Source organism: Helicobacter brantae (assembly GCF_003364205.1).
Taxonomy (GTDB): domain Bacteria; phylum Campylobacterota; class Campylobacteria; order Campylobacterales; family Helicobacteraceae; genus Helicobacter_G; species Helicobacter_G brantae.
This window is the reverse complement of sequence record NZ_NXLV01000002.1, coordinates 1-57,051: the sequence shown is the minus strand read 5'-3', so window position 1 is coordinate 57,051 and position 57,051 is coordinate 1. Positions and strand designations below refer to the sequence as shown.

General features: G+C 39.9%; 56 protein-coding genes, 1 pseudogene and 1 riboswitch (1 of these 58 only partly in view). Of the genes and pseudogenes, 19 read left to right on the top strand and 38 right to left on the bottom strand.

Annotated elements, in window-relative coordinates; all coding sequences use genetic code 11:
• The 8 genes in view from infB to mobA are tightly spaced (at most 46 nt apart) and all read right to left on the bottom strand, a layout consistent with a single transcriptional unit that may run on beyond the window.
• Positions 1-906: the 5' end (the start) of a translation initiation factor IF-2 gene (gene infB, locus CQA58_RS01475; protein ID WP_115568946.1), read on the bottom strand. It extends 1,689 nt beyond the left edge of the window; the window shows 906 of its 2,595 coding nt (coding positions 1-906); it begins with the start codon at positions 904-906; its stop codon lies off the left edge, out of view.
• Positions 876-1,175 carry a DUF448 domain-containing protein gene (locus tag CQA58_RS01470; RefSeq protein ID WP_115568945.1) on the bottom strand — a complete coding sequence of 100 codons (300 nt, stop codon included), beginning with the start codon at positions 1,173-1,175 and terminating at the stop codon, positions 876-878. The genes infB and CQA58_RS01470 overlap by 31 nt, the downstream gene beginning before the upstream one ends.
• Positions 1,176-1,184: 9 nt before the next feature.
• Positions 1,185-2,066, bottom strand: a complete 882-nt coding sequence (thrB, locus tag CQA58_RS01465) for a homoserine kinase (protein ID WP_115568944.1) — start codon at positions 2,064-2,066, stop codon at positions 1,185-1,187.
• A 9-nt stretch (positions 2,067-2,075) separates the two neighbouring features.
• Positions 2,076-2,537 (bottom strand): hypothetical protein, encoded by a 462-nt coding sequence (locus CQA58_RS01460; protein ID WP_115568943.1) that lies wholly within the window; start codon positions 2,535-2,537, stop codon positions 2,076-2,078.
• The gene (lpxC, locus tag CQA58_RS01455; RefSeq protein ID WP_115568942.1) at positions 2,515-3,411 is read right to left on the bottom strand and encodes a UDP-3-O-acyl-N-acetylglucosamine deacetylase; all 897 of its coding nucleotides are present in this window, start codon (positions 3,409-3,411) and stop codon (positions 2,515-2,517) included. The genes CQA58_RS01460 and lpxC overlap by 23 nt, the downstream gene beginning before the upstream one ends.
• The gene (locus tag CQA58_RS01450; RefSeq protein ID WP_115568941.1) at positions 3,408-4,799 is read right to left on the bottom strand and encodes a M23 family metallopeptidase; all 1,392 of its coding nucleotides are present in this window, start codon (positions 4,797-4,799) and stop codon (positions 3,408-3,410) included. Before CQA58_RS01450 ends, lpxC begins: the two co-directional genes overlap by 4 nt.
• A gap of 46 nt (positions 4,800-4,845) precedes the next feature.
• Positions 4,846-5,940: a flagellar biosynthesis protein FlhB gene (gene flhB / locus CQA58_RS01445; protein ID WP_115568940.1), complete on the bottom strand. Its 1,095-nt coding sequence runs from the start codon at positions 5,938-5,940 to the stop codon at positions 4,846-4,848.
• Complete coding sequence (mobA, locus tag CQA58_RS01440) at positions 5,933-6,499, bottom strand: molybdenum cofactor guanylyltransferase MobA (RefSeq protein ID WP_245942743.1); 567 nt, start codon at positions 6,497-6,499, stop codon at positions 5,933-5,935. Before mobA ends, flhB begins: the two co-directional genes overlap by 8 nt.
• Positions 6,500-6,621: 122 nt before the next feature.
• Here mobA and moaA point away from each other — a divergent pair, with 122 nt between their 5' ends.
• The 3 genes from moaA to CQA58_RS01425 are packed head-to-tail and all read left to right on the top strand — an operon-like array spanning position 6,622 to position 9,154.
• Positions 6,622-7,584, top strand: coding sequence for a GTP 3',8-cyclase MoaA (gene moaA, locus CQA58_RS01435; protein WP_115568938.1), 963 nt, complete (start codon positions 6,622-6,624; stop codon positions 7,582-7,584).
• Between the two features lie 45 nt (positions 7,585-7,629).
• Positions 7,630-8,697: an aminofutalosine synthase MqnE gene (gene mqnE, locus CQA58_RS01430; RefSeq protein WP_115568937.1), complete on the top strand. Its 1,068-nt coding sequence runs from the start codon at positions 7,630-7,632 to the stop codon at positions 8,695-8,697.
• 10 nt (positions 8,698-8,707) lie between these two features.
• Positions 8,708-9,154: a phosphoribosyltransferase gene (locus CQA58_RS01425; RefSeq protein ID WP_115568936.1), complete on the top strand. Its 447-nt coding sequence runs from the start codon at positions 8,708-8,710 to the stop codon at positions 9,152-9,154.
• On the opposite strand, the gene CQA58_RS01420 is transcribed toward CQA58_RS01425, so the two are convergent.
• The 3 genes and pseudogenes from CQA58_RS01420 to CQA58_RS08445 form a co-directional block, all read right to left on the bottom strand.
• The gene (locus CQA58_RS01420; RefSeq protein ID WP_115568935.1) at positions 9,151-9,714 is read right to left on the bottom strand and encodes a DedA family protein; all 564 of its coding nucleotides are present in this window, start codon (positions 9,712-9,714) and stop codon (positions 9,151-9,153) included. The genes CQA58_RS01425 and CQA58_RS01420 overlap by 4 nt on opposite strands.
• Positions 9,715-9,772: 58 nt before the next feature.
• Positions 9,773-10,216, bottom strand: a complete 444-nt coding sequence (locus tag CQA58_RS08450) for a CZB domain-containing protein (protein WP_245942741.1) — start codon at positions 10,214-10,216, stop codon at positions 9,773-9,775.
• Positions 10,217-10,300: 84 nt separating this feature from the next.
• Positions 10,301-10,636: pseudogene (locus CQA58_RS08445) on the bottom strand (methyl-accepting chemotaxis protein); the annotation flags it as partial.
• Between the two features lie 410 nt (positions 10,637-11,046).
• Here CQA58_RS08445 and CQA58_RS01410 point away from each other — a divergent pair.
• Complete coding sequence (locus CQA58_RS01410; protein ID WP_115568933.1) at positions 11,047-11,787, top strand: class I SAM-dependent methyltransferase; 741 nt, start codon at positions 11,047-11,049, stop codon at positions 11,785-11,787.
• An 8-nt stretch (positions 11,788-11,795) separates the two neighbouring features.
• Here the strand turns inward: CQA58_RS01410 and ileS are convergent, their stop codons facing one another.
• Positions 11,796-14,525, bottom strand: coding sequence for an isoleucine--tRNA ligase (ileS, locus tag CQA58_RS01405; protein WP_115568932.1), 2,730 nt, complete (start codon positions 14,523-14,525; stop codon positions 11,796-11,798).
• Between the two features lie 61 nt (positions 14,526-14,586).
• Between ileS and CQA58_RS01400 the strand changes: the two genes are divergently transcribed.
• Both CQA58_RS01400 and CQA58_RS01395 read left to right on the top strand, forming a co-directional pair.
• Complete coding sequence (locus CQA58_RS01400) at positions 14,587-15,069, top strand: methylated-DNA--[protein]-cysteine S-methyltransferase (protein ID WP_115568931.1); 483 nt, start codon at positions 14,587-14,589, stop codon at positions 15,067-15,069.
• Positions 15,070-15,112: 43 nt separating this feature from the next.
• Complete coding sequence (locus tag CQA58_RS01395) at positions 15,113-15,625, top strand: hypothetical protein (RefSeq protein WP_115568930.1); 513 nt, start codon at positions 15,113-15,115, stop codon at positions 15,623-15,625.
• Between the two features lie 3 nt (positions 15,626-15,628).
• Here the strand turns inward: CQA58_RS01395 and CQA58_RS01390 are convergent, their stop codons facing one another.
• The 4 genes from CQA58_RS01390 to msrP form a co-directional block, all read right to left on the bottom strand.
• Entirely contained in the window at positions 15,629-16,339 is a 711-nt protein-coding gene (locus CQA58_RS01390; protein ID WP_115568929.1) for a toxin-antitoxin system YwqK family antitoxin, read from the bottom strand.
• A 166-nt stretch (positions 16,340-16,505) separates the two neighbouring features.
• The gene (locus CQA58_RS01385) at positions 16,506-21,020 is read right to left on the bottom strand and encodes an autotransporter outer membrane beta-barrel domain-containing protein (RefSeq protein ID WP_115568928.1); all 4,515 of its coding nucleotides are present in this window, start codon (positions 21,018-21,020) and stop codon (positions 16,506-16,508) included.
• Between the two features lie 224 nt (positions 21,021-21,244).
• Positions 21,245-21,775 carry a cytochrome b family protein gene (locus tag CQA58_RS01380; RefSeq protein WP_115568927.1) on the bottom strand — a complete coding sequence of 177 codons (531 nt, stop codon included), beginning with the start codon at positions 21,773-21,775 and terminating at the stop codon, positions 21,245-21,247.
• Positions 21,772-22,638: a protein-methionine-sulfoxide reductase catalytic subunit MsrP gene (gene msrP, locus CQA58_RS01375; protein WP_211305699.1), complete on the bottom strand. Its 867-nt coding sequence runs from the start codon at positions 22,636-22,638 to the stop codon at positions 21,772-21,774. The genes CQA58_RS01380 and msrP overlap by 4 nt, the downstream gene beginning before the upstream one ends.
• Positions 22,639-22,790: 152 nt before the next feature.
• Here msrP and CQA58_RS01370 point away from each other — a divergent pair, with 152 nt between their 5' ends.
• From CQA58_RS01370 to CQA58_RS01360, 3 genes are read left to right on the top strand one after another with little or no spacing between them, the layout of a single operon-like run.
• Positions 22,791-23,462, top strand: a complete 672-nt coding sequence (locus CQA58_RS01370; protein WP_115568925.1) for an RICIN domain-containing protein — start codon at positions 22,791-22,793, stop codon at positions 23,460-23,462.
• A gap of 12 nt (positions 23,463-23,474) precedes the next feature.
• Positions 23,475-24,296 carry a cytolethal distending toxin subunit B family protein gene (locus tag CQA58_RS01365; RefSeq protein ID WP_115568924.1) on the top strand — a complete coding sequence of 274 codons (822 nt, stop codon included), beginning with the start codon at positions 23,475-23,477 and terminating at the stop codon, positions 24,294-24,296.
• A gap of 14 nt (positions 24,297-24,310) precedes the next feature.
• Positions 24,311-24,871 carry an RICIN domain-containing protein gene (locus CQA58_RS01360; RefSeq protein ID WP_115568923.1) on the top strand — a complete coding sequence of 187 codons (561 nt, stop codon included), beginning with the start codon at positions 24,311-24,313 and terminating at the stop codon, positions 24,869-24,871.
• Here the strand turns inward: CQA58_RS01360 and CQA58_RS01355 are convergent.
• The 3 genes from CQA58_RS01355 to CQA58_RS01345 form a co-directional block, all read right to left on the bottom strand.
• Positions 24,861-25,478, bottom strand: a complete 618-nt coding sequence (locus CQA58_RS01355; protein WP_115568922.1) for a thiamine diphosphokinase — start codon at positions 25,476-25,478, stop codon at positions 24,861-24,863. The genes CQA58_RS01360 and CQA58_RS01355 overlap by 11 nt on opposite strands.
• Entirely contained in the window at positions 25,475-26,143 is a 669-nt protein-coding gene (gene pnuC / locus CQA58_RS01350; RefSeq protein WP_115568921.1) for a nicotinamide riboside transporter PnuC, read from the bottom strand. The genes CQA58_RS01355 and pnuC overlap by 4 nt, the downstream gene beginning before the upstream one ends.
• Positions 26,137-26,231, bottom strand: a riboswitch (TPP riboswitch). It overlaps the preceding gene by 7 nt.
• Before the next feature lie 71 nt (positions 26,232-26,302).
• Positions 26,303-26,710: an RrF2 family transcriptional regulator gene (locus tag CQA58_RS01345; protein WP_115568920.1), complete on the bottom strand. Its 408-nt coding sequence runs from the start codon at positions 26,708-26,710 to the stop codon at positions 26,303-26,305.
• A 141-nt stretch (positions 26,711-26,851) separates the two neighbouring features.
• Between CQA58_RS01345 and CQA58_RS01340 the strand changes: the two genes are divergently transcribed.
• Both CQA58_RS01340 and CQA58_RS01335 read left to right on the top strand, forming a co-directional pair.
• Positions 26,852-27,778 carry a permease gene (locus CQA58_RS01340; protein ID WP_115568919.1) on the top strand — a complete coding sequence of 309 codons (927 nt, stop codon included), beginning with the start codon at positions 26,852-26,854 and terminating at the stop codon, positions 27,776-27,778.
• A 2-nt stretch (positions 27,779-27,780) separates the two neighbouring features.
• Positions 27,781-28,089: an ArsR/SmtB family transcription factor gene (locus CQA58_RS01335; RefSeq protein ID WP_115568918.1), complete on the top strand. Its 309-nt coding sequence runs from the start codon at positions 27,781-27,783 to the stop codon at positions 28,087-28,089.
• Here the strand turns inward: CQA58_RS01335 and wecB are convergent.
• Together wecB and CQA58_RS01325 are read right to left on the bottom strand one after the other, a co-directional pair.
• The gene (wecB, locus tag CQA58_RS01330; protein WP_115568917.1) at positions 28,052-29,119 is read right to left on the bottom strand and encodes a non-hydrolyzing UDP-N-acetylglucosamine 2-epimerase; all 1,068 of its coding nucleotides are present in this window, start codon (positions 29,117-29,119) and stop codon (positions 28,052-28,054) included. The genes CQA58_RS01335 and wecB overlap by 38 nt on opposite strands.
• Positions 29,116-29,469 carry a transcriptional repressor gene (locus tag CQA58_RS01325; RefSeq protein WP_115568916.1) on the bottom strand — a complete coding sequence of 118 codons (354 nt, stop codon included), beginning with the start codon at positions 29,467-29,469 and terminating at the stop codon, positions 29,116-29,118. Before CQA58_RS01325 ends, wecB begins: the two co-directional genes overlap by 4 nt.
• A gap of 115 nt (positions 29,470-29,584) precedes the next feature.
• Here CQA58_RS01325 and CQA58_RS01320 point away from each other — a divergent pair, with 115 nt between their 5' ends.
• From CQA58_RS01320 to flgG, 5 genes are all read left to right on the top strand, one after another.
• Positions 29,585-30,436: a metal ABC transporter solute-binding protein, Zn/Mn family gene (locus CQA58_RS01320; RefSeq protein ID WP_115568915.1), complete on the top strand. Its 852-nt coding sequence runs from the start codon at positions 29,585-29,587 to the stop codon at positions 30,434-30,436.
• Complete coding sequence (locus CQA58_RS01315) at positions 30,424-31,116, top strand: metal ABC transporter ATP-binding protein (protein ID WP_115568914.1); 693 nt, start codon at positions 30,424-30,426, stop codon at positions 31,114-31,116. Before CQA58_RS01320 ends, CQA58_RS01315 begins: the two co-directional genes overlap by 13 nt.
• On the top strand, positions 31,109-31,915 hold the full coding sequence (locus CQA58_RS01310) for a metal ABC transporter permease (RefSeq protein ID WP_115568913.1): 807 nt from the start codon (positions 31,109-31,111) through the stop codon (positions 31,913-31,915). The genes CQA58_RS01315 and CQA58_RS01310 overlap by 8 nt, the downstream gene beginning before the upstream one ends.
• Positions 31,916-31,993: 78 nt before the next feature.
• Positions 31,994-32,821: a flagellar hook-basal body protein gene (locus CQA58_RS01305; RefSeq protein ID WP_115568912.1), complete on the top strand. Its 828-nt coding sequence runs from the start codon at positions 31,994-31,996 to the stop codon at positions 32,819-32,821.
• Positions 32,822-32,832: 11 nt separating this feature from the next.
• On the top strand, positions 32,833-33,621 hold the full coding sequence (gene flgG / locus CQA58_RS01300; RefSeq protein ID WP_115568911.1) for a flagellar basal-body rod protein FlgG: 789 nt from the start codon (positions 32,833-32,835) through the stop codon (positions 33,619-33,621).
• 18 nt (positions 33,622-33,639) lie between these two features.
• Here flgG and CQA58_RS01295 read toward each other — a convergent pair whose 3' ends face one another.
• From CQA58_RS01295 to CQA58_RS01280, 4 genes are all read right to left on the bottom strand, one after another.
• On the bottom strand, positions 33,640-34,467 hold the full coding sequence (locus CQA58_RS01295; protein ID WP_115568910.1) for a CPBP family intramembrane glutamic endopeptidase: 828 nt from the start codon (positions 34,465-34,467) through the stop codon (positions 33,640-33,642).
• A 391-nt stretch (positions 34,468-34,858) separates the two neighbouring features.
• The gene (locus tag CQA58_RS01290; protein WP_115568909.1) at positions 34,859-35,845 is read right to left on the bottom strand and encodes an ABC transporter ATP-binding protein; all 987 of its coding nucleotides are present in this window, start codon (positions 35,843-35,845) and stop codon (positions 34,859-34,861) included.
• Positions 35,842-36,534, bottom strand: a complete 693-nt coding sequence (gene tupB / locus CQA58_RS01285; protein WP_115568908.1) for a tungstate ABC transporter permease TupB — start codon at positions 36,532-36,534, stop codon at positions 35,842-35,844. Before tupB ends, CQA58_RS01290 begins: the two co-directional genes overlap by 4 nt.
• Before the next feature lie 50 nt (positions 36,535-36,584).
• The gene (locus CQA58_RS01280) at positions 36,585-38,282 is read right to left on the bottom strand and encodes a nuclease-related domain-containing DEAD/DEAH box helicase (protein ID WP_115568907.1); all 1,698 of its coding nucleotides are present in this window, start codon (positions 38,280-38,282) and stop codon (positions 36,585-36,587) included.
• A 137-nt stretch (positions 38,283-38,419) separates the two neighbouring features.
• On the opposite strand from CQA58_RS01280, the gene tupA reads away from it, so the two are divergent.
• Together tupA and CQA58_RS01270 are read left to right on the top strand one after the other, a co-directional pair.
• Positions 38,420-39,226: a tungstate ABC transporter substrate-binding protein TupA gene (gene tupA, locus CQA58_RS01275; RefSeq protein ID WP_115568906.1), complete on the top strand. Its 807-nt coding sequence runs from the start codon at positions 38,420-38,422 to the stop codon at positions 39,224-39,226.
• Complete coding sequence (locus CQA58_RS01270) at positions 39,192-40,124, top strand: asparaginase (protein WP_115568905.1); 933 nt, start codon at positions 39,192-39,194, stop codon at positions 40,122-40,124. The genes tupA and CQA58_RS01270 overlap by 35 nt, the downstream gene beginning before the upstream one ends.
• A 2-nt stretch (positions 40,125-40,126) precedes the next feature.
• On the opposite strand, the gene CQA58_RS01265 is transcribed toward CQA58_RS01270, so the two are convergent.
• The 3 genes from CQA58_RS01265 to CQA58_RS01255 form a co-directional block, all read right to left on the bottom strand.
• Positions 40,127-40,729: an RloB family protein gene (locus CQA58_RS01265; protein WP_281269994.1), complete on the bottom strand. Its 603-nt coding sequence runs from the start codon at positions 40,727-40,729 to the stop codon at positions 40,127-40,129.
• The gene (locus CQA58_RS01260; protein WP_115568903.1) at positions 40,716-41,912 is read right to left on the bottom strand and encodes an AAA family ATPase; all 1,197 of its coding nucleotides are present in this window, start codon (positions 41,910-41,912) and stop codon (positions 40,716-40,718) included. Before CQA58_RS01260 ends, CQA58_RS01265 begins: the two co-directional genes overlap by 14 nt.
• 76 nt (positions 41,913-41,988) lie before the next feature.
• Complete coding sequence (locus tag CQA58_RS01255; RefSeq protein WP_115569085.1) at positions 41,989-45,852, bottom strand: Eco57I restriction-modification methylase domain-containing protein; 3,864 nt, start codon at positions 45,850-45,852, stop codon at positions 41,989-41,991.
• Between the two features lie 225 nt (positions 45,853-46,077).
• On the opposite strand from CQA58_RS01255, the gene CQA58_RS01250 reads away from it, so the two are divergent.
• On the top strand, positions 46,078-47,025 hold the full coding sequence (locus tag CQA58_RS01250) for an ImmA/IrrE family metallo-endopeptidase (protein ID WP_115568902.1): 948 nt from the start codon (positions 46,078-46,080) through the stop codon (positions 47,023-47,025).
• A 4-nt stretch (positions 47,026-47,029) separates the two neighbouring features.
• Here the strand turns inward: CQA58_RS01250 and CQA58_RS01245 are convergent, their stop codons facing one another.
• From CQA58_RS01245 to CQA58_RS08180, 10 genes are all read right to left on the bottom strand, one after another.
• Positions 47,030-48,163, bottom strand: coding sequence for a glycosyltransferase family protein (locus tag CQA58_RS01245; protein ID WP_115568901.1), 1,134 nt, complete (start codon positions 48,161-48,163; stop codon positions 47,030-47,032).
• On the bottom strand, positions 48,148-50,130 hold the full coding sequence (locus CQA58_RS01240; protein WP_115568900.1) for a glycosyltransferase family protein: 1,983 nt from the start codon (positions 50,128-50,130) through the stop codon (positions 48,148-48,150). Before CQA58_RS01240 ends, CQA58_RS01245 begins: the two co-directional genes overlap by 16 nt.
• Entirely contained in the window at positions 50,105-50,890 is a 786-nt protein-coding gene (gene mreC, locus CQA58_RS01235; RefSeq protein ID WP_115568899.1) for a rod shape-determining protein MreC, read from the bottom strand. Before mreC ends, CQA58_RS01240 begins: the two co-directional genes overlap by 26 nt.
• Positions 50,887-51,927 (bottom strand): rod shape-determining protein, encoded by a 1,041-nt coding sequence (locus CQA58_RS01230; protein WP_115568898.1) that lies wholly within the window; start codon positions 51,925-51,927, stop codon positions 50,887-50,889. The genes mreC and CQA58_RS01230 overlap by 4 nt, the downstream gene beginning before the upstream one ends.
• Positions 51,924-53,147, bottom strand: a complete 1,224-nt coding sequence (gene clpX / locus CQA58_RS01225) for an ATP-dependent protease ATP-binding subunit ClpX (RefSeq protein ID WP_115568897.1) — start codon at positions 53,145-53,147, stop codon at positions 51,924-51,926. The genes CQA58_RS01230 and clpX overlap by 4 nt, the downstream gene beginning before the upstream one ends.
• Positions 53,140-53,946: an acyl-ACP--UDP-N-acetylglucosamine O-acyltransferase gene (lpxA, locus tag CQA58_RS01220; RefSeq protein ID WP_245942732.1), complete on the bottom strand. Its 807-nt coding sequence runs from the start codon at positions 53,944-53,946 to the stop codon at positions 53,140-53,142. Before lpxA ends, clpX begins: the two co-directional genes overlap by 8 nt.
• A gap of 1 nt (position 53,947) precedes the next feature.
• Positions 53,948-54,400, bottom strand: a complete 453-nt coding sequence (gene fabZ / locus CQA58_RS01215) for a 3-hydroxyacyl-ACP dehydratase FabZ (protein ID WP_115568895.1) — start codon at positions 54,398-54,400, stop codon at positions 53,948-53,950.
• Positions 54,401-54,454: 54 nt separating this feature from the next.
• Positions 54,455-55,555, bottom strand: a complete 1,101-nt coding sequence (locus CQA58_RS01210) for an epoxyqueuosine reductase QueH (protein WP_115568894.1) — start codon at positions 55,553-55,555, stop codon at positions 54,455-54,457.
• 97 nt (positions 55,556-55,652) lie between these two features.
• Positions 55,653-56,744, bottom strand: coding sequence for a dual-specificity RNA methyltransferase RlmN (gene rlmN / locus CQA58_RS01205; protein WP_115568893.1), 1,092 nt, complete (start codon positions 56,742-56,744; stop codon positions 55,653-55,655).
• A gap of 56 nt (positions 56,745-56,800) precedes the next feature.
• Positions 56,801-56,956, bottom strand: a complete 156-nt coding sequence (locus CQA58_RS08180) for a hypothetical protein (protein ID WP_170126710.1) — start codon at positions 56,954-56,956, stop codon at positions 56,801-56,803.
• Positions 56,957-57,051: the final 95 nt, after the last annotated feature.

Sequence of the window (57,051 nt, the reverse complement as noted above, 5' to 3'; positions counted from 1 at the left end):
TGCAATATCTGCAAACTCATAAACTCTAATCTCTTCAGGGATAGAAATCGCACTTTGAGCATTCTTCTTCTCTATCTGCACCACAGGGGCTTTTCTCTTCTTCTTATCTCTTCGGATTGAACCTTCATTCATCCATTTGTTTCGCTTTTGCACTTGCACTCTATCCACTAGAGCTTGTTTTTTGCGATTTTCCTCATCTTCGTTTTTGATCTCTTGCTCGTGCAAGTCAAAAAGCACAATCTCATCACTCTCATCTTCATAGCTTCCAAACTCACGATCAAAGTCCATTTTTTGCTCGTTTTGTTTGTGAGAGATTTGCACTTTTGGTTTTTCTTTTTTCTTAGGCTTTACTCTTAGCTCCTCATCTTCATCATCTTGAGTGATTTTCTCGCTAAAGAGATCTTTGATATTTGGAGTGGAGAGGGGTTTTTTCTCTTCTTGAATTTGTGGGGCAGGGATGCTTTCTTTGCTCTTTTTTACAATCGTAATCCCCATACGCTTAGCTTCAAGATTGTTTTTCTCTCCTAGCTCTTGAGTGGCTTCTTTGATTACTTTTGTAGTCTTGCTCTCTTTTGCTTCCTCTACTTCTTTTTGGACTTTAGGGGTGCTAGGGGCTTTGGGGGTTTTGCTTATCTTCTCTTCTGTTTTGTCTTCTTGGGCTTTTTTGGCAGTCTTAGAAGTTTTGCTTTGAGGTTTGCTTGTCTTTTCTTTGGGGGCTTGAGCTTTTTTTGCATTTTGTGGAAGTTTGCCACTTAGAATGTATTCAGACAATTTTTGTGCGTCCTCATCACTAATCTCACTGCTAACATTTTTGACTGCAATCCCAATCTCTTTGGCTTTTTCTATCGCCTCTTTGGGGTTGCTCATTGCAAGTTCTAGTGCAAATTCTTTGATTGATATTGCCATAAGGTTATAATCTCCTTTAGTTGAATTTGATTTTCTTGAGTATTGAGCTTTCTGCTTTTGAGAATCCTCTCCACACTCTTGGGCTTGTCTGCACACTCTTTGCAGAGATAAAAACTTCTACCAAAACCACAAAATACCTCAATCTTTTCGTTTTTTACACACAACCTCATCATTGTGCTTTGCAAATATTTTTGTCTGCAAACCACACACATTCTCTGAGTTTTGAGAGAGGCAAATTTGAATGAGTTGTAAATTTTTACTTCAAGCATTTTACCATTTTAGCCTTGTTTGAGAACACCCAAATTATCAAATTCAAGTGCCAAAACTCTAAAGTTTCTGAAGCGATCGGAAAGCACCTTGTGTAATTGGGGTGCATCATCGCTATAACAAAGTGAAAAAATACTTGATCCACTTCCTGAAAGTGTGCTCATCAAAGCTCCGTGATTGAGGGCTGTTTTTTGCACTTCTTTGAGGATTGGGAAAGTATCCATTCTTTGGCGTTGGTGCATCATATCTTTACTTGCAAGTTTCAAAAACTCCCATTTCCCACTCCAAAAGATTCCACTCAAAAAGCTAGAGTGAGAGAGGTTAAACACGCACTCCTCCACGCTATAACGCTTGGGGAGAATAGAGCGAGCGTATTTGGTATTCATCGCTCTATCAGGGATAACCACCACAGCTTTGAGAGTTTTTGGCAAGGTTTGTTTGAGATAGAAGACTTTATTTTTCTCTAGCATTGAGATTGTAAATCCCCCAAAAGTGGCAGGGGTGATATTATCAGGGTGATGCTCATATCTTAAAGCCTTGTTGAGAATCGCCCCTTTATCAAGGCGTTTTCCTGCAAATAAAAATGCTCCACTAATTGCCCCTACAATCATTGCTGAGCTACTTCCTAGCCCCCTTGAGATAGGGATTTGGTTGTGAAACTTAAAGGCAAAATGCTCCTCTCCTATCCCAAACTCTCTTAGAGTTTCTCTAAAAATCTTTACAAATAGATTGCTCTCATCAGCCCTCAATCTCCCCACACCCTCTCCACTGATTTGCACACTTGTTTTAGTCGCAGGGATAATCTCAAAGCGATTACGGAAGTTGAGTGATAACCCCAAACAATCAAAACCAGGCCCTAGATTTGCACTTGTGGCAGGAACGCTTATAACCAAATTCTCTCCTTATATAGGGGGTAAGACATACAAAGGCTCATTACAAGTGCCAAAATCTTCACTTCTTAGAATCTTTGGCAATGCAAAATCTTTGCACTCTACTTCTTCAAAACTCTTTAGAATGATTTCTTCCCCCTCTTTGATGAAGTATTGATTCCCAAAGGCTTTGATGGGAGAATTATCATTGAAATAAAAACAATCAAGAGAATAAAGCTTGATTCCTTGTATGATTTGCAAGGTTTGAAGAAAGATATGAGTGAGCTTAATAGCTGTAAAACTCCCCGGCCCTTTGGCATAAAAAATCCTTTTTATCTCTCTGTCTTTGATAATCTGAGCGATTTTTGTGAGGGCATTGAGGGTTTTATCTTCATATCTAAATACCTCTTTGCACTGCCCCTCTTCATAGATTCCACACAAAATCGGGGAAGAGGCTGAAATTAGAACTAAATCATTGCTCTTTTGCGTATGCATACTCCACCTCATAGCTTACCTCTTCATCAGGAAGCTCTACAAGTTCATAAGCCTCATTTTGTGCCAAAATCTGCTTAGTGAGAAGATGATTGAGGCGATGACTTCCTGCAAAGGATACATAAGTGCCAAGCAAAGGCATTCCCAAAATTGCCATATCTCCGATTGCATCAAGGATTTTGTGTCGCACAAACTCTTCTTGATACCTTAATCCCTCTTTGTTTAAAATCCCATTCTCATCTAGCACAATACAATTATTTAGCCCACCACCACGAGCAAGTCCTTTGGAACGCAAATAATTGACTTCGTGCAAAAATCCAAAAGTCCTAGCTCTAGCGATTTCTTCTTTATAAGCTTGTGTGCTAAACTCAAAACGATAGTTTTGGTGCTGAATGCTTGGGTGATCAAAGAGGATTTTGAAATCAAATACCGTTCTTTTGCTTGGCTCAATTCTCACAAATTTATCGCCATCTTTGACTTCAATAGGTTTTTTTATCTCTATGGCTTTTTTCTTGGCATCAAGGTATTCTATCCCTGCCTCATCTAGCAAGGTGCAATACGCAATAGAGCTTCCATCCATTATGGGAATCTCTTCATTATCTACACTGATTAAGAGATTGTCAATCCCATAGGCATAAATGGCTGAAAGCAAATGCTCTATGGTGCTAATGGTTACGCCATCTTTTCCAATCACGGTTGCCATTGTCGTATCTACGACATTATCAGGCTTGAGTTCGATTCTGACATTTTTATCCGTGCGAAAAAAGACAATCCCACTATTTGGGGGGAGTGGATCAAAGCTCATCTTTACTGGCACTCCTTTATGCAATCCCACACCCACGACTTCTACGTGTTTTTTTATCGTTGTTTGCTTCATCTCTGCTCCCTTAAAATAGTTTTTTGTGCCTTTTGAAAAACGCTAGTGATATTGGATTGAATCCATTTATTATCCATCCACTCAGCCAAAGAGACAAAATGCCCTTGAATGAGAATCCCAAAATGCAAATGATCTCCAAAAGCCCAACCTGTTGAGCCTGTATTGGCTAGGATTGTTCCCTCTTTGACCTTCTCTCCTAGCTTAACTCCAAATTCTGAAATGTGAGAATAGAGTGAAGCCATTCCCAAATCGTGATAGACAATGATTGTATTGCCATAGATTCCTAGCTTTTGCTCTAAGACTATAACCCCCTCATTTGAGGCAATGATAGGAGCATTTTTCACACTTGCCAAATCAAGCCCCATATGATAGGAATTGCTGATATTTTGCTCTTTATAAAAATAATGCCGACTATCAGCAAAATGCCCCACGACCATTCCTCCTTTGAGTGGATAGAATCGCTCAAAAGCGATAGGGTGAGTGATGAGATGAGGAGTGAAATCATTTGAAGCTCTAAAAATCAATCCCTCATCTTTGGCTCGGATTGTTTCATTGAGATATTTAAACTTTGAGGCTTGGTTTTCAAACTTCTCTTGTGGAGCTTGTTCCCAAAGCATTGCATCAATTTTCTCAAAATATTTATCTTGGATTTTGAGTGTAGAGTCTTTATATGGCTTTAGTCTTTTGACAATCCCTACACGATACTGGGTTTGATTGTCTGCCAAATCTGTGGCGATGATTGTGGGAGAGAATGCGTTATTTTTCACAGGCCACGCTACAAGAGTGGCATAGTAATCTTTGGCGATATAGGGAAAAGGGATAAACTCATCAACCCCATTGCTAAAGACAAGCTTTTTGAGGTTTTTCTCTTGAGCTTTAAAGACAATCAATGCACTTCCACCATAATTGATTGCATAAGAAGAGGCCAATAGCTCAACCTTTGGGGGAGTGGTATCAATACTTAGCTCGATTTTCCTTGTGGTGGTGTTGCCACTGAAAAAGTTTGCATTACTCCAATCTGTAACAGATATTTCATAGATGATTTTCTCTTCATCACAGAGTTTGCCCTGAGGGGTGGGGAGAGTGATTTTAACCTCTTTGGGTTTATCTAGCACCACTTCTTGAATATCTATAAGCCTCTCGCCATTCTCACGCACAGCAACGATTGAGTAAGATTTGATTGCACTGCTATCTTCAAAGCTGATAGGAATAGCATTTTTGGGATTCCAAAATCGCAAATCTTGGGGGATAAGAATCTTGGGAGGGACTTTTTCAAAAATATCTGAACGACTTGCAAAGTAAAGCAATGAAGCGATTGCAATGATAAAAACCACAATCACAAAACCCTTATAATTACTCTTTCTTCTATAACCTCTTACTCTTGCCATAATTACTCTCTATATTAAAAACTAAAAAATTAAAATAATATCAAAATCAATCCTCAAAATTAAAACGATTTTTCTTACCTTGCAAGCTCTCTAGTCTAATCACCTCTTTAAGAAGTGTTGCCACAGCTGCAAACATATCATCACTGATTGGCATATCCACCTCAACCCTTGCATAAAGCTCGCGTGCTAGGGGTGGGTTTTCTATCACTTGGATTTCATTCTCTCTTGCAATGGCTTTGATACGGATTGCAAGATGATCGATTCCCTTAGCCACCACCACAGGCACACCAAAGCGATCTCTATCTTCTTTGGCAAATCTAATTGCCACAGCATAATGAGTGGGGTTAGTAACTACCACAGAGGCTGAAGGGACATTTTTCATCATTCGACTCATTGCCACTTTCATTTGCATTTGTCGGATTTTTTGCTTAATCTCAGGGCTTCCTTCTTGTTGCTTATGCTCATCTTTGACTTCTTTTTTGCTCATTTTCAAAGATTTGGTGTATTGGTATTTTTTTATCATAAAGTCTGCCATTGCCAAGATTGCAAAAACCACTAGCAATACCCCAATGAGTATCATCGCTTTGTCTTTAAACCATATCATTTGATCAAAGAGATTGAGTCGCCCCATTGTAGGAAGCTCTCCCCAAAAGCCAATAAACACGGCGATTCCCACTCCAAAAGAAAGCAAGACTTTAAAGGTAATCATCAACCCCTCTAAAACCTTTTTGAGAGAGAAGACATTTTTTAGTCCATTTATGGGATTGATCTTTGAGAATTTAGGAGCAATCACCTTAGGACTAAAAAGAAATCCAAACTGCCCCACATTGCCAAAAATCCCCCCAATTATCAATCCCAAAAACATAGGAGCAATCATTTTAAAAATCTCAATCACCAAAGAAAAGCCAAGATTTAAGCTATCTTCTACACTCATTTCATTGCCAAGCAAGTGCATCACTTGATAATAAACCTTAGAGCAACCCTCAACCCAATAATTAAAAAGCAAAAAGATAAGAGCAAGTCCTATGATAAGCCCCAAAAATCCTGTAACTTCAGGACTTTTGGCGACATTGCCCTCTTCTCTTGCTTTGGCAATTTTGCGTGAGGAGGGGGCTTCGGTTTTTTCTTCTTCATCAGCCATTTTGCTCTAACCTCTTTAATGCATTTTGATAATCTTGTGGGGTGTTGAGATTGCTAAAAATACTCTCATCATCAAATTCTACAAAACCACTCTTAACCCTAGAGATAAGTTGGGACATTTTAAAGTCCTCTTTTTCTATCATCTCTTTGATAATAGGCAATGTATCATAATGATAAATCCCACAAAGATAATGGCTCTTTTGTGGGGTTTTGGCATAAAAGATTTGCTCCTCTCTTACCCTCTCAAAGAGCAAATCAATCTCCTTTTGCTCAATAAAAGGCGTATCTACACTCAAGAAAAATGCCCTTTGCTCTCTCAAACTCTCCAATGCCCTCTCTATGCCAATTAATGGGGCATAAACCTCTCCTTCTTCTTGGATAAAATGAGGAGCAAAAGAGCTAAAGGGGGTGCTATCTTTTGCCACTAAAAACACATTTTCAAATATTTTTTGCATTCTTTTATACATATATTGAGCCAAAGGGATATGGGAGAAAGGAAGCAGGGCTTTATTGCTCCCCATTCTTGAACTTTTCCCTCCACACAAAATCACGCAAGGCACTTTTTTCAAAATTTTCTCCAAAAACCTAGATTATTTCTAGCATATTAAGATTTTTTTGCTTAAACTTTGCACTTTTCGTTATATTTACAAAAATATAATGCTTGGTTATAGGAGCTTATAAAATGTTAGTTGATACCTTTGGACGAAAAATTGAATATATTCGTATATCTGTTACCAAGCAATGCAACTTTAGATGTCAGTATTGTATGCCAGATACACCTGAAGATTTTTTGGATTCTTCAATGATTCCACTTGATAAGACATTAGAGTTTTTAAAAATTGCCATTAATGAGGGGATTAAAAAGATTCGAATCACAGGGGGAGAGCCATTGCTTAGAGATGATTTGTCTGACTTTATCTCCTCTCTTAGAGCTTATAGTCCTTCAGTAGAACTTGCCCTTACTACAAATGGATTTTTTCTAAAAAAATATGCCAAAATTCTTAAAGATTCAGGACTTGATCGCCTCAATGTCTCCCTTGATACCCTCAAAGAAAATCGCCTCAAACTCATCAGCAAACGCGACGCACTTCCAAATGTGCTAGAGGGATTGCAAGAAGCCAAGAAGGTAGGGCTTCCTATCAAAATCAATATGGTTCCACTCAAAGGAGTGAATGATGATGAAGTGCTAGATATGCTTGAGTTTTGTTTGGAAAATGGCTTTATCCTTCGCTATATTGAGTTTATGGAAAACTCTCACGCAAACTCTTCTTTGAAGGGCTTAAACGAAAGAGAGATTCTTGCTCTCATCTCTCAAAAATACACCCTTTCACCCATTGAGAAACAAACCATTGGACCAGCAAAGAGCTTTAGGCTAGAAAATGGGGGAGTGTTTGGAATCATCGCCCCTCATAATGATGATTTTTGCAAAAGTTGCAATCGCATTAGACTTACAAGTGAGGGGACAATCTGCCCTTGCTTGTATTATCAAGAGGCAGTCAGTGCTAGAGAGGCGATTTTGAGTGGGGATATTACAGCGATGAAAGAGGCTCTCAAACTCTCCGTGCATAACAAACCTGAAAAAAATCAATGGGATAATGAGCAAAATCAACATAGTGCTAGAGCGTTTTATTATACAGGAGGCTAAAGAAACTGCTAAAATTTGGCTTTATTTTAATGCTTAGGGAAGATTATGGATATTTTGCAGTGTGTGATTGACAAAAAAGAGCTAACCCCCCAAGAGCTTGTCAAACTCTATGATTATGATCTCTTCACTCTTGGAGAAGTGGCTGATAAAATAAGACAAGAAAAGTTCCAAAAACAAGTTTTTTTCAATATCAATCGCCATATCAACCCTAGCAATATTTGCTCTGATGTATGCAAATTTTGTGCATTTTCAGCAAGTAGAAAAAATCCAAACGCTTATGAGATGAGTTTGGAAGAGATTATGCAAAATGTAGAAGAAGCCCACAAAAAAGGGGCAAAAGAGGTGCATATCGTCAGCTCTCACTCTCCAAACTATACTTATGAGTGGTATATGGGAATGTTTAAAGAGATTAAAAAAGCTTTCCCCTCACTTCATATCAAAGCAATGACAGCGGCTGAAGTGGATTATTTCTCAAGAAAATTTGGCAAAAGCTACTCTCAAGTGCTAGAGGATATGATTCTCTCAGGAGTGGATTCTATGCCTGGAGGTGGGGCTGAAATCTTTGATGAGGGAATTAGAGCAATCATCTGTCAGGGCAAGGTTAAATCCAATGAGTGGCTAGAGATTCACTCCCTTTGGCACAAAATGGGACGCCACAGCAATGCGACAATGCTCTTTGGACATATTGAGGAGAGAGTGCATAGAATCGAGCATATTTTGCGACTTAAGCAAATGCAAAACACCCAAAATGGGGGAGGATATAACGCCTTTATTCCACTGCTCTATCAAAAAGAAAACAACTATCTCAATGTCAAGCACTTCCCAAGTGCCCAAGAGATTCTCAAAACCATAGCCATAAGCCGAATCCTTTTGGATAATATCCCTCATATCAAAGCATATTGGGCAACTTTGGGGCTAAACCTTGCTTTGGTGGCTCAAGAGTTTGGAGCTGATGATATTGATGGGACAATCCAAGTAGAGAGTATCCAATCAAGGGCAGGGGCAAAAAGTGCCAATGGAGTCGAGCTAGAAGACTTGGTCTATAAAATCAAAGATGCAGGATTTAGCCCTGTTGAGCGAGATAGTCTATATCACATTATCAAGGTTTATTAAAGGAGAGAAAATGAAGTATTACCCTTATGAAGAGTTTTTGAGTGATGCAAGAGAGTTGTATAGCAAGATTGACAATAAGATTGGAAAGCCTGATGCGATTATTGCTATTGCTAGAGGTGGATTGACGATTGCTCATATGCTCTCACTCAGATGGGATTTGCGAGAGGTTTATACACTCAATGCCATTTCCTATCACAATGGCACTCAAGGAGAGCTTATCATCAAAAACATTCCTCAAATCCCCTCAAATTTCAAAAACATTCTTATCGTTGATGAGATTGTCGATAGTGGAAAAAGCCTTAAAGAAATCGTGCAAACTCTCTCAAATCTCAACCCCAATCACAATTTCTACACCTGTGCGATTTTCCAAAAAAGCACAGCCCAAATCCAAGCTGATTTCTTCATCAAAGCCCCTGAGGATTGGATCGATTTCTTTTGGGAGAGGGATATGTTCTAAGATTTTTTCTTAGACTTTATCCAAAGAGTTAAGAGTATCCCACCCACAAGCGTGAATAAGAATAAAGGCATAATATAAGGATAGCTTTGAATCTTCTCAAACACTGCCACAGCCATATCTGAAGCCCAATAAGAGCATAGCCCAATACTCACAGCCCACAGCAAACACGCCAAAGCGTTAAAAAAGAAAAATTTCTTGAATGAATAGCGACTAAGCCCAATAGCTAGGGGTAAAATCGTCTTAAATCCATAGATGAATTTATTGATAAAAATCAGCAAGATTCCATAACGCCTTAGATAGAGATACACTAGGGCGATTTTCCTTTTGTGCTTGTGGAGGTATTTTTGGAAATCTTGCTTTTGATATCTTGAGAGATAAGCTAGAAGCATACTTCCTGCGATATTCCCTAAACACGCTATGAGGATAGAGAGGGACAAATCAAGCTTTCCAAGAGCTGAAAGCACTCCTGCTGCCACAATCCCCACAAATCCCCCACCCATTGAATACACAAACAAAACGATATAACCATAAGTTTGAATATCATTCAAAGTTTCTTGCATTTTCTACTCCAATCAATTATAAGAATGGTTATCATTTTACAATATCTTGGTTGCTCTATCAAGAGTTTTCTTTGTTTTCTTGCTCCCTTTTTTGCTCTCTTTTGTGATCAAGCTCCATTTTTTCATCAAGCAATTTATCCAAAATTGCCACCACCTCATCAGAAGCACTCTCGCCTAGTTTGAAGCTCTCCATCATTTTCTCTGCTCCACCCTCTAGCCCCCTTTCTTTAAATAGTCTAACTGCTTCTTTGAATGAATTATGCACTGAGGCGTGAGAATTCTCAAGACTTGCATAGTGGGGTAAATGCCCAAACTGCACTTTTCCAATGCCACTCTCATACCATTTACCCAATCTGCAATCGTGATGAGAGGCAAGTTTAAGCTCTTTGTCATCTTCGATAATTGCCTTGTAAGTGTTGATTTTGAACAGCAAGTGATCAAGCTTGACAAGTCCGATAAATGTCGCATCAAGCACATTTTCTGAATCCTCTCCTATATGCATAGAGTTCTCTCCCACCTCTCCAAACTTCTCAACCTCATCTCCGATATTGCCCATTTCTTTGGCAATCTCCCCTGTGGAGATTTGCACATCTGAGAAATTTTGCTTGAGGATTTGGATATTTGCCTCAATCTCTTTAGTGGCATTTTGGGCTTTTTCAGCTAGTTTTCTTACCTCATCAGCCACCACAGCAAACCCTCTTCCATGCTCCCCTGCCCTTGCAGCCTCAATAGCGGCATTGAGTGCCAAGAGATTTGTCTGATCACTTACTCCAGTGATGAGATTGATAATATCTGTGATTGAATCCAAATCTTTATAAACTTGATTGATAAGCACTTGGAATTTCTCTAGCTTTTCTTTGGCATTTACCACGGTGCTTGAAATGCTCTGCTCTAGCTCTTTGGTTTGCTTGAAATTCTGCATAGAAGTATCTTTCGTGCCCTCTAGCATTTTCACAGAATCTGCAAAATTCTCCTGAAGAATTTTGAGGTTTTTAGAGCAAGATAGTGTCATCATCTTAAACATTTCATTATAAAACTTTGTAAGCTCCTGATCGTTGTGAGATTGTGAGGCTTGAAGTCTTGAAAGCTCGTTTTCTTTTTGAAGAAGTGAGCCTTGCAACTCTTGGTTTTTCTCTTGCAACTCTTTAACAAGTTGCTCTAATTGCTGTTCTCTTTTGGAGCGTCCAAACATATATCTGCCTTTTATTGGGATTTTGGGGAATTATAGCTAATTATAGAGAAGGATTGGCATTCCCTAAAAAAATGCTTTTTGTTTTTCACAGCAAACGATTTCAACAATTGATATAATTCAAAAAACACAAAAGGAAACTTATGGGAAAGAAAATAATTTATGATGAAAACTTTTATTTGCAACAATACGAAGGGAGTTTAAAATCTGCTAGAGAAATTCTCCATGAAATCAGAAAAGTATTTCCACAAATTCAAAGCATTATCGATGTTGGTTGTGGTGTAGGTACTTGGCTAAAAGCTTGGAAGGAAATTGATAACAACATAAGAGTCTTAGGAATAGATGGAAATGAGGTGACTCAATCTTACAGCTTCTTAAAGAGTGATGAATATCGACAAGCAAATCTCACAGACAGTGCCTCTTCCATCATTAAAAACCTTGATCTTGGGGGGGGGGGATATGACCTAGTTCAATCTCTTGAAGTTGCAGAACATTTAGATCAACAATACTCTAAAAATTTTATAACCCTACTCACTTCACTTTCAAAGATTGTTCTGTTTTCTGCCGCAATTCCATTTCAAGGAGGGGTTCACCATGTTAATGAACAAGCTCCAAAATATTGGGCTGACTTGTTTATGGAGCGTGATTTTTTCTGCTTTGATATTCTAAGAGATCGTTTATGGAACAATACAAATATAGATTATTGGTATCGACAAAACATTATGCTTTTTGTTCATAAAGACAAGGTTGGTGAGCTTGAAAATTTATCTTTTGCTCCAACAAATCATCCTAGATATTTAATTGCTCCAGAACTTTGGGAATTCATGGCAGGAAAAACCCAAAAAAAGAGAAAAATTTTTAATTTTTTATCCAAAAAAGCATAGAAGAGGAGCTAGTTTCCTAGCACCTCAGCACATCGCTCACAAGGCGTGTTTTCATCGATTGAAAGATATCGCCAACATCTAGGGCATTTGGATTTTGTGGCTTTAAGAAGTATGAAGCTCTTGCCATTGAGCTCAAAACTTGCCACTCTCTCACCCTCGCCCTTTTTGACACTCTCAGACACGATAAGCCATACATCAAGAGCTTCAAAATCATAATCACTCTCTACCACTAGCTCTAGTGAGCTTTTGATTTTACCCTCTTGCTTGAGGGTGTTAAGAGTGGATTCAAAAGCATTTTTAATCTCTAGCAACTCTGTGAAATCCTCATTGACTTCATAGCGATAAGGAGAGCGTGTGAGGGAGAATACATCTTTGATTTTGCCCTCAGTGATTGCCTCACTTGCATAGCTCAAAGCTTCATTTGCTGTATATGTCAAAATCGGAGCGATAGAAAATAGCATTTCTCTAGCAATGATTGCCATCACACTTACACTTGCCTCTCTGCCCTTGCTTCCGACTTTATCACAATACAGACTATCTTTGCAAAGCTCAAGATAAATCCCACTTAGCTCGTTTGTGATGAAGTTTTGCAAGATTGACAATCCTTTGACAAAGTCAAATTCTTGGAAACACTCTTGCACTTTATCAAAAGTCTGCATCGCCACTTGATAAGCCCATCTATCGATTTTTGAGAAGCTCTCAAGTCCTAAAATCTCTTTGCATTCATTGGTGTTTGCAAGAAGGAATCTAATCGTATTTCGGATTTTTCTATAAGTTTCTGCGACTTGTTTAAAAGTGGATTTTGCTACCCTTAAGTCATTTTGATAATCACTACTTGCCACCCATAGTCTTAAAATCTCACTTCCAAACTCTTTGATAACCTCATCAGGGAGAATCACATTGCCTTTGCTTTTGCTCATCTTTTCATCATTTTCATCAACCGTAAAGCCGTGAGTTAGCACGATTGAGAAAGGGGCTTTGGCATTAATCGCACAAGAGACTAGAAGTGAGCTTTGAAACCACCCTCTATGCTGATCGCTTCCCTCAAGATAGAGGTTTGCAGGGTAATTTCCTGCGTTATATTTGCTTGATTGAAGCACAGCTTTCCAAGTGCTTCCACTATCAAACCACACATCTAAAATATCTACATTCTTCTCTAGCTCCCCTGCTCTATGCGCTAGACTTGGGGGCAAAAGCTCCTCAATGCTCTTGCTCCACCACGCATCACACCCCTCTTCTCTAAAAATGCTTTGGATATGCTCCATTACTTCCTTATCCAAAAGGGCTTCCCCACTCTTTTTATCGATAAAAAACGCAATAGGCACACCCCAATCCCTCTGTCTTGAGATACACCAATCAGGGCGATTTTCAATCATTGTTTTAAGTCGATTCTTTCCACTTGAGGGATAAAACTCCACTTTTTCTAGCTCTTCTAGTGCCACCTCTCTCAAAGTCTTGCCATTATAAAAAGGCTTATCCATAAGGATAAACCACTGCGTTGTAGCTCGGAAAATCACGGGTTGGTGAGTCCTCCAGCAATGTGGATAGGAGTGTTTGATTTTGGTGTGTTTAAGGAGTGAATCCCCTAGAAGTGCCATAATCTTTTCTTGAGATTGGAAGATATTTTTCCCCAAAAACTCTTTATCAAGCAATCCCTCAAGCACGATGAGTTCGTTGTAATTCCCCTCATCATCGACAGGCACAAGGGTGGGAAGCGAGTATTTTAGCCCCACTTTATAGTCATCTTCCCCATGCCCTGTGGCAGTATGCACACATCCACTCCCATCTCCCATACTTACATGCTCTCCTAGGATAATCAAACTCTCACGCCCATTGAGGGGGTTTATGGCTTTGAGTCTTTCAAGGCTATTGGAATTGAACTCTTTGAGGATTTTTGAGCTTTTTAGGACATTTTTTTGTACCAAACTCTCTAGTAATTCCTTAGCAACGATATATCCCTCTTCATTTAATACATAAGTCTCATTAGGCTTCAAGGCAATCGCCACATTAGCAGGAAGCGTCCAAGGAGTCGTCGTCCAAATCACAAAAGACGCTTTCTCTACCCCTAGCTTTGCCTTATCTCCCTCACTCAAAGCAAAAGCTACAAAGATAGAATCACTCTCTTTCTCTTGATACTCCACTTCAGCCTCAGCCAATGCACTCTTAGCCGCCCAACTCCAATAAATAGGCTTATAGCGTTGAGCCAAAAGCCCATTTTGAGCGATGAGGCAGAGGGCTTCATAGATATCAGCCTCAAAGTCAAAATCCATAGTCTTATAAGGATTGTCAAAATCCCCCAAAACCCCTAGAGATTGAAACTCTTGACTTTGGATTGCGATAAAGTCCCTTGCCCAATCACGGCAAAGCTCTCGCACTTTGGCTTTGGGGAGAGAATCCTTTTTTTCTTTACCGATTTTTTTCTCTACTTGTTGCTCGATAGGTAATCCGTGGCAATCCCAACCGGGGGTATAGTAGGGATATTGTCCTTGAAAATAATGAAACTTTACGATGATGTCTTTGAGGATTTTGTTGATTGCGTGTCCGATGTGAAGATGTCCATTGGCATAGGGAGGTCCATCGTGGAGTGTGAAGCTATTTTGGGGGTTTCTTTGGCTTTGCATATGAGAAAATGCTTTTTGCTCTTGCCATTTTTTGTAAGTGCTAGGCTCATTGCTAGGGAGATTTCCACGCATTGGAAAATCAGTCTGAGGGAGATTCATACTTTCTTTGTAATCCATTTCTTAAATCCTTGGAGTAAAATCAAATATGAGATTTTAACAAACCTAGTAGAGAGTAGAGATGTATTATCAAATTTTTCACACCCTTATGGGTGATTTTTTTGCTTTAGAGTCCAAAGGGAAGATAACAATCTTGCACCAAAATCTCTCACTCCTTCCCCCAAATGCCAAACTCTGCACCACTGCACTGCTTGAGAAATGCATAAATGAGGTGGATTGCTATCTTAGAGGAGAGCTAAAAGAATTTTCTCTCCCCTTTGCTCTAAGTGGAAGCAAGTTTGAGAGAGAAGTCTATCAAGCCCTCTTAAGCGTAAGATATGGAAAAATCACGACATATCAAAGTCTAGCTTTGGCAATCAACTCCCCTCACTCTTGCAGAGCTATTGGCAATGCCTTAGCCAAAAATCCACTGCTTCTCCTTATCCCCTGTCATCGTGTGATTTGCAAAAATGGCAAACTCGGAGGATATGTGCTAGGGGAAGAGAAAAAGAGGGAGCTTTTGGAATTAGAAAAAAACTATAACTTAAAAATGTCAATCTCTTAAAAATTGCTATAATGTTTTAGTTAAAAACAGCAAGGACAAAACAATGCTTCAAAAGATTCTTAAATATTTTTCACTATTATTATGTGGTATTACTTTTTATGGTTGCTCTACTGCTTGGAGTGATTATTATACTGCCATTATGACGCCTGAAGAAGTAATGGAGTTAAAGGATCAGGGAAAGATTGGTGATGTAAAGCAAGTTGATATAAAAATTGTTTCAGATTCTGAATTTTTTGACAAATTAGAACTTTATAAAGAGAGGTGTTATTATATTGGGTATAGTGCCTTTAATGGCTCATATGAGAATCCAAAATCTGCACGAGAAAAAGCAAAAAGCATCGGTGCAAATACCATTCTTGCCTATGTAAAATATACAAATACAGAACATGGGAGCTATACATATTTACAACCCACACAAGAAACAACATATTTTTATGGAAATAATGGTTATGGAGGGTATTCAGGAAGCTCAACAACATATGGAAGTGTTCCGGTAACACAATACTATTCAACAAAAAAATACGACCATGTTATGGGATTTTTTTATTGCGACTAGCCATTATTGACAAACGCTATATGCAATCCCTTTTGCTTTTTTTATCCTTAAATAGTGTGCTATTGTCAATTTCTTGCCATTGGCACACTCTCCATAAATCAAGTTATCCTCATCAAAATTTGCCTTTATTGTAAAAAGCAATTTTCCATTCTTGTCATATTGTTTAACGATTCTTATATTGTCTTTCAAATACTCAATTTCTTCTGCTAAATCTCCATTAGAATAAAAACGAGTGTAATTAGAAGGTAAATCATTTTGATATACCATAATCTCCGATAGTCCTCCATCAGCAAAATAGCCTTGCATTTTATTGTCCCAAATTATTTCATCTTGTTTTCTAAAAACCTTTCTTTCATAATAAGAATCATCTCTTGCACTTGTAACCCTTATAACGCATTCATCCTCTGTCTGACAAGAGGCTTGAAGTATTTCTTTGAGTCTGCCATTTTTATAAAAAAAGTTACCAATCATGGGTATGCCTTTTTTAAATTTTATTTCACTCTGAAGTTTTTCGTTCTCATAGTAGATTTTTTGTATTCCATGAATTACACCATTCTTATAAGGTATTTCATTTTTCATCATTTGTTTTGTATTTTCATCAAAAACTTTTTTTATCTCGACGCACCCTTTTTGTCTATCTTCATCGGTCTTACACTCTATGGCATATATTTTCAAAATAGGTAAGCACAACAATAAAAATATTACATTTTTCATACAAAGCTCCAAATAATGGGGAATAAAAATGTATTGTATAAAAATTCAATCATTCTTGACAATACAAAAAACTTTTGGGATTGAGAAGGTTGGTATTTTTTCTAGCTTCAAGCCCAAAGGCTTGAGGTTAGGGAAGTTAGGCTTAGAGGGAGTTTCCCTCTAAAGATTATTTAGAGATTTTCTCTCCAAAGCTATATCTTACACCCACGTTGATTTGGTAGTTTGTATTGATTTTTCCACCAAAGCTCTTCTCAAAGTCAAGATAGAGTCTTGTTGCGTCTTTGATATCAATATTTGATCCTACATTCAGAACAAATCTTCCATCTGACTTGACAGAATTAAAGAGTTTTTCAGAGTTTGAAGCACTCTCAGAAGTTATATCTCCACCACTGATATAATCATAAGTATATGATCCCATTGCATAAAATGAAGCTAGGAAGCTCTCATTTTCTCCTTTGAGTTTATAGGAAGCTTGAAGTCCTAGTCTATTTCTCCAAGTATTTGTCGCATCTTGTGTGCTTTTGAGCTCACTTCCATCACTCCTTGTAGCTGTCATACTTGATCCTCCAAGATAAGCATAAGTAGTTTCAAATTGAGGTGTGAGATAGAATCCTGCTCCTACATCTGCCTCATAACCCACTTCTTGAGAGAGGATAAATGAAGTGTTTGTTGTATCCGAGAGAGAATACTCTGAGCTTGAGTTTGTATTTGACATATAAGAGAGTTTGAGGATACTATCTGTATAAAGCCCACTATCTTGAACATATGCGAAATACACTCCTGCCTCTACTCCATTTCCTTTGGTTTCATTGATTACACCACTAGTCTTGCTATTGAGGTAAGAGAGAGCAAATCCAAGATAGCTATTTGAGTTGGCATCACTGCTGAGGTTGTAGTCATAACCTGCTTGGATTGTGGTGTAGTTTGTCAAGCTTGCATCTTCAAAGTTTGATTCTACCTCTCCATTAAACACCCTTGCCCAAAGTCCATGAGCGTGAGAGTTTTCTCTAAGCTCACCCATACGCTTATTGAGGTTGTTGAAGTTTGCTGAAGTTACAGATGAAGAGGCATTCTGAGTAGCACCCACTTGTCTTGCTCTTTGCTGATTGAGTCTGAAAGATTGCTTATCAGGGATTTTTCCGACATAGTAGGCTTTATCTCCCTCATCGTGGCGAGTGATTTCAATATTTCCAATATCAAATCCTACTTCTGTTTGGATTGTGGCACGCTTTTGATTTGTATCCAATTCATTGAAAACCACCTTATCTTTGGCATTTCCACCTACTTCTGCCAAGATGACATATTTTGTAGGATTATCTACCGTTCTAAGTGCGACTTTGAGTGTGTTGTTTTGTGGTGTTGTGGTTGCCGTGTCATTGATGATAATTCTATCACTTCCACCTACCCACGCTTGATTTTTGCTAGGCTGATAAGCTCTTCCATCAAAGCTTGTCGTGTCAATACTTGCTGTGCCATTAGCATAAAGCAAGACATTTGCTCCACTTCCATTCCAAGAATTGATAGTGAGTTTTCTGAGTTGTAAGTTGCTTGTGCTTCTTTGAGTTGTCCCTACAAGATTGATTGTTGAGCCACTTGTGATATCAAGTCTTTGGATATTTCCATTTCCTGCATTTAAGATTAGGTTTGCATTGTTTCCTTTCATTGCAAGATTTACTCTTCCATCAATCGCCATTGCTTCTTTGCCATTGGCATATCTGGCTGAAAGTGTCATCGTCTTGCCACCTTGAAGGTCAATAGAAGTGTTTGAAGCTCCATAAATTGCTTTGGCGTTGTTGCCTTGAACGCTAATATTGACATTACCAAATGTATGTTTCAATCCTTCAATTTTACTAAAGATTCCATACTTATCCGATCCATTTAGCACCCCAAAAATAAGACTTGTATTATTGATTGTCAAATCCGATTCCCAAGCACGAATTCCTAGTTTATCCCCACCTGTTGAGGAAATATTTTTAAACTCAATCTTTCCTCCACCCTGAATTGTCGCATTGCTTCCATTATTGAGCCACAATCCAATCGCTCTATTTTGTGCTGAAAGGCTATAGAAATGCACAAAGCTAGAGCTATCGACATTGAGTGTCAGAGAACCTGCTTTGATACCATAGGCATTTCCGCTATGACTTGAAATAGAATCAAACCACAAATGATTTCCACTCACGACATTGATTGTAGAGTTTTGCCCATCTGAGACAATCCCTCCTGCAAAGTGATTGGAAGAGTCGCCTTGATGAGAAATGCTTTTGAATGCCACATTACTTCCTGAACCACTGAAGCTGACATTGGCATTGTTGCCATAAGTGTAGATCCCCATTGCATTGCCATTTTGAGATCTAATCTGCTCAAACACAATACGATCGGAGCTTGAAGCACCTGCAAGATTGACACTAAGATTATTGCTTACTCTGATTCCATTTGCTTCTCTATCAGAAGTAATGGATTTGAAATAAATTTGTCCATTGCCATTGGCTGTAAGGGATACAGAATTTGCTTCAAGTCCTATGGCAATATTGTTGCTTGAAGCAATGCTTTCAAACCTAATGCTTGAATTTCTTCCTGCACTTGCTTGGATACTTGAAGCTGAGATTCCCACACTCTTTCCTCCACCACTCAAGCTTGAAAATAGCACTCTTGAGCCTTCAGTGGCTGAGATTGTGGCATTTACTCTTGTTTTAAGTCCATAGGCTGTATTGTTTGCACGGATAGTTCCAAACTTCAAAAGACTTGCATTATCCACAGAAATATTGAGCATATCTGCTACTCTCATTCCAAATGCATCATCATAAGAGATGATATTGTTGAAAGCAAGTTCATGCCCTCCAAGCACTTCAAGAGTCGTATCATAGCTATCTACGACAATACCTGCTGCAGCATAAACACGATCGCCAAACTCTCCTGTATATTCAATCCTCTCAAATGTCGTTCTTCCCCCACCTTTGAAGTGGAATAATCCTGTGCGTGGTGTATAGATACCAATTGCATTATGCCCTTGAGATTGAATGTTTCTAAAGATTGTGCTTGAACCTTTTCTGCTCTGATAAGGGTCGTTAGTGTGATCAATAGTTAGGCTATTTTCTACCCTAATTCCACTAGCCTCTGATCTTGATGAGATATTTTCAAACACTATTCTTCCACCTATTTCTGGAGTGATAATGACAGATCTTCCCGAAGAAATCCCCACAGCCTTCTCCCCTTGTCGTCCTCCTGCATAAATACTATTAAATGCAACCACTCCATTGGATTGAGGGCGTATGGTTACTCCATAATTTCCAAAGATACCATAAGCATTTGCTCCTTGAATAGAAGCAAAGGTAATCTGTCCTCCATGTGTGGCATTGATTTGCACAGCTCGATCAGTCATAATTCCATAGGCATTGCCACTGGGATTAGCTCCTTGCATATTTGCAGAAATAGCTCCCATTCCAAAAACAGCATTCTGACCTAAAGATTCTAGAGTGAGATTTTTATCTGTTTGAATCCCATAGACATTTGAGCGATTTGAGTAGATTCTATTGATTGCAAAGTTTGAGCCATCACGAACGACAATATGAGCATAACTGCTAGGGTTACCATATCCACTAAGAGAGCCTACAATCCTCAAACCATTGGCTTCTCCTCCACTAGAGACATCAGTAGTAGTGATTCTTGAAGCACTATAGAGATTTATATTGACATTTCCACTATTGACTGCAATCAAAGATGAAGAGCTTACTGAGGTAAGAGTATTGAGAGCAATACTTGCACCATTTTCAAGCGTTAGATTAAGATTTCCACGATTAACCCCAATGAGTGTGGAGGATTGCTGAGAGGTTATGACATTGGCACGCAATGTAGATTTTCCCACAATTCTAATGGCTGTATTTCCCTCAGCACTCACCAAAGCGGCATTGCCATTCAATCCTTTAATATAATTGAAATAAATCCCCCCTGCTTCCTTGCCTTCTTGCTTCCAAGGAGCATTTTGTCTAATATCTAAGAAGTTCTCTCCTGCATTGCCTTGAAATCTAATCCCATAAGCCTCTCTTCCTTGCAAAGTATTCTCAAACTTGACAATTGCTGATGTATATGGTGCACTCTCTTTATCAGAGATTTGAATAAAACTTCTTGAAGTAATTCCACCTTTGCTTAAAAATCCATAAGCAACTCCATTGCTACTCTCAACCACATCTTGAAAAACAATCCGTCCCACATTGAGGGCAAAATTGCTCTTCTCAGCCACAAATCCTGCCACAGAAGTTCTACCTGATATTCTCTCCCTAAAGAGCATATTCGCACTTTCTTCTGCACTATCTTGGTGAAGAGTAAGACTTAAAGAATTGTCTTTAAGATAGATAGCTGTCATTGAAGAGTTTGTAGACATTAGATGAAACAAAAAAGTTGTATCAATAAACTTAACACTATTGTAAGAGCTTCTTTCAAAAATGATTCCATAGCCTGTTTTGTTGGTATTGTAAAAAGGCTGAGCAACGATTTTTAAATTGACTGCATTTGGATTGAGAGTAAAGCGTTTGCCCCCATAGAAATTGACACCCTTCATATTTCCAATAATGGTTGTTCCACCATTCCACCCTGTGTAATTCACCTGCTGTGTTACTCTAGCTTCCACAACTCCACACGCCAAAGCCCCGACTAATGCCGTCGCAACCAAAGGTCTAAAACTCATAGTTTTCCTCCATATGATAGTTTCCTTACTTTCTCCTTATGAAAGTATGTATTTTCATTCTACACAAAAAAATCCTTATTTTTTCATTTTTTATGAAAATATTTCTAATTCATTTAGAATTTATTACTTTTATTAGTATAAATGAAATCTATTCTTATAATCAAATTTATATATTTTTAAACTAATTTTTTACAGATTCGCTGTAATGGGGATTTGGGAAATATCTATTTTTTGAAATTGGAAGAAAAAGAAGATTTAAAAACCTTAAAACACAAGATTGCTAAACTCACCCCTACTCCACCCCATATCCAAAGTGATAATACCTTTTGAATCATTACAATATGGGCTAGAGATAAAAGCATTGCCCCCCACACCAAAAATCGCAATGAAGGGAAAAAACGCTTCCCAAAAGAAAACACTCCTAGCACACTCATAAGCACCAAAGCCCCCACACCCATATAGATATAGGGTTTTTTGCTAACTTCAGCTATCATCAACCCCCAATCAAAATAAAAATCAAAAAACATAAAAACACTCAAATGCAACAGAGCAAGATTGAGTGAGAGAAGCCCCCACCATTTGCCTTTGGGCAACACCATTCCTGCAACAAGAGCAATATAAGCTCCCCAGCCACTCCATTGATAAAACACCTTGATAGGATCAGCAAAAAACTCCAACCCCTCCACATAGAGCAATCCCATAAAACCCACACAAAAGAAAGCGACAAAGAGCAAAAAAGCAAGAAAATTTCTCAATAGAGTTTGCTCCTATCCATTCCCTCATAGAGGTATCCCACTTCTCTCTCATATCCATTGAGATAAAGTGTAGGCTTCCTCCCTCTCTCACCAATCACCCTCTCACTTGCTTGCGACCAGCGAGGATGAGAGATGAGGGGATCAACATTGGCATAAAATCCATACTCTCTAGGGTTTTGCTTCTCCCAAGTGCTTAGGGGTTGAGTGGAGGTGAATTCAATTTTTGCGATAGATTTAATGTATTTAAACCCATATTTCCACGGCACGACTAGGCGGATAGGAGCTCCATTTTGGGGCAAAAGAGGTTTGCCATACATTCCCACAGCCAAGAGTGTGAGAGGATTTTGTGCTTCATCAAGTCTAAGCCCCTCTACATAGGGAAAATCAATGCCTGAAAAAAGTGGGCCTTGCATAGGAAAGATTTTGGGATCATAAAGAGAGGTAAATTTGATAAATCTAGCCTTCTTTGTGGGCTTCACTCTCTCAACTAGCTCACGCAACTCAAACCCAATCCAAGGAATCACCATACTCCACGCTTCCACACATCGTAATTGATAGATTCTCTCTTGCAATCTCACTTCTTTAAGCAAATCTTCAAGCTTGATTTTTATAGGATTTTGCACTTCCCCCTCAATGCTTAGCTCCCAAGAAGTGGGGTTGAAATTGCCTGATTTGGCTTTGGGATCATCTTTGCCAAACCCAAACTCATAGAAGTTATTGTAACTTGTCGCATCGCTTTCTTTGGTGAGTTTGAGCGATGTGTTTGTGTCTTTGAGATAATCAAGAGGTTTGCCATAAAGCGTATTAGCCATAAGTTTGTCAATCAACAATGGGCTAACTAGCCCTCCAATCCCTAAAGCCATAAACTTGCGTCTTTGAGTAAATAAATCTTGAGGTGTTATCACTAAAATATCCTTGAAAATAAAATCCAAGTCAAATTCTGATAAAAAATTATTAATCTTTGGTTTCAAGACTTTAAACTATAATCCATTTTTTAATTTAGGAGGTTACTTATATGAGAAGAAAAATTTTTATTTTTATTGCTTTATTGAGTTTTGGGATTGCTGAAGTGCAATTTGAGGATTATCTAGGAGTTGGACCCAATCCCACCCCTCCTGCCAATCAAGACAAAAACTTCTCCCTTGTAGAGGGAGAGGATCTCTCTGATAAACTCAAAAAGAAATTTGGAGGAACGCCCTTGCTTAGGAGTGGTTCTCCAAGCTTTCAACTCTCTGATCAAGTCTCACTCCTCAGTAGCACAGGAGGGCTTCTAACCCTTTGGAGCACAAGAGAGGGAAGCTGGGTGTGGGGCTATACGCCCTTTGATAGTCTTGGCTTTGGAGATGCAAGGATTTGGAGAATTATCACTTATAACAATGGTGAAGTAAGCTTCAAAAATGAAGCAAGTGGGAATTGTCTTGCAGCCTATGGCAATGGAGTGATACATGTAAGATGTGATTCTAATGACTCAACTCAAAGGTGGGCTTTGACATTTTTTACCAATCAAGCTATTCAAATCAAAAATGTAGGATACAACAAATGCCTACAAACCCCTGAAATTAGGCATCGTGTATGGTATGACATTTTTTTGACAAATTGTGTGAAAGCAGGAGAGAGCAATCTTGATCAACAATGGTATGTCATTCCTCCTACCAAACGAACAACACCTGTGTTTGTATTTAATTAAAAGGAGCAGAAAATGAAGAAGTTTTTAATCTTGCCTATTTTTATCTCTAGCTTGGTTTTTGGGGCTTTGGAAGACTACAAAAGTGGCACTTGGAATCTTCAAGGCTCTTCTGCTGCCACAGAAAGCAAGTGGAGTGTGAGCGTAAGACAACTCATTGTGGGGGATAATTCACTCAATATCCTAGCAGTACAAGAAGCAGGAGCAGTTCCAGCTTCAGCTAGAAGGACAGGGAGAGTTGTTCAACCAGGGGGGACTCCAGTAGAGGAGTATATATGGGAGCTTGGAACTTCTACGCGTCCTAGAAGTGTCTTTATCTATCACGCTGATATTGATGTGGGAGCAAGGAGAGTAAATCTTGCCATAGTTTCAGATAGAGGTGCTGATGAAGTGATTGTGGTGCGACAAGATAGCGTATCTCCTCAAACCTCTCGCCCTGCGATTGGAATCCGTATCGGAAATGATGTGTTTTTCAATATCCACGCTTTGGCCAATGGTGGAGCAGATGCAAGTGCTTTGGTTACAGCAATCCACGATCACTTCACTAATATGCCAAATATCAATTGGATGATTTTGGGAGATTTCAATCGTGATCCTGCAAGTCTAAGAAGTGGGCTTCCTCAAAGAGTGGATAGAAATATTCGTATCCTCTCTCCCAATAGCCCCACGCATTTTAGCTCCACAGGGAATAGAATCCTAGATTATGCAATCGTAGGGCAGACTGTGGCTCAAGGCACGACACCCACCCTCCCTGCACTCATTGCACTGCTGATGACTGCAAGTTTCCGCACTCATCTTGCCTCAGATCACTTCCCTGTGCGTTTTGGGAAATTCTAGTTAAGGAGTAGAAAATGAAAAAAGTTTATTTAGCCCTTTTGTTGATGATAGGTTTGCTCTATGCTCAAGATCCCATAGAAGATTTGCCTGACTTTACCCCACAATTCTCAATCCGAAGCCTTTATTCAGGAGATATTTTGATTAGCAAAAAGTCTTCAATGCCTACACCTAATTGGAAAATCCGAGATGTTACAATCCCTGAACTTGCAAAAAGTGATTTTGCTGAAGCGCTTTTCAAGCTTGGATATGTGCAATTCTATCACCCTCAAGATGATAATCGCTGTATTGGGATTGATGAGGCAGGGTTTTTCACAGATAGAAACTGCAAACAAGATATTGATAGCAAAAAATATGAAACTATCTTTTCTATAATGCCTACCAATACAGGAGCTGTGCAGATTCGCTCTTTGGTGCTTGACAAAAATCAATGTATCTCAGTCTTTCACACTACTGCAATCCCTAGAGGAAGGGATTTTGGAATCAATCCTTGCGATTTTAGTGCATTGGTTTTGATTGATCTCAAAACTCTGCTTATCCTTGCTCCACCACTTGGAGAATTTATGCTTAATAATTAGTTTGATAAACCACTACAAGCCCCTCATCTCCACTCAGTGAGAAGCTCTCATCTAAAGCTTCATTGAGTGTCCCACTTGCCCAAAGGGGGAGAGAGAGGGAAGCAAGGGGATATTTAAGCCCTTTAGAGCTTAGAGCAAGAGAGGGGTTTGAGGTGAAAAGTGAGATTTGATTGCCCTTTTGACTTTTGACTTCACAAGGCAAAGAATGGACGCTAAAACTTCCAAAATCACTTTTCATCACGATTTTTTCTGTGATTTTGCCAAATCTAAAAAGAAGCGAAATATTTGCGATTGTATGATCCTCTCTCTCTCCACTTGCTCCCAAAATCACAAACTCTCTAAACCCCTTATCCACACAATAAAAAAACGCTTTTGAGAGATCATTACTCTCTTGCTCTTGGATATGGACAAGTTTTTGGGCGTATTTTTCTTTTAGCCCTTGAGAGATACTATCTAAATCTCCTATCACGACACTTGGCTCAATCCCTAAGCCCTGCAAATGCCTCACTGCCCCATCACACACTGCCAAAAATTCAGCCCCTCTAAGCTCTTCTATCAAAGAAGTAGAAGTGGGAAAGCTCCCATTTGCCAAAATCACTGCCCTCATACTTCCCTCCTCCACGCAAAATAATAATACACCCCCACAAAAAAGAAAATAATCATTGTGAGAAGTTGAGCGATTTGCTCTTGGCTGACATCATAAATCAACCCCCAAATCACAATAGAAACAATATTTGCCAAAGTAACCAAAAAATAATTTTGCACATAGCGTTTGACTTGCAAATAAAACGCCACCACTTGAGCTACTACACTAAAAGCGTTGAGATAAGGATAGAGGGAGTGGATACTTTGCAAATATGCCCCATACCCCACACTCAAACCCAAAACTACACTAGCACAGAGCAGTTTTCCTTTTGGGCTTAAAGAAGTGATGATGATTTTGTCTCTCTCTTGGTTTTGATGACTTTTCCACCAAAAGATTCCCAAAAGATTGATAGGCAAGTAAAAAATATTCAACATCATATCCCCATAAAGTCCGATTTCATAAGCAATATAGGCATACAGACAAGAATACACTAGCCCAAAAAAGAAGCAGATATATTTTCCCTCCCCTGCAAAAAACGCATAGAGTATCCCACAAAGTGCCACAATGATACTCAAAACCCCTCCGCCACTCATAATCGAAAGCACTACAAGCAAACCACACACGACAAAAAGCATGGAGTAAAATTTCAATGAAAGATTGCCAAATTGGCTTTTGAGAAATTGCATTTTTTATCCTTTCCTTACGACGGCATTACCCGACAAGTTATAAGGGTCTAATCTCAGCCTAGAATCCTAAGCACCCCTTGGAAGCTCAAATTGTAGCATTCTTAGAGAAAATTCTTTGGGTATTTCAAAATGCTTTTTGTTGTTTGTAATGCTAAGAAATTAATCAAGCAAAGAAGTGGAGGGCAAATCTGATAGAAAAGTATTTTTCAGAAAATCTATAATTTCTCCCCTTACTTTCTCCCATTTAGAATGCAGACAGCAAGGCTTGGAACAAGCACATTTTGAGGAGTTGAGAATGCATTGATTATGATTAAGCTCCCCTATGGCATTGACAATTTGAAATAACGAAACGCTCTGCTCTTCTAGCTCAAACTTAAATCCCCCCATTTTGCCCTTATACACACTCAAAAGCTTGGCTTTGGAGAGTTGAGTGAGAATCTGAGTGAGATATTTGTAGGGAATTTGCAATTTTTGATTGAGAAGTGAGGCAGAGATGATATTTTCTTTGTGTTTTGCAAGATAATAAGTGATTTTGAGGGCGTATTTTTGGGTTTGGTTTAAGAGCATTGCTTCTCCTTGTGGCTCTGTTTTTCTATAATTGTATCCAAAGCAGGAGAAAAGAATCTTTATTTAAATATATCAATATATCTTGATATATTGAAGAATACTTGCTACACTCTCTCAAACAAAACTCCAAAAGGAAAGAAAATGAGTGAAAAACTTCTATCAGTGCTTAAAGAATTTATTTTTCTCTTTGCTGAACTCTCAATCCTCTTTATCTTTATTTCCACTTTAGTTTCAGCTCTCAATCATCGCTATAAGGATTTTTTCCAAAAACAGCTCAAAAGCACCTCAATCTCTAGCTATTTCAAAGCTATTTTTCTAGGAGGGATTACCCCTTTTTGCTCTTGCTCCACAATCCCCCTACTCAGTGCATTTCTCAAAAATGGCGTATCTTTGGGGGTTTGCAGTGCTTATCTACTCACCTCACCCCTTATCAATCCTATTATCATCACAATGCTGTTTTTAAGCTTTGGGGCTAAACTCACAGGGGCTTATGTGCTATTTTTGGTTTGCTCTATCTTTGCCCTCTCACTTCTTATCTCAAAACTCTCTCCCACTTCTTTGCTCCTCACCCCCAAACCCTCGCCCAAATTCTCTCTTGCTCCCACCACTCCACTCTCCCCCCTCAAAGCCTTCTCTCCCCAAACTCCCCAAAAAAGCAAGGGGATAAAAGAGTATTTCAAACAAGCCTTGCAAGACTACAAAAAGCTCTTGCCTTATATCGCTTTGGGTATGGGGATAGGAGCAGGGATACACGGATTTGTCCCTCAAGAGCTTCTCTCTCAAACCCTCAAAGACTATGGAGGGCTAAGTATCATTCTCTCTGCATTTCTTGGAATACTTTTGTATATCAGAGCCTCTGTGATTATCCCCATTGGTGTGGCATTGATTGAGAGTGGAGTGCCAAGTGGAGCAGTGATGAGCTTCCTTATCGCAGGGGCGGGGTGTTCTCTGCCTGAACTTGTTTTGCTCAAAGGAATGTTTAAAACCAAATTTTTGGCGATTTTTGTATGTGTCGTGCTATCTGTGGCGATTGGCTTTGGGGCTTTGGTGCAAGTTTTGGGAGTGTGAAAATGGAGCAATTTATCAAGATTATAGGAGCAGTCAATGATGAGAGTAGAGTGCTAATCCTAGCTTTTTTATCACGCAATGGGGAGTTGTGCGTTTGTGATTTACAACACTCACTTAATATGATTCAATCACGCCTCTCACGCCACCTCAAAATCCTCAAAGAAGCAGGATTTTTGCACTTAGAACGCAGGGGAACTTGGGCGTATTACTCACTCTCTCCCTCTCTCTCTCCCCTTCATCGCTCTTTGCTCACAGAGATTCTCTCTCTTCCTCTCACTCTTCCCCCATTGCAGTGCAAGAGCTGTGTTTGAGTAAGCTCTGAATAATCCTATCTGACACATTTAGAGGTTTTTTATCCCAAGAGAGTGTCTGATTTTTTATCTCCTCATAAGCTCTAGGGATACTTCTCTCTCCTAGCAATTCACACGCCCCACTCTCCACTAGCTCCACCCACTCACTCACCTCTCTTAACACTAGGCACTTCTTCCCTCCATAACTTGCCTCTTTTTGCACCCCTCCACTATCGGTAAATACCATTTGAGAATGACTGATAAGCCATAGGGTTTGCAGATAGCCTTGAGGTGGGAGGACAATAAGGCTAGAGGGGAGAGAGAGGGAGAAGGATTGGATATTTTTTTGAGTGCGAGGATGAAGAGGGAGAATGATAGGAATCTGCTTTGAAACCTCATCTAGGCCTTGAAGCAAAGATTCTAGCCTCTCTTTGTCATCAACATTGCTTTGGCGATGAAGAGTGCAAAAAATAAACTTTGAGGGGATTTGCACATTAAGAGGCTTTTGAGCCATTGGGAGAAAGAGAGAAAAACCCTCTTCCATAATATCCCCACTCACCACCACTTCTCCTCTCACGCCCTCTTTTTGGAGATTTTGAAGGGCATTAGAGTTTGGAGCAAAGAGGATATCGGACAGATGATCGCAAATTACGCGATTTCTCTCCTCTGGCATTGAGTGATCATAGCTCCTTAGCCCTGCTTCAATATGGGCTAGAGCAAAGCCATTTTCTTTGGCAAATAGGCTTCCTGCAAGGGTGGAAGTGGTATCTCCATACACTAGCACATAATCAAAGCTCTCACCCTCTAGCCTCTCTTGCATTGAGCCAAGCATATAGGAGAGTTGAGAGAGGGAAGAGGCAAGAGGGGTTTGGAGGTGGATTTGAGGAGGAGTGAGAGAGAGGCTCTCAAAAAAGATTTCACTCATATTTAAGTCAAAATGCTGTCCTGTATGGAGCAAAACCTCAGAGATTCCATACTCTCTAAGCTTTCTTTGAATCACGGCGTGTTTGATGAATTGGGGTCTTGCCCCCACAATGCTTAAAACCCTCATCTCTCTTCCTCATCACATTTCTCACACACCCCTTTAATCAGCACGCTTTTAACCTTGCCTTTAATCTCTGGCATTGAGATATTGCTAATCTCTTTGCAAACCTCACACACAAAATACGCCCTAGCTTTAGAAGCAAGCTCATAAAACCCCTTTCGCTCAATCTCAGTCCTTATCACAATCCCCTCTCTCTCAAAAAGCTCCATATTGCGATAAAAGGTGGTTTTGTTGGCTTCAAGGGGGAAAGATTCAAAGCTTATGGGGGTGTTGGCTTTGGAGAGAATCTCAAGCATTTGCACTCTCAAATCACTAATGCCGATATGATGATCTTTGAGCAGTTCAATGGCATTCATACTCTCTCCTTAATATAATTTTTACAAAATTTTAGCACTTGCAACTCAATTTTATCAAAGCAACTCAGTTGCATTTGCTACAATTTGCCTCACATTTTCACTCAAAGGATTTTTAATGCGTTTTGTCTTAGTGTTTTTCTCTATGCTTTTTTTGGGAATTGCCAAGCCTCTTATCTCTGTGAGTATCCCACCCCAAGCCTATTTCCTCAACCAAATTGCAGGGGAGAGTGTGGAGACTAACACCCTTATCCCTCAAGGCTCAGATCCTCATACATTTGAATTCAAGCCTAGCACTCTAGCCAAACTCCAAAAAAGTGATCTTTATCTCACAATCGGACTAGAATTTGAAGAGATTTGGATACCCAAAATCAAAGACAATCTATCCAAAACCCAAATCCTCCCTATCAATGAAGGCATTGACTATCTCCACTCTCAATGCAACCACTCTCATCACTCCCACGATAGCCACCACGATGAAGAAGAAGATGATCCCCACATCTGGCTAAGCCCCAAAAATGCCAAAATCCTAGCCTCAAATATCGCTAAAATCCTCATCGCTCACTACCCTCAAAACAAAGCTCTCTATGAGAAAAACCTCAAAGCCTTTTTGCAAAAAGTCGATACCCTAAACTCCAAACTCACTCAAAAACTCTCCTCACTCAAAGTAAGAGAATTTATCGTCTATCACCCCTCTTGGGCGTATTTTGCAAAAGATTACAATCTCATTCAAATCCCCATAGAGATTGAGGGCAAAGAACCAAAGGCTAGAGAACTTAAACACCTCATTCAAACAGCCAAAAAGCACCATATCAAAGTGATTTTTACCCAAAATGGCTTCTCCACCCTAGCCTCAAATCAAATCGCCAAAGCCTGTGGGGCTCACATTTTCATCACCGATCCTTTGGCTTATGAGTGGGAGAGGGAGCTAGAGAAAATTGCAAGTGAGCTAGAGCAATGGCAGAAATAAAAATCTCAAACCTTAGCTTCTCTTATGGGAGAGAGAGGGTGCTAGAGGGGATAAATCTTAGCTTCTCTCAAGGGGATTTTCTAGGAATCATCGGCTCAAATGGTGGAGGCAAATCCACACTTCTTAGACTTATTTTGGGGCTTATCCCCTCGCCTACTCCACTGCTTAATACTTTTTCATCTATGGGTTATGTCCCCCAATACGCCCTACACAACCCCCATTTCCCTATCTGTGTGCTTGATTGTGTGCTAATGGGAAGGCTCAAACCTCTAGGCAAATATACTCAAGAAGATAGGCAAATCGCCCTAGAGTGCTTAGAGAGTGTAGGAATCTCTGCCCTCAAAGACAAAAAGCTCCAAGAACTCAGTGGAGGGCAAAGGCAAAAAGCCTTGATTGCTAGAGCTTTATGCACTCAAGCCCCTCTGCTTATCTTAGATGAGCCTACTGCAAGTTTAGATACTGCTTCCAAAGACAGCATTTTCTCCCTTCTAAGCGATTTGCACGCTCAAGGCAAGTCAATCATACTCATCTGCCACGATTTGGAATATCTACTCTCTTTTAGCACTCATATCGCTCATCTGCAAAAAACTTTGCGATTCTATACTTTGCCCCAAGATAGGGACAAGGTTTTGGGAGATTTTGGGTGCAGACACCACCTCAAGGGAGAATGCGATGCTTGAATTACTTCAAATGGATTTCACTCTCAACGCCTTAAGTGCGATTTTCCCTCTCTCTGTGATGTGTAGCATTATTGGCTCACTCATCTCTATCAATCGCCTCTCTTATGTCGCAGGTGGGCTAACACACGGAGCTTATGGAGGTGTGGGGATTGGCGTGTTTTTCTCACTCCCAATCTTGCTTAGTGCAAGTATCTTTACTTTGATTTTGGCTTTGCTTATGGGCTATCTTATCCAACACCACAAAACCCATAGCGATCACTTCATCGGAGCGATTTGGGCGTTTGGAATGGCTGTGGGGATTATCCTCATTGAACTCTCTAGTGGATACAAAGCTGATATGATGGGCTATCTTTTTGGGAATATTTTGCTTCTCTCTCATCTCAATCTTACTCTTTTGTGGGTGGGAAGTGGAGTGTGTGCTTTTGTCATCTATCTTTTCTATCCCCAACTCCAAGCTTTGAGCTATGATGAAGAATTTGCACTTCTTAGGGGAGTGAGGACAAGGGCGTTTTTTTATCTTTTGATTGTATTGATTGCTTTTTGTGTAACTTTGAGTATGCAAGCAGTGGGACTAATCCTAGTGATTGCCTTGCTTAGTATCCCCACCTTTATCGCTCAAAATCTTAGCAAAACCCTAAGCTCAATGATGATTATCTGCACTTTGCTCAATCTCACTTTTTGCTTCCTTGGATTGCTTTTGAGCTTTTACTTTGATCTCTCTAGTGGGGCAAGTATCATTTTGGTAAGCGTTTTAGGGTTTGCTGTGTATCTTTTGACTCACACTTTGGCAAAACACTAATAGCTCTGTCTATCATTCTCCCATTTTTGGAACGCTTATTGCTGAATCCCTTTCCAAATTTTATTTTGGAGCAAAGGAATGCAAAGCGGATATTATAGTGCCACAGGGGGAATGGTTACCCAATTCAATCGACTTGATACGATTGCCAACAACCTTGCCAACCTCAACACCAATGCCTACAAAAGGGATGATGTAGCTATTGGGGATTTCACTCGCCTCTTCAAAGAAAGTCGTGATGAGCTTCCACTTGAGGACAATACAAGAGAGGCAGCCAAGTTTTGGAATCGTGCGATGGATAAAGTGCCAATCATCACAGAAGACTACACGGATAGGAGTCTAGGGGCGTTTTCTCAGACAAACAATCCTCTAGATTTCGCACTCAAAAATGAGAATGCTTATTTTGCTATTCAAACCCCTGATGGTGTGCGATATACAAGAGATGGGAGCTTCAATCTTGATGCAGAGGGAAGTCTTGTAACCAAAGAGGGATACAAAGTCCTTAGTCGCAGTGGGATTGACTATGAGGGGGGAATCACCCTTGATAGCACTACTCAACCTATCTTTAGCCCTAGTGGAAGAATCTCTTCAAGAAATGCTGATGGAGAGATTGTCGATGCAGGAGCAGTGGCTATCGTGTCCTTTGCAAGTCCTGAATATCTCAAAAAAGGTGCAAATGGACTTTATGAGTATGCAGGAAAAGAGATTAACAAAGACAGAGAGCTTTATACACTCAATGATGATGTATTACGACAAGGCTATATCGAGAAAAGCAATGTCAATGCCGTGCTTGAGATGACAAGCTTGATAGAAACCAATCGACTTGTAGATATGTATCAAAAAGTGATGAAAACCCATATGGATGACCTCAACACTGAAGCTATCCAAAAACTAGCCGTTAGAGCATAAAAGGAGTAAAAATGATTAGAGCATTACATACAGCAACCACAGGAATGCTAGGGCAACAAATGCAGATTGACACCACTTCAAACAATATCGCCAATGTCAATACGATTGGCTACAAGAAGCAAAGAGCAGAGTTTGCTGATCTTTTGTATCAAACGATGCAATATGCAGGGACAAATACAAGTGATACCACAGTTTCGCCCACAGGGATTGAAGTGGGATTGGGTGTGCGTCCGATTTCTGTGGCTAAAATGTTTTCTCAAGGAAGCCTTAAAGAGACAGACAACAACCTTGATGTCGCTATTGCAGGGAACGGATTTTTCCAAATCTCTTTGCCTGATGGCAGTGTGGGATATAGCAGAAGTGGGAGTTTCAAGATTGATTCTACGGGAGCGTTAGTCAATTCTGATGGATACAAACTCATCCCTGAAATCGTTATCCCTGAGGGCACAACCCAAATTAGCATAGGGACTGATGGCACGGTGAGTGCGATTCAGGGCAATCAAAGTGATATTGCAGTGCTAGGGCAGATTGAGCTAGTGAATTTTGTCAATCCTGCAGGATTGCACTCTTTGGGAGATAATCTCTATATCAACACCAATGCTTCAGGTGATCCTATCGCAGGAGTAGCAGGGCAAAATGGTATGGGACAGCTTAGACAAGGCTTTATCGAGCTAAGTAATGTCAAGCTAGTAGAAGAGATGACAGACCTCATCACAGGACAAAGAGCTTATGAGGCAAACTCAAAGAGTATCCAAACTGCTGATGCAATGCTTCAAACGGTAAATCAACTTAAGCGATAATAGTCTAGGGGGACACCCCTAAGGCTTATAATAGGGGTAGGTAAAGAAAATTAGATGAGTGAGGTTTAGCCCGAAGTGAAAAAGTGTGCTAATCCAAACCCTCCCACTCCACAACCACGCTAACCCATAAAGTAGTCCTGCAAAAAATGCAAAAATAGCCAAAAGATAGCTAAGCTTGAGATGATATGAGGCAAAAATCAATGAGGCTAGAATCAATGCAGGATACTCCCCCACCCACCCACTCAAACGCTGTTGGAAATACCCTCTAAATAATGCCTCCTCCACAAAAGAGACAAAAAACAAATTTGCCCAAACAAAGACAAATATCCAAGAGGGGATATGAAACTCAAACTCCAAAATCCCCAAAAGAGTTGCAATCAGCAAAAGAGAAAAAAGAGAACAAACTAGAAACAAGCCCTGAGGCAAAGAAATCTCTCTTGTGTAAGAATCCTTTGTGGCAAATAATGTGGGAAGCAAGACAATAAGCACAAAGGGGATAAAAGCCTTGTCAAAATTGAAGTAGAGTGTGTAGGTGGCACTCTGAGGACTGAGTAAAACATTGCTAAGGACTTTGGGATTGTGAAACCCCATAAGATAGTGGAAAAACAGCCCCGCACACCCTACCACAAGCAATACTTCAATCAAAAAGAATCTAAATCTAGCATACAAAAGCATTAACACACCAAAACACACCAAAACCCCCACTCCATAGATATCAATCACTCCAAAATACACAAATCCCACACAAGAGAAGGCAAACGATAGAAAAGAAGTTTTTTTATCCACAGGCAACCAAAACAGAGCAAAAGTCAGCACCACCCATACCAAACACTCAAGAAGGCTCATTATCCCACTCCTTAAAAATTTTCAGAATGTGGATAATACTTAAAATAAGTATATATTTTCTTTATTTATTGTTAGTGGGGAGTTTTTGTTTTCTGTCCGAGAGGGGAGATTAAAGAGAATTGATTAGCAACCTTCAAGGTTTGGGAGCAAAAGCCCCTCCTTGTTAGAACCTCTTATCCCACCTAAATTTGATTTTTAGAAAACCAAATTTTAGATAGAATGTGAAGGTAACAAGGTTTTTGCTATGTTTTTTCATAGTCAATCCCCTTGTGAGTTGTATTTTGCCCTCCCAAAAGGGGGGCAAAAAATCTACACCAAATCACAATCAAAATCCAAAAATAGCAACGAAAAATATTCAGAATTTTAGGGAATTGCTAAAAATCTTAAAGTCTTAATTCACCCTCAAAATCCCCTCCACATCAAATCCGATTCTGATTTTCTGAAAGATTTTATACTCTGAGGCTTGCTCTAGAGGGATAAGTTTTTTGAGGATTTCATCTCCTAGTTTTAACTCTAGCATTAGCTCTTTTTTCTCTTTAGGCTCTAGCCTTATGCCGATGATTTCTCCCTCAAAGCTTTGCCCCACTTTAGGCTCAAGCAAGAGATGATCTTGAGTGATGACTATCCCCTCTCTTCTGTCAATCTGCCTAGAGTTGGGGAGCAAAAGCACCTCTCCATTTCCAAACTCATAAAACTTCTCTCCATTGTGCGTTTCACTCCAATTATGCGAGAAGAGATTGGCATCATTTTGGGTGATGAGTGAGCCAAAATGGAGTTTCAGTCGGCGATTGGAGTTGCTATCTAGCCATTTTTTATCATGTGAGATTGTGATGACACAGGTATTGAAGTGATGATGCACCCACTCTATGGCTTTGGAAAATGCCTCTGTCCCTGCACTATCTAGGCTATTTGTGGGCTCATCAAGGAGCAAAACCCTTGGCTCTAGCAAAAGCCTTTGAGCTAGTCCTACCCTCTGCCTCTCCCCACTGCTTAGCTCATAGTGTTCTCTATGCAAAAACTTCTCACTCTCTAGCCCCACAAGCTCCATTACTTCTTTGATTTTCTCTATTGAGGGGGATTTTTTGCGAATCTTAAACATATACTCTAGGTTTGCCCTCACAGAGCGAGAGAGCAGATAGACTTCAGGGAGCAAGATTGCCACCTCATCGCTTGCACTCACTCTCTCTCCACGATAGAAGATTTCCCCCTCACTTGGAGTTTCCAAAAATGCTAGAAGTCTAAGCAAAGTGCTTTTGCCACTCCCATTTTTGCCACTGATTCCGATGATTTCCCCCTCTGAGATTTCCAAAGACTTGAAATCTAGCACTACTTTTTGATGATAGCGTTGAGTGATATTGCTAAGTTTGTAGAGAATCATTTGCTTCTCCTTTTGAGGAATGAGAGGGCAAGATTGATAAAAAGTGCGATGACTACAAGCACAAGCCCTAGAGCAATCGCTAGGGCAAACTCACCTTTGTTTGTCTCAAGAGATATGGCAGTGGTGATTGTGCGAGTGTGCCACTTGATATTTCCCCCTATCATCATCGCGATTCCTATCTCACTCACAATCCTTGCATATGCTGTGATGACAACGCTTAGAAGCGAGTGTCTTAGCTCCCAAAGTGTGGTAATAATCATCTGAGTTTTACTGAGTGCAAAAGAGCGAAGCGTGAGGGAGAGGCGTTTGTCCATATTCTCCACCACTGAAGAAGAGAGGGAGATGATGATAGGCAGAGCCAAAAGGGTTTGTCCGATGATTACCCCCTCATTGCTAAAGAGCAGTCCATACTCCCCCAAAGGTCCTTGAGAGCTGATAAAGGCATACACCACAAGCCCTACCACCACCGTGGGGAAAGCTAGGAGGGTATCGCAAATGAGCTTAATCGTCCTCTTCCCCCAAAAATCAAAATACCCAAGCACAAACCCCGCAGGAAGCCCCAAAAGTGTGCCGATAAAAATAGAAATGCTTGAGGTGAGAATCGTGTTGTAAATCGCGTTTGTTGTCTCCCCATCAAGATGATAAAGCAATAAAAATGCTTCATAAAAGCCATTGAGTATGAAATCCATTGTGCTTCTCTAGTTATGAGATTTTTGAGTCAAAAAGGATTTTATCGATTTTAAAGGCACTTTTTCCAACCTTTGCTGTATTCTTGATACTTTTCTTTTCGATTTAAGACTACTAGACACTCTGTGGCTCTAGTGATTGCCACATAGGTTTCAAAATCCCCCAAAATATCTTCCTTGCCCTCACTGATAAAAACCACGACACCATTTTCAAGCCCCTTAAAACTATGGATTGTAACAATCTTTAGCTTTTCTCCCTTTTGCATAAAATCCTCTTTGCTTTTGCTATCAAAGAAAGTTTGAGAATTGATACCTTCTTTATCCAAAAACTCTTTTAGATTTGTCCCACTCTGACGCGTTGATACCAAGATGACAATATCCTTATCACGATACCCTTGAGTTAATAAAAATTTATAAACCCCCACAAAACTCTCTTGGATATTTTGAGTATTTTCCCAAAATAGCTCCACACTAGCAAAAAGCCTTTTTACAATATTGGGTTTTTGGATATTTTCACACCTAATAGACGCCCCAAAGTTTTTATCAGGATGAGATTGCAAGTAGTCCTTCAAAAACAAATCATAAAAGCGATTTGATGCCTCAATCACTTCAGGAAACTTCCTTTGTCGGATATTATCTTTGAGAATCCCCCACACACCCTTAAACTTATAGCCATACCCTGCCATACTTTCATTGATCCAAGAGATTTCTCTATCATAAATGTTTTGCTTATCATCAGCTACAAGCAAAACCTCATCATTCTCACTCAAAAAATTCAAAAGAAAGTCAAACCATTCTTTTTTGAAATCCTGTGCCTCATCTATCAAAATGGCATCATATTGTCTTGATTTTGCATTTACTCCTACTTGAATCAAAGCCTGTGCTTGTCTTAAAAGCTCTCTTTCATACTCTTCAAATCCTCGATTGTTTTTGACACTTATTCCATTCTCATCTGCAAAGATTTTCAAAAATTCGTGAAAGTGATAGCATTCGATGAGATTCCAGTCAAAATCTTGTCTTGTTTTATCAATATTTTCTTTGATATAGGATTTGAGAGTTTTGTTATAGCACACAAGCAACACTCTCTTTTGGTGAGAAGCGATGCTTCCTGCTTTTTGAGTGATGACAATCGTTTTCCCTGCTCCTGCCACCCCTCTCACCCTTTTCCAAGATTTTGGCGTATGGGTGATAAGCTCTTTTTGTTGAGGGGTGAGTTTGATATCTTCTCCATACTCTTTTTTATGTAAGGGAGGGCTAAGTATCTCTTTGATTCTCCCAACCCCATCAATCTGTTTGTTTGGAGTTTGCAAAATGGCTCTTTTCATATCTTTAAAATTATCAAAACCAAAGAAGCTAATCTTGTTACTTTGAAGCAAGGCTTGGACTTCAGATGAGGGAGCATTATGAAAATAACCAATGCAGACAATAGGAGTGTTTTCAAAAACATTTTCACAAACAAATCGATATCTCTCAATCTGCAAGGCAGGATTTGCAACTTGAATATAGCCTTGATTGTGGTATTTGAAAAATGCTCCATCTTTTTTATAATACTTCTCTAGCTTCCAATCCTTCACTTCAATGACAAAGATTCCCTGCTCTTTGTGAAAGACAATCATATCAGGGCGATTGCCTTGTAGATTGGGCTGGATATAAATCTCATAATCTAAGGGCAAAGTTTGATTGAGAAAATTAAAGATAAATTCCTCACCCTCTGTAAGAGTATAATGTCCATTTTGATGAATCAAACGCAATTTTTTTCCTCAAACTTAATAAAACTTCTTAGGTAATTATAGAAAAAATAGAACTTTTTGAATCAATACTTTTTGTGTTTGAAAAAATTTTATGTAAAATAATGGCTTATCAAATTCATCTAAGTAAGGAGCATAAAATGCTAAGAAAATGTTTGCTAATGGCAGGAGTTTTTTCAAGCCTAATGTTTGCACAGACGCTCAAAATGGCGACAACCACAAGCACGGACAATACAGGGTTGCTTGATGTGCTTGCACCAAAATTCCAAAAAGACACAGGGATTGAGCTTCAGTGGGTGAGTGTAGGGACAGGAAATGCCCTCAAACTCGGACAAAATTGCGATGTGAGTGTATTGCTTGTGCATTCTCCAAAAGTAGAAGAAAAATATGTCGCTGATGGCTATGGAGTGGATAGAAAAGCTGTAATGTATAACGACTTTGTCATCATCGGTGATGAGAGCTATCTCAATGCTTTGAAGGGCAAAAGCCTCAAAGATGCGTTTGCTTATATCAAGGCCAATAAGATTCCATTTATCTCAAGAGGAGATAAGAGTGGGACTCACAACAAAGAGGTAGGGATTTGGAAGAGCTTGGAGGGTGGTGTGCCTAGCAAAGATGATAAATGGTATAGAGAGAGTGGGCAAGGAATGCTAGCTACTATCAATATCGCTAGTGAGCAAAAGGCAATCACACTCACAGATCGTGGAACATTTATCAAGTATGAGAGTGCACTCAAAGGTAAAAAAGGACTTGTGATTCTCATCCAAGGAGATGATGCACTCAAAAACTTCTACTCTGTAATGGCAGTCAATCCAAGCCGATGCAAAAATACTGATTACAAAGGTGCTTTGGCATTTATCAATTGGATTACAGGAAAGAGCGGACAGAAAGCTATCAAAGATTTCAAGCTTGATGGCAAAGAGCTTTTCACTCCTAATGCCAAGTAAAATCCTCCTCCTCTCCACAGGAGGGACTATCGCAGGGATCGCCCCCAATGAGGCGACTTCCTCTATCTATCAACCCGCACAACTCCCTATCCAATCCTTACTTCAATCTCTCCCCAACCAAGAGCTAGAGCTAGACTATCAAGAAATCGCTCAGATTGATAGCGTGGATATGGATTTCTCTATTTGGCAGAGGCTCACTAGAGCGATTGAGGAGGCAAAGGGATATGATGGAGTAGTCATCACACACGGCACAGATAGTATGGAAGAGAGCGTGTTTTTCCTCTCTTTGGTGCTAAACCCTCAAATCCCTATCGTGCTTGTGGGGGCAATGCGTCCAAGCAATGCCATAGGAAGCGATGGGAGCAAAAATCTATGCAATGCCCTCTCCCTCGCCACTCAAGCCAAAGCAGGGGTATATGTGCTAAACAATGACTATGTCTTTGACTCTTTAGTACAAAAATCCCACACCCACAACCTCAACGCCTTCTCTTCTCCCTACCCTCTAGGCTATGTGCTAGATGGCAAATACTACCCCAACCACGACCCCAAAAGCAAAATCACTCTCCCCCTCCCAAATGCATTGCCAAAGGTGGAGTGTATCTATACTTATGCAGGGATTGAAGACTTTGCATTGAGTGAGGGCGTGAGGGGTGTGGTAGTGATAGGAAGTGGAGCAGGAAGTATCCCTAGCAAACTTTTAGACAAATTAGAGCGTTTGAGAGAGAGCGGAGTGGCTATCGTCATCTCCACGCGAGTGGCACAAGGCAGAGTGGTGGCTGATAGATTTATCCCCTCACTCTCCCTCACCCCTCCAAAAGCACGAATCCTCCTAGCTCTCTGCCTAGCAAATAATAAAAGCGAAGAAGAGATAAAAAGGATTTTTGAGTTGTGGGGGTAAAACTAAGGGGTTTTCAACCCCTCAAATAACCTATACATCTCAGTATAAGAGCCTGTGTCTTTGTTTGTTTTCTTTGCACGGATCAGTGCCTGTTGTTGTGACTCCTGAAGTGTTTGAAGGAGTTTTTTATCCAAAAATCCCTTTTTGTATGTGTAACCACTTTTCTTCAAAATATCTTTAAAATATCTCACACATTCGCTACCTTTTGTTTTCCCTTGATTGTTTCCAATAAAAGGTTTTGTGGTCTCCTCAAAGTGCAAAAGCAACCAATATTCAAAGCATGGGGAATTGACAATCACTGTTGTATTGGCATATGCTTTACAATAATCACGGAAATTTTCAATATCCCTATCCTTGTGTATATCCCCATCAAGCAATACAAAAATAGTTTTTGCCTCACTTTCTTCTGCAATCTTGCTTTTAATTGCACCCAAACATGCAGAGAAATGAAAACGGAATTTTTTGGGATATAAATTCTCCAAATAATTCCGCTCACTTTTTCCCTCACAAATTATCCAAAGTGATTCTCGCTCATTCTTGGTTTCTATTCTTCTTTGTTTTAAACTACTAGCTTTACGCTTTTTGAATAAATCATCTTTCCCCATTCTCATCCCCCAACTCAAAATCTCTCAAAATTGGCAAAGCTCCATAATTTCCTGCAAGATATTTTTTTTCATAATTATCCTCACTTCTAATCCCCTTAAACTCAAGTAGAGAATACAATTCTGTAGCATAGTCATTTTTTTCTGTAAAATAAATCTGATCTTTGCAAAAAATTGAACTCTTAAGAATTGTGGTGTTATGCGTAGTAAATAAAATCTGTGCTTTATTGTTGTCGTGAAATTGCTTAACAATCTGCTCAACAATCAAAGGGTGCAGACTCTTCTCAAGCTCATCAACAATAATTATCCCCCCACTCTCGATTGTCTTAATCAATGGTGCTGACATTGCCAAAAGCTGTGTGCTTCCTTCAGATTCGTCCTCCATATAAAATCTTTTTCCTTTTTTCAAGAAAGAATAGATGGGCTCATTGGTATGAGCTTTTGCCACTTCTCCCATAGCACTCATCGTAACTTGCTGATTGCTCTCTAATAAAAGTGTATCAAACTCAATTCCAGCGTCCTTAAGAAATTTTTCTTGCTTTTGGAGGAATCTAGTATCTGAAAAGTCTTTAAAAAAATATCGATAGCCTTGAATCAAGAAAAAAACCTTATCTTTGATATACAAAAACAACTCTCTCATCAGCTCTTGATTTTCAAAGGCACATTTACTCAAAAACAGCGAGTTTGCTCTTGTCCTTTCTTCAAATACTTTTTTTTCTCCCTTAAAACTCCTGCCATACTTATAGTGATACTTTCCCTCATCAAATACGCGATAAAAAATCTCGCTCTCTCTTTGTGTGGTAGGGCTTGTTACAAATAACCACTCTTCTATGATTGCCTTGGTGTCAAAAGCAAAACCATAGCGATAGAGTTTTTTGCCCACTATAAAAATCAACTCTAATTCTGTGGGTTCTGTATTTTGAGCAAATGCAAAAGGAAAACTTGGAAGCAAAGAATCAATTTCCACACTCTTTGCCACTACTTCGCAAAACACATTTAAGGCTTTTAGCACATTACTCTTACCACTTGCGTTTGCCCCATAAATTGCAATAGATTTCAGCACATCACCAAAAGGAGTGGCAATGGTGTTTCCCTTATGATGAGAATCTTGGGATTGGGCTAGAAAACTTAGGATTTGCTCTGTGGAAATAGAGCGATAATTTTTGACTTTGAATTGAACAATCATTTTTTCCTCTTTGTTTTTTATGTATTTTTATCGTATTTTTTGCAAAAAATTGTAAAAATTTGAGTAAAAATGCATTCTATATATCAATATTCTCCCACAACCCCTTAAGCAACTCAATATAATGAGGTTGTTTGGTGGAGAGGACTTTGAATGTAGAGAGGATAGTGTAAAACTCTTCTTTGTCTATCCCATAGAGTTTGGCGATGAGAATGTCGTTGGTGGCTTTGAGGGTGAGGTAGGATTTCTCACTTTGAGGGATTGAGAGGCTCTCTCCTCCTAGCCCATAGCACCCTTGATACTCTCCTATCTGCACCCAATCCTCCGAGCCAAAGAGAGAAGAGAGGACTTGGAAATGTCCGCTTTTGTCATTGTAGAGTTGAAGGGCTAGGGCATTGCGTGCAATAGTGGTGTAGAGAGAAGAGTTGCGGATCTCCTCTGCTGTGGGTTGAGGGAATGGGATACGCTCTAAATAAATCTTATTAAAGTTGATTTGCACCATACTTCGCACCACAAAATCCACTACAATGGCGTTAAATACCCCTAGAGCAAACAAAATCTTCTCTATCTGCACACTCTCAATCTCTATCTTCTCTTCTATCTTTTTATAATATTTTGGGATATTTGCATACATACTATTCCCCACTCCACACCCCATAGGGAGAAGTGAAAAAATCGCTGTGCGTTCATTGGTATCACTTGCCACACCCCTAAATCCTAAGCGGATAAACTCCCTATCATAAGCGATAAGCTCTAGGGGAACAAGAGTGCGTTTGGAGCAAAAATCTGCAAACTCTTTCTCACTCATTTCTATATCTTGCTTGAGGCGATAAAGCTCTTTGCTCGATAGTCGTTCATCAAAACTTAAGGGATCAAGAAAATACTTTGGTGGAGCAAACTCACAATCATTTTGATGAATCATCTTGCCCTCATAAAGGGGGATTAGCCCCTCTTGGCTTGATTCTATAAACAAGTCTTTATCCATTGTCATATCAAGCTCTCTACGGAAATCTAACCACTCCAAAGAGAGGGGAGAGAAAGAGGAGTAGAGGTGGAGAAGGATTTTTAGAGTGTCTTCACTTCTAACTTCAGGCAGAGAGAGTTGGGTAGGAGAGAGGGTGGTAAGGTCTTGGAGAGTGAGGGAGAGAGGCTTTTGGGTATAGAGAGAATCTGCCTCTGTGAGATAGGACATTGTTTGGATTGTATAGGCTGATAGGGGGGGGGGGCAGGAGAGGATTTGCATTAGAGCAAATTTGTATCGTGAATCAATATCAGGGAAGATTCCCTCACGATTTTCAAAGCTATAAAAATACTTGAGCGTTTTTTCTTTGAGGATATAGCTTCTCAGTGCTAGACTTCCCTCCTCATACATCAATGCACTTGGCAAGACATAGTTGAGAGAGGCGTGAGGAGAGAGCAAAGAGAGGTTACGCTCGACAAAAAATCTAAAAAGATTGCCATCTCCACTGCCACGATTGAGGGGATAGTGGGCTTTGTAGTAGGAGTTTAGAGCCTCAATATAGGACTTTTGTCTATCATAGAGGGATTTGATATAGGGTTTGGAGAGTATGTCGAGTTTAAGTGTCTTTTTCTCACTATTCTTTTTGGTGCGATAATCGCTGACAAACTGAGGGAAAAAGTCATCATCACTAAACTTTGTCTTATCCCACGGCGGATTTCCGATGATACAATCAAAGCCTTTTCTATGAGAGCTAAAGACTTCAGGGAAAGCCACTTCATAGTGGAAGAATCGATACTTTTGGCTTAGAGATACAATGGTGGGTTTGAGCTCTTCAAACTCTTGGCTAGGGGTGATAATCCCTTGGATAAAGTCTAGTTCTTTGCCTTTGAAGTTTATCCTCTCCTCAGGGGTAAAAAAGCTTTGAGCTGTGAGGAAATCAAGGGCAAGACAGAGGGCTTGGAGCTTGGGGGAGATTTCTTGAGAGTAGAGGGCTTTGCTTTGCTTGATCTCTTCTTCTGTGGTGTCTTTGAGGGCGTTGAGTTTGGGAAGAACTTCAGAGAGAGAATCAAAATAGCTCATAAAGTCTTGGTAGAAAAGATCTTGAGTAGTTTTGCTTTGATAAAAGCTCTTAAACTCCTCAATACTTGAGCCTACAAGGGCATTGCCACACTTGATGTGGTGTTCGATGAAGCTTAGGGGCGTGCCAAAGATGAAGCTATCAATCCACAAAGAGAGTTTGGTTAGCTCCACACTGAAGGGGTTTAAGTCGATTCCATAAATCATACGCTTAAGCAAAAGGCGTTTGATGATGTCGCTCTCATCGACTTCATAGTCTTTGATGTAGGCTGAAGTGTTGGATTGGATAGATTGGGCTTCTCTCTCATAGAGGGCTTTGAAACTTGGGAAAGAATCAAAGTGGGTGATGATATGCTCTGTGATAGTGTTGAGGGCTTGGATAAGGAAATGTCCGCTTCCACAGGCATTATCAAGGATTTTGTAATCTAGGATATTGTCATCTGTGATTTCTAGGGCGTGGGTGGTGAGGTAGGAAGTCAGAGATGTGGGGGTGTAGAAACTTGCTGTGCTTTTTCTAGAGTTGCTAGTGTTTTTGAGATATAGCTCTCCTTTGGGGTAGAAGGTTTGTTTGGTGATTTTGTGCTTTTTGCTAAGGAGGGCAAAGTCATAGCTATCAAAGTAGCCTTCTATACTTTTGGACTTGCCCTCAGAGTAGAGGAGGTAGTAGGTGTCTTCTTGTGCAACTTCAAAAAAATAGGACAATAATCCTTCATAAATCGTCCCCAAATGCGTGATAGAGAGGGTTTTGTAATCTCTTCTATACTCTCTTCCCTCCAAAGTGATATAAAAAAGTGCGTGAAGAATCTCATAAAGCTCAAGGTTTGTGAAGAGTTTGGGGGTATTGAGGGCTTGAGCGTGGGTGGTGTCAAATAGCCCACCATTGAAAATGGGCATATCATAGTTTGGCTCTCCTTTGTCAAAGATAGAGAAAATCCAGTTGAGTTTGGCTAGGGCGTCGTATTTGTCAGGGTTTTTTGAGGCGATAGAGAGGAGGTTTTGGATAGAGATGTAGTCGTTGTAGTAGGTGTGTTTCTCTAGGAGGGGAGAGAATTTGTCTTCAAAATAGGCGATGAAGAGAAGGCGGAAGATGAAGTAAATTGAGTTTTGATAGACTTCATCTAGGGGGAGAGAGGGGTTTTTGGCATAGAGGCAAGAGCCGATTTTCTCAAAGATAGAATCACGCCCATTGATTCCATAAATGAGTGATTTTAAGTCATCTTCGATTTTGGTTTTGGCTGTGGAGTTTTGGGAGAAAAGGGTTTGGATAGGCTCTTGGGTGCTAGGGGTGGAGGAGAAGTTTTGGGCGTTGAAAATGTAGTAAAAATACTTGAATGCCTCTATATCGCCTCTTTGGATAATGGCTTCAAGATTGATTTCATAGAAAATCTTTTGGCTTGAGAGTTTTGAGTTGTCATAAAATCTCCAAACCCTCCCATTTGTGAGGAATCCAAAATCAAGTTTAAGGTTGCTAAGATAACGCAAAATTTGAAAGTGGGGGTTGTCTTTGACTTTTTTGTTGTCTATGGGGACATTGTAGGCTTTGGATTCTAAAATCACGCTGATGTAGGCATTGGAAGAAGGGCGAGAGGGTTTGGGGATAGACATATAGCCCTCTTTGGCTTCTTGAGAGGAGAAGAGGAGGAAGTCAGGCTTTTCTAACTTGCCTTGGATAATTTTCTCTTCTTGGCGTATGGTGTGCCAACCAAGGATTTGCAAAACTTGGTGGATAAAGTCATCTTCAAATTGGTGTTCGTTTTGACTAATAAATCGCTTCTCATCATAGAGGGCTTGGATTGAAGAAAATGGAGCTGAGATGTCTTGCTTGAAGTCATAAAGTCTAGGAAACTCTTCTTGGAGGGTGTAGGTGGTGAAAAGATTGTTTGAGAGAAAGTAAAAGTCTTGCATAAAAACCTCAAAAGTGAAAGTAAAACGATAAGTATAAAAGATTTGATAAAAAATTTTGAAAAAAGATAAGAAGAGAGTGGAGAAACTTAAAATAATTTGCCCAAAAGATAATGCTTGATAAATGAAAATCGTTAGGTAATGCAATAGTTTTCTTAAAAATATCTTGTTACCTTTTCTTAATATTTTGTTTCTACAATTCCACCCACTATCAAGTCGGAGGGCGTGATGCATAGGAAAATCAATTTTAATAGCTATGAGACAAGGACAGATACGATTAGGTATCGTAGAAAAGAGTTTGATGAGGATTTTTGCACCTTTGCACAAAATCGTATCCAAGAGCAAGTCAAAAAGATAGAACACCGATATAGAGGGGATTGTCTATTTTTGGAAAATCTGGATTACAATGTTGATGAGATCAAAAGTCTTTTGGGGGTGATTCAAAAAATCACGGGGTATCATTGTGGGATTTCCCTCAAACAACTCAAATTCAATCTAAGTGCCAATAGAATCATCGTTGAGGAGAGTGATTGCCAATCTCAACGCTATCAGCATTCCCCTATCAAGGGGGCTTGTCATTATCACCCCTATGTGCCTATCATTATCCTTGATGGGGGAGATTTGGAGAAGGGAAAAATTTTTACTTTGATTTATTTTTTGGTGGCACTTTTGGTGGAACACCAATTTGTAGGGAAAAAAATTGGCAAAGAGAAATTTAATCGTTTTTCTTCAGATTTTTGGTGCAATATGGTGGCAGGAGAGTTTCTTATCCCCAAAGATGAGTTTGATTGTCAATGGGAGATTCATCAAGAGGTGGAGGTAGAGGAGATTTTTTGGGAACTTGCAGAGTTTTTTCAAGTTTCCAAATCTGCAATCATTGTCAAAGCAAGATTTACGCACAAAATCTCTCAAGAGGCTTATGAGGAGTATTACAAAAAGTATGATTTGGCTCAATTCACCTGCTCTTCACTCCTTGCCAAACCTCAAGGAAAGAAAATCTATGATGATGAAGAGATTTTCAATCAAGAAAAAAGCAAGTTGTATTTTTTGCTAGGGAAAGTTTTGCTAGAAAATTTCAAAAGCACCAAATCTCTCAAAATCTGCCAAAAGGTGCAGGGGTTGATTGAAGAGATTTTCAAGCCCACTTATCAAGAAATGCAAAAGGTGCAGGGCTAAAATCTTAGAGGGAAGAGAGGAGAGAGAGGATAAGCTCTTGGTTTTTGGCGTTGTTGAGGGTTTGATGAGCGTGATAGGAGGCAAGTTTATAAGAGTCTATTTGCTCCACACTTAGCTCTCTTAGGGCTTTGGCTAGGGTTTGGGGGGTAAAGTCCTCACTCACTATCCCTAGATTCCACTCTTTGAGTATGGGGACAAGATCTGTGTTTGGCGTGATAGCTAGAGCAAGGCTTGAGCCGATGTATTCAAAAAACTTATTGGGGATAGTGGCTAGGAGATTGTAGGTGTTTGGGGGCATAAGATAGAGCCCTATGTCATAGTTATTGCCAAAAGGAATGATTTGAGAGAATGGCACAGGAGGAAGGAGGGAGATGTGATTGCCCCTCTTTTGGCTCTCTTTGATGAGGGCTAGGATTTTCTCCCTATATGCCCTCTCTCCCCCTACTAGTATCAAGTCAAGCGAGAAATTTGAGGGCAGATAGTCCATAAGCTCTATGACTTTGTCTATCCCACGATTGCTAGAGAGTGAGCCGTGATAGAGAATCTTGATATTTTTCTCACTGCAAGGCTTAGGGGGGAGATCATAATAGTAGGGAAGAGAGAGATAGAGATGAGGGGAGATACCATAGTTTTGGGCGTATTTCTCTACAAAGCTAGGAGAGACACTAAGCACACAATCACACTTTGGCAGATAGGTTTTGCACAAAAAGTGATTAAACCTCTGAAATAGCACCCTCCACCTAAGACTTGAAGTCAGCCATAGAGGGAAATACTCTTGAGCGTCAAAAATGACTTTGGCACTCTTTTTATACTTTAGTGCGATAGGGAGCAAGGGCAAATCAAAGCAGATGATGAAATCAAAGCAATGCTGTTGCAAAAATGGCACGATTTCAAGACGATTTTTTGTCCAAATGAGTTTATCCCAGCGTGAGAGAAAGACTTGGAGATATAATCCTAGCTCTTGAGCTTTTGTGCGTTTAGTATAAGAGGGGAAGCTAAAGACTTGCACTCCCTCAATCTCCTCACTCCCTATCCCCATAGCATAAAGCTCATAATGCTCCTTAAGGCAGTCAATCATACGCCTTGGGCGAGGGTTGGAAGCAGGGTTGGAGGCTGTGAGGATTAGGAGTTTTTGCATAAAGATTGTAAAAACCTCATCATCGAATCCACCCCTAACTCTTCTCTTCTTTGGTTGTAGCGAGAAAGTCCTGCTTGGATATTTTCTATCACTTCTCTTTTTTGCTCCTCACTCAAAGAGAGCAAATGGAGGGCTTTTTGATAGTAGTCTTCTTCATCAACAGCCATTGTAATCCACTCTTTTTGCACTTTGCTAGGGTCTTTGACAAGCACTAAAGAGAGTTTGCCTTTGGCAACATATTCAATCCTACTCTCCCCTTGCTCCATTGGGAAACTATCAGGCCAAAAGTCAATAATGTGTCCAAAAATTACATTATTGACATACCCACAGAAGAAAAACCTCTCTTGCATAAAGCTCTCATACTCTTCCCCTAGAATGCTCTGAAGCTTTTGCTTGATCTCTTCTACATTTCCACTCCCACAGGCTAGATAAATGCTTTGTGGGAAGGCTTTCATAATCCTCACTAGCATTGAGAGATAAGGCAGACTATCGATTTTGGTTAGTCGCCCTATCGTGCCTAAAATGAGTTTATCTTGAGGGAATTTCGCCCTAGTTTGAGCGATGAGTTCAGGAGAGATAGGGGGATTATAAAAGGCATTATCCATTACCACAGGGATTCCTACAAACTCATAGCCCTCACGCACCAAAGAAGTTTCATTGCCACAGATATGGGTGATCCTATTAGTGAGGTTTGGCACATTATAGACAAAGTTTCCATGCGACCAAAAGACTTGGCTTGATGCAACATTAGAGGCAATAAGAAAATCGCTGATTCCATAGCCATTGTTGGGGGAGAGCAAGATTTGGACACTATCTTGTATCATCGCTTCTCTAAGTAGCATTGCTTTTTGTAAATGTGAGTTATAAAATCCCCTAGCATTGCAATACTCCCCCACATCAAAGATTTCAATCCCTAGATTTTTATAGTTTTGCATTGCACTTGGGCTATTTTCACTTTTTTCTAGCAAACTCATCAGATAGATTTTGATTGTGTATTTTTCTTTGAATGCTTCATTGCTCAAAAGTTGCTTTAAAAGGCTGTATTCGACTTTATAAGGTGAGTTTTCTACGATTCTATCCCTAAGAAGGGCGATTGTGATTTTGCCTTGAGGGTTTGGGGTAGGCTTGGGGAGGGATTGGGAAGTAGCAAAGCTCTCATAGTGCTTTGAGGCAACTTCATCAATCTCAGTGCTAAACTCCCTCCACTGCTCTTGAGAAGAGAAGCTATTGCCACACATATGATAGATAAAAAATTGCATATATACTGCGTGCTCCATCGCTCCCACACTGCCCTCTTTGAGGTGGAGATAAAATAACTCCCTCCATAATGGATAGAGAGAGAGCCAAGAGCGATGATTGAAAAAGCTTGGCACATTCCAAAAGCAATGAAGTTGCCAGTTGAGGATAGAGCGTCGCATTTCAAAGGAGAGAGAGCAATAATACTCACTTCCCAAAATCTCGCTTATGGATTCCAAAAATAGCTCCATAGAGATTTGCATTTTGGGAAAATAGGTGCGGATAAATTCAGCTGAAACTCCTGCGTTTTTGAAGTGGATATTAAAATGGCTAATGCCTTGAATATATCGCTTGATTGCCTCATTGCTTTGGGCGTTGAGAAGTAGGCAAAGCACTTCAAGCTCTAGGAGCATTAGATTCTCAAACTCTCCTAAACCTTGAGAGAGAAAATGACTTTTTGCTGTCTTAAGGAAAGGCTCCAGTCCCTCTTCTTGGGGGATTTGTCCTTGCAGTGGAGCAAAGAGAAGATAGAGCAAAAGATATTGAGTGCTTCCCACATCGCCATTTTTGAGGATATTTTGCAAAATGCTTTGACGCAAAGAGAGGGCAAAATCGACATATTCTTGAGGAGAGTTTTTATATAACTCTTGGGTTTGAGAAATCTCATAATTTGAGAGTTCTTGAAGGAATCTCTCTATCTCGCTTTTAGTTTGAAATCGCTGTTTTAACATTTTTACTCCTATCTAATAACCATAAATACCCCAAATCCACCTTATCCACATAAGGCTTTAGCACGGCTTGGATATATCCACTCCCTCTCTCTACTCTCACCACTTCCCCCACAGGAATGTTCTCAAAAAAGATATTATCCATTCCATTGGTTACCACCTTATCCCCCACTTTGATTTCACTTCCTAGAGGGATATAATCAATCAACACCCCTCCATTCTCCCCCTTGACTATCCCCAAAGCCTTGCCCTCTCCGATAAACACTCCATAAGAGCAGAGAAAATCGCCATTGAGATAGCCCATCATTCTCCCCTCACTCTCCTCTCTTGCAATCCCCACCACATTGCCTTGCACGATCAATCCATAAACTTTGTTTTTCTCTCCCTCAAAGCCCTCAAGCCATACTCTCTCATAGTTTCCAAACTCATAATAAGAGATTGCTCGGATTGTAGTGGTGTATGAGGGGTAAATTTGGGGCATTCCATAAAAAAGCGTAAGGCGATTAAGCTCATCTTTGAGCTCTATGTTTTGGAGCTGAAGTCTTTGATAGTCTTTTAGCTTTTCATTAAGCTCTTCGATACTTTGGGCTTGGTTGAAGTATTTGTCATAGGTTTCTCCTATCCACTCTTTGGTGTCAAAGACTGCTCCTTTGATACTATCTCCTAAGCCTAGCACCCCCTCTCGCAATGAATGATCAATTTTAAAAAAGATTACACCCCCCACCAAAAGAAAGACAATCAAAAAAAATGTTTTGCCTCTCATTGCTCAAAGCTTAATTGCTCCAAAAGATCCATTTCCTCCATTGCTCGGCTTGTCCCTTTGGCAACGCAAAGCAGTGGCTCTTCTGCGACATATACAGGGAGTTTGACAAGTTCAGAGAGATATTTATCAAGTCCTCGAATCAACGCTCCTCCACCTGTAAGCACTACACCATTTTCTACAATATCCCCTGCCAAATCTGGTGGCATCGATTCCAAAACGCTTTTGAGGGCATTGCCGATTTCTTTGAGTTGAGATTTTATCGCTTCTCGCACATCTTCGCTTGTAAGTTCAATGGTGCTAAGAAGTCCGCTGACTTGATCTTTTCCTTTCACTTTCATTTTGAGAGGTTTATCTAGTGGCACTGCTGCTCCGATTGCGATTTTGATCTCTTCCCCTGTCCTCTCTCCGATATAGAGATTATAGTTTGCCCTCACATAATCCACAATCGCTGTATCTAGCTTATCTCCTGCCACTCTCAAAGATTTGGCAATCACAAGCCCACCTAGAGAAATCACACCAATCTCAGTTGTCCCTCCACCAATATCTACAACTAAGCTTCCTTGTGGCTCACGCACAGGCAATCCTGCCCCAATAGCTGCTGCCATTGGCTCCTCAATTAGGAAGACTTCTCTAGCTCCTGCACTCATTGCTGATTCTCTAACTGCTTTTCTCTCTACCCCTGTAAGTCCATAAGGCACACACACCATAATCCTTGGACGCATTAGGGATTTTCTTTTGTGAGCTTTTTCTACAAAGTAGCGAATCATCTTCTCTGTCATATCAAAATCTGCAATCACCCCATCTTTCATCGGACGAATAGCATAGATACTCCCTGGTGTTTTCCCTACCATTTCTTTGGCTGAATTTCCCACAGCTAGGAGCTTTCCTCTAGCACCATAGCGATCATTTTGCACAGCAATGATACTAGGCTCATTGATGATGATTCCTTGCCCTTTGGCTGAAACTACGGTGTTGGCTGTCCCCAAATCTATGGCAATGTCGTGTGAAAAAATTCCAATAAAGCGATCTAAAATCATTTTCTTTCTCCTTTGTTTTTTGCAATGTCTTCTTGAGTGATTGTGATTGTTTTGCCTTTGAGTGAGGGTAGGTCAAACATCAAAGGATTTAGCACTTCTTCTAGAATACTTCTAAGCCCTCTAGCCCCTGTCTTTCTAGCAATTGCCAATCTTGCAATCTCACTTAATGCCCCCTCTTCAAAGCTAAGCTTCACCTCATCCATATCAAAGAGTTTTTGATACTGCTTGATAAGAGAGTTTTTGGGCTTTGTAAGGATTTCTACCATTGCCTCTTGGGTGATTTCATCAAGGGTTGTAATCACAGGCAATCGTCCGATAAGCTCAGGAATAAGCCCATAAGAGACCAAATCTTCAGGCTCTACAAAATGCAAAACATAGCTATCGTCTTTGTTGTTTTTCTCGTGGTTGAATCCCAAAGTATTGCCTCCAAGTCGGCGTTTGATAATCTCTTGAAGCCCATCAAATGCTCCACCACACAAAAACAAAATATTGCTTGTATCAATTTGGATAAACTCTTGATGAGGGTGCTTCCTTCCTCCTTTGGGGGGGATATTGACTAGGCTTCCCTCGATGATTTTTAGCAATGCTTGTTGCACCCCTTCTCCTGAAACATCTCTTGTAATGCTTCGATTTTCAGATAGTCGTGAGATTTTATCCACCTCATCAATAAACACGATTCCCTTCTGAGCCTTCTCCACATCGCCCTCAGAGGCTTGAAGAAGTCTTGTAAGGATATTTTCTACATCTTCTCCCACATATCCTGCCTCAGTCAAAGAAGTAGCATCAGAGATTGCAATAGGCACACCCAAAGTCTTAGCCAAAGTTTGAGCCATTAGAGTTTTTCCACTTCCTGTGGGACCGATAAAAAGCACATTGCTTTTGCTCACTTCCACATCTTCAAACTCTCCTTTGTAATCCTCTCGATAGATTCTTTTGTAGTGATTATATACAGCCACGCTCAAAGTCTTTTTTGCCTCATCTTGTCCGATAACATATTCATCTAAAGCGTCTTTTAGCTCTTTGGGTGTGGGGAGATGTGAGAGAGATTCTTCACTCTCCTCTCTTTGCTCCACTCCCTCCAAATCAACCAAGCGATTGATTGCAGAAATGCAGTTTAGACAGATTTTTGCGTTTTGATGAGAAATGCTCTCATCACTGACAATCATCAAGTTTCGTGGATATTCTTTTCCACAAAAACTACAAGTGCAGATTTCATTCATTGCCACTTCCTTTTTTCAATGGGATTCCACGCGTGGAGCTTAAAATAAAGTTGCAAATGTTTTGAGTATGCAAATCATTTGGATTTTTCTCTAGCTCACTTTGGGCAAGTTCTTTGATAGGAGCAGTGCGTGAGAAAAGCACTTTATAGAGTGCTGAAATGCTATCAACATCTTCGTGAGAGAAAAGCAATCGCATTCTATGGCGATTTAGCCCACGAATGATTGCACGATTTCCCTCTGCCATACAATAAGGAGGGATATCTTGAGAGAGTGCTGAAGCTCCTGCTACCATTGCTCCATCTCCGACTTTGCAAAACTGATGAATGGGTGTGAGTCCTCCGACATTGACATAATTACCTAGCTCAATATGTCCTGCCAAAGTCGCCCCATTTGCCAAGATACAATTATTGCCAATAATACAATCGTGAGCCACATGCACATACGCCATCAAAAGATTGCCATTTCCAATCCTTGTAACTCCCCCTCCACCTTCAGTGCCAGGGTTTAGGGTAGTGAATTCTCGGATAAGGTTATTATCTCCGATAACTAGCTCAGTTTTTTCTCCAGCAAATTTGAGATCTTGAGGGGGGATTCCCACAGCGGCATAGGAGAAAATCTTGTTGTTTTTCCCTATCTTTGTATAACCCTCAATACAAGCATGATGAGCGACTTTGCTCCCCTCAGCAATCTCTACATTTTCCCCAATGATACAATACTCACCAATCTCTACATTCTCCCCTATCTTTGCCCCCTCAGCGATAATGGCTGTTTTGGCTATCTTTGCACTTGAAGCAATCATTTTATTTCTCCACATCAGCAATCATCGCTTTGAGTTCAGCTTCACTCACAAGCTTATCATCGACATAGGCTTTGGCTTCCATTTGCCAAACTGCTCCTTTGTTTTTGATCACACTCACTTTATACACTAGCCTATCTCCCGGCACAACAGGGGTTCTAAACTTCACTTTGTCAATCGTCATAAAATATACGATTTTATTTTCTGCCACAGAGTAGTCCTCTCCAAACATACTCATAAATGCCAAAAGTCCCCCTGCTTGTGCCATTCCCTCAATTATCATTACTCCTGGGTAAATGGGTTGTTTGGGGAAATGTCCCAAAAAAACTTCTTCATTGATTGTTACATTTTTGTAAGCCTCAATGCTCTCATTGGGCTTTAGCTCCACTACACGATCTACAAGCAACATCGGATAGCGATGTGGCAAGATTTTCTTGATAATATTGACATCCATCATTGGCTTATTCCTCTTAAAACAAACTTTTTACATAAACTTATCATTTTACCAAAACTAAACTTCTAACACTTCAAAAACTGCTTCTTCTTGGAAAATGCTTTGAAGATTTACTCGCATATCCTCACTCCACTCTCTCTCTACTACAAAAATGGGGCAAAGAGATTGAGGGAATCCGATTTTCTCCCTCAAGCTTAGTTCCAAATCATAAGGTGGGGGAGAGGAAAGCAAATCTTCTAGGCTTTTGTAATGCAAACCCAAAAGCTCATTGAAGGCTTGAAGTGTGAGAAGCAAAGTATCATCTCTTTTGCTAATTCCTAGCTTCCCATCTAAAAGTGGAAGATTTTTTGGGCGAATCCAAGAGGGTGAGCCTAGTCTAATATTGCTTTTGCTTTGAGAGTGGGTAATCACATAGCTTTTGATACTCTCTCCAAAGACTTCAAGCCTAGCAAATAAACATCGCCAAATCAGTTGTCTTTGCTGAATGAGGACATAAGGCTTCCCCTCACGCTCTAGCCTATCTCGTTTGGCAAAAACCTCATTGCGATACTCAATGCTCCCCTTCATCACTTGCTTATGAATAGGAGAGATAAATTCAAGGGGGAATCTCCCCTGCTTTTCTCTCTGCTTTTGCAAGGCAAATTTGCACCCACAATAATTTTGGCGATAGAGATTGTCTTTTTTGCTTAGCTCATTTTGTCTTTGCGTTCCTCCTTGACTTCTTACATCAATCTTGACAAAATCTAGTCCAAAATCTTGAGCGATTTTCTCCCCTTGAGAGAAGAGAATGTCTTGAGTTTTCATCGGAGAAGAAAGCAAGGTGGTAGTAAAGACTTGCTCCCCCAAACTTTTGGCTAGTTTTGCACTCTCAATCAATCTTACATCAAAGCACACATTACACCTTGCCCCTTTCTCTGGCTCATCTTCTAGTCCTCTTACTTCTTCACTCCACACCTCATCATCATATTTCCCTTCAATTAGCTTCACTCCTAGCATTTCACAGCTTCTCTTCACATCAAGCAATCGTAAGTCGTGCTCTGAGCGTGGGTGGATATTGGGATTGTAGAAAAATCCTATCATCTCCTCATCAGGATAGAGTTTTTTTAGCTCACTAAGGAAATAATGGCTATCCACACTGCAACAAATATGCACTAGCATTCTTTCCCCTTATTTGAAATATTTCAAAAACATTGCTCCACCCACCACGACAACCACTGCCAAAATCACAAGCAAAATCACATCAACGATTTCCATATCAATTTCCTTTTGTTTCATATGAAACATTTTTTCTCTTTTCTTTCTCTCTAAGTTGCCCACACGCTGCTGAAATATCCAATCCCTTTGATTCTCTAATCGTGCATAGCAACCCCCTCTGCACCAAATAATCAGCAAACGCTTTGACTTTCTCCATACTTGGGCGTTCAAACTCGCTCTCTTCGTGAGGATTGAAAAGAATGAGATTGACTTTTGATTTGATTCCCTCAAGGAGTTTGAGAAGTTTCTTGGCACTTGCCAAATCATCATTGAGATCTTTTATCACAAGATATTCAAACATCACTCGCTTTCTTGTATCCACAGGGAATCCCCTCACAGCCTCTAGCACAGCTTCGATATTGTAGGCTTTGTTCATAGGGATAAGTTTGCTTCTTAGCTCATCATCGACTGCGTGAAGTGAGATTGCCAACTGCACACCCAAATCCATCTCTCCTAGTTTTTTGATTTTGGGAGCAATCCCACTTGTAGAAATCGTCTGTCGTCGTGCTGAAATAGAAAGCCCATTGAGTTCAGAAATGATTGAGATAGCTTTGCTGACATTTTCAAGATTATCTAGTGGCTCTCCCATTCCCATATAAACGATATTGACTCGCTTCTCAGGAGCTAGGGCGTTGTCTTTTTTTAGCCTTACAACTTGCTCAACAATCTCTCCTGCACTTAGATTCCTTACAAACCCTCCTTTGGCAGTGGAGCAAAACGCACACCCCACCTTACACCCCACTTGAGAGGATAGACAAAAGGTGTATTTCTCTCCCTCAATAATCTTGCCATTTTCATCGACTTTCTTATCTCGCATTTTGATAAACACACTCTCAAAACTTAGACCCTCTTTTGTCCGAAATAGATATTTTCTACTCTCATCAACGCTATTTTCAATCGTAGCAATTGTGAGATTTTCAGCACAATAGTTTTCACTCAACTCCACTTGCAAAGCTTTGGGAAGATTTTGCATTTTGGAAAAATCCTCCTCATATCTCACATAAAGCCAATGATAAATCTGCTTTGCTCGAAAGCTAGGAGAAAACATTTTTTCTAATTCTTTGAGGGTATAGTCATAGATATTTTTTTTCATTTTGGATACTCTTTTATGGGTTTGAAATAAAGGGGGATTGTAGCAAAAAATGATTGTTATAAGCCTAGCTCTTGTTTGACTTGTTCTAAAGTTAAAGTTTCTCCTTTTTCCTTTTCTCTCTTTGCTTTCTCATAAGCCCTTCTATCAGCATAGCTCCATTGCAAATCATTATCTAGTTTTTTGGTTTTTGGTTTTTTTCTCTGTTTTTTCATTATTCCTGACCTCATTGTTTTTTGTATTTTAACCTATTTCCCCCAAAGAAAAAGGTTTATCCCCTCCTCACTCCCCTTAACCCAAAAAGAAAGTG

Excerpts from the sequence above, each read along its gene's own strand:
- CQA58_RS01470 (WP_115568945.1), bottom strand. The coding sequence starts at position 1,175 with ATGCTTGAAGTAAAAATTTACAACTCATTCAAATTTGCCTCTCTCAAA.
- CQA58_RS01460 (WP_115568943.1), bottom strand. The coding sequence starts at position 2,537 with ATGCATACGCAAAAGAGCAATGATTTAGTTCTAATTTCAGCCTCTTCC.
- lpxC (WP_115568942.1), bottom strand. The coding sequence starts at position 3,411 with ATGAAGCAAACAACGATAAAAAAACACGTAGAAGTCGTGGGTGTGGGA.
- CQA58_RS01450 (WP_115568941.1), bottom strand. The coding sequence starts at position 4,799 with ATGGCAAGAGTAAGAGGTTATAGAAGAAAGAGTAATTATAAGGGTTTT.
- flhB (WP_115568940.1), bottom strand. The coding sequence starts at position 5,940 with ATGGCTGATGAAGAAGAAAAAACCGAAGCCCCCTCCTCACGCAAAATT.
- moaA (WP_115568938.1), top strand. The coding sequence starts at position 6,622 with ATGTTAGTTGATACCTTTGGACGAAAAATTGAATATATTCGTATATCT.
- mqnE (WP_115568937.1), top strand. The coding sequence starts at position 7,630 with ATGGATATTTTGCAGTGTGTGATTGACAAAAAAGAGCTAACCCCCCAA.
- CQA58_RS01425 (WP_115568936.1), top strand. The coding sequence starts at position 8,708 with ATGAAGTATTACCCTTATGAAGAGTTTTTGAGTGATGCAAGAGAGTTG.
- CQA58_RS01420 (WP_115568935.1), bottom strand. The coding sequence starts at position 9,714 with ATGCAAGAAACTTTGAATGATATTCAAACTTATGGTTATATCGTTTTG.
- CQA58_RS08450 (WP_245942741.1), bottom strand. The coding sequence starts at position 10,216 with ATGCATATAGGAGAGGATTCAGAAAATGTGCTTGATGCGACATTTATC.
- CQA58_RS01410 (WP_115568933.1), top strand. The coding sequence starts at position 11,047 with ATGGGAAAGAAAATAATTTATGATGAAAACTTTTATTTGCAACAATAC.
- ileS (WP_115568932.1), bottom strand. The coding sequence starts at position 14,525 with ATGGATTACAAAGAAAGTATGAATCTCCCTCAGACTGATTTTCCAATG.
- CQA58_RS01400 (WP_115568931.1), top strand. The coding sequence starts at position 14,587 with ATGTATTATCAAATTTTTCACACCCTTATGGGTGATTTTTTTGCTTTA.
- CQA58_RS01395 (WP_115568930.1), top strand. The coding sequence starts at position 15,113 with ATGCTTCAAAAGATTCTTAAATATTTTTCACTATTATTATGTGGTATT.
- CQA58_RS01390 (WP_115568929.1), bottom strand. The coding sequence starts at position 16,339 with ATGAAAAATGTAATATTTTTATTGTTGTGCTTACCTATTTTGAAAATA.
- CQA58_RS01385 (WP_115568928.1), bottom strand. The coding sequence starts at position 21,020 with ATGAGTTTTAGACCTTTGGTTGCGACGGCATTAGTCGGGGCTTTGGCG.
- msrP (WP_211305699.1), bottom strand. The coding sequence starts at position 22,638 with ATGGCTTTAGGGATTGGAGGGCTAGTTAGCCCATTGTTGATTGACAAA.
- CQA58_RS01370 (WP_115568925.1), top strand. The coding sequence starts at position 22,791 with ATGAGAAGAAAAATTTTTATTTTTATTGCTTTATTGAGTTTTGGGATT.
- CQA58_RS01365 (WP_115568924.1), top strand. The coding sequence starts at position 23,475 with ATGAAGAAGTTTTTAATCTTGCCTATTTTTATCTCTAGCTTGGTTTTT.
- CQA58_RS01360 (WP_115568923.1), top strand. The coding sequence starts at position 24,311 with ATGAAAAAAGTTTATTTAGCCCTTTTGTTGATGATAGGTTTGCTCTAT.
- CQA58_RS01355 (WP_115568922.1), bottom strand. The coding sequence starts at position 25,478 with ATGAGGGCAGTGATTTTGGCAAATGGGAGCTTTCCCACTTCTACTTCT.
- pnuC (WP_115568921.1), bottom strand. The coding sequence starts at position 26,143 with ATGCAATTTCTCAAAAGCCAATTTGGCAATCTTTCATTGAAATTTTAC.
- CQA58_RS01345 (WP_115568920.1), bottom strand. The coding sequence starts at position 26,710 with ATGCTCTTAAACCAAACCCAAAAATACGCCCTCAAAATCACTTATTAT.
- CQA58_RS01340 (WP_115568919.1), top strand. The coding sequence starts at position 26,852 with ATGAGTGAAAAACTTCTATCAGTGCTTAAAGAATTTATTTTTCTCTTT.
- CQA58_RS01335 (WP_115568918.1), top strand. The coding sequence starts at position 27,781 with ATGGAGCAATTTATCAAGATTATAGGAGCAGTCAATGATGAGAGTAGA.
- wecB (WP_115568917.1), bottom strand. The coding sequence starts at position 29,119 with ATGAGGGTTTTAAGCATTGTGGGGGCAAGACCCCAATTCATCAAACAC.
- CQA58_RS01325 (WP_115568916.1), bottom strand. The coding sequence starts at position 29,469 with ATGAATGCCATTGAACTGCTCAAAGATCATCATATCGGCATTAGTGAT.
- CQA58_RS01320 (WP_115568915.1), top strand. The coding sequence starts at position 29,585 with ATGCGTTTTGTCTTAGTGTTTTTCTCTATGCTTTTTTTGGGAATTGCC.
- CQA58_RS01315 (WP_115568914.1), top strand. The coding sequence starts at position 30,424 with ATGGCAGAAATAAAAATCTCAAACCTTAGCTTCTCTTATGGGAGAGAG.
- CQA58_RS01310 (WP_115568913.1), top strand. The coding sequence starts at position 31,109 with ATGCTTGAATTACTTCAAATGGATTTCACTCTCAACGCCTTAAGTGCG.
- CQA58_RS01305 (WP_115568912.1), top strand. The coding sequence starts at position 31,994 with ATGCAAAGCGGATATTATAGTGCCACAGGGGGAATGGTTACCCAATTC.
- flgG (WP_115568911.1), top strand. The coding sequence starts at position 32,833 with ATGATTAGAGCATTACATACAGCAACCACAGGAATGCTAGGGCAACAA.
- CQA58_RS01295 (WP_115568910.1), bottom strand. The coding sequence starts at position 34,467 with ATGAGCCTTCTTGAGTGTTTGGTATGGGTGGTGCTGACTTTTGCTCTG.
- CQA58_RS01290 (WP_115568909.1), bottom strand. The coding sequence starts at position 35,845 with ATGATTCTCTACAAACTTAGCAATATCACTCAACGCTATCATCAAAAA.
- tupB (WP_115568908.1), bottom strand. The coding sequence starts at position 36,534 with ATGGATTTCATACTCAATGGCTTTTATGAAGCATTTTTATTGCTTTAT.
- tupA (WP_115568906.1), top strand. The coding sequence starts at position 38,420 with ATGCTAAGAAAATGTTTGCTAATGGCAGGAGTTTTTTCAAGCCTAATG.
- CQA58_RS01270 (WP_115568905.1), top strand. The coding sequence starts at position 39,192 with ATGGCAAAGAGCTTTTCACTCCTAATGCCAAGTAAAATCCTCCTCCTC.
- CQA58_RS01265 (WP_281269994.1), bottom strand. The coding sequence starts at position 40,729 with ATGGGGAAAGATGATTTATTCAAAAAGCGTAAAGCTAGTAGTTTAAAA.
- CQA58_RS01260 (WP_115568903.1), bottom strand. The coding sequence starts at position 41,912 with ATGATTGTTCAATTCAAAGTCAAAAATTATCGCTCTATTTCCACAGAG.
- CQA58_RS01255 (WP_115569085.1), bottom strand. The coding sequence starts at position 45,852 with ATGCAAGACTTTTACTTTCTCTCAAACAATCTTTTCACCACCTACACC.
- CQA58_RS01250 (WP_115568902.1), top strand. The coding sequence starts at position 46,078 with ATGCATAGGAAAATCAATTTTAATAGCTATGAGACAAGGACAGATACG.
- CQA58_RS01245 (WP_115568901.1), bottom strand. The coding sequence starts at position 48,163 with ATGCAAAAACTCCTAATCCTCACAGCCTCCAACCCTGCTTCCAACCCT.
- CQA58_RS01240 (WP_115568900.1), bottom strand. The coding sequence starts at position 50,130 with ATGTTAAAACAGCGATTTCAAACTAAAAGCGAGATAGAGAGATTCCTT.
- mreC (WP_115568899.1), bottom strand. The coding sequence starts at position 50,890 with ATGAGAGGCAAAACATTTTTTTTGATTGTCTTTCTTTTGGTGGGGGGT.
- CQA58_RS01230 (WP_115568898.1), bottom strand. The coding sequence starts at position 51,927 with ATGATTTTAGATCGCTTTATTGGAATTTTTTCACACGACATTGCCATA.
- clpX (WP_115568897.1), bottom strand. The coding sequence starts at position 53,147 with ATGAATGAAATCTGCACTTGTAGTTTTTGTGGAAAAGAATATCCACGA.
- lpxA (WP_245942732.1), bottom strand. The coding sequence starts at position 53,946 with ATGATTGCTTCAAGTGCAAAGATAGCCAAAACAGCCATTATCGCTGAG.
- fabZ (WP_115568895.1), bottom strand. The coding sequence starts at position 54,400 with ATGATGGATGTCAATATTATCAAGAAAATCTTGCCACATCGCTATCCG.
- CQA58_RS01210 (WP_115568894.1), bottom strand. The coding sequence starts at position 55,555 with ATGCTAGTGCATATTTGTTGCAGTGTGGATAGCCATTATTTCCTTAGT.
- rlmN (WP_115568893.1), bottom strand. The coding sequence starts at position 56,744 with ATGAAAAAAAATATCTATGACTATACCCTCAAAGAATTAGAAAAAATG.
- CQA58_RS08180 (WP_170126710.1), bottom strand. The coding sequence starts at position 56,956 with ATGAAAAAACAGAGAAAAAAACCAAAAACCAAAAAACTAGATAATGAT.